Raw genomic sequence first — 57671 nt, 5'->3', positions numbered from 1 at the left:
CGCGTTCCGCGCGTGCGCCGCCGCACTGACCGTGGCCGCGGCACCGCTGGGCGCGGTCGCGGCGCCCGCCGCTGCCGCCGGGCCCGGCTGGTCCGCGGCGCCCGCGCCCGGCGCGGGCAGCGCGCCGGACGCCGCCGACCGGCCGTACTTCTACCTGGAGGGACGGCCCGGCACCGTACTCCGGGACAAGCTCTCGGTCACCAACAAGGACCAGCGCCCCCACACCCTCCGGCTCCGGAGCGAGGGAGCCGAGGGCACGTGGATCGCGTTCGCCGCCCGCACGCTCAGCGTCCCGGCCCGCACCCGCGCCGACGTCCCCTTCACCGTCACCCTCCCGCCCGACGCGGCGCCCGGTGACCGCTCCGGCGCGCTCGTCGTCACCGGCGACGGCCACCGGACCGGCGTACGGATGCGCCTGCGGATCAGCGGGGCCACGCTGTCCGCGCTCTCCGTCGAGGACGTCACGGTCGTACGGACCGGGGACGGCGGCGGGGCGGCCATCCGCTACGCGGTCGTCAACCGCGGCAACACCGCGCTGACGCCACGGCTGGCCGTACGCGCCGACGGCCTCTTCGGCGCGGTGCTGCGCCGGGACGCCCGCACCCTCCCCGTCCAGGTGCCGCCGGGCAAGCGGGTACGGCTCTCCGAGCGCTGGCCGGACGCCCCCGCCCTCGACGCGGTGGACGTGAAGCTCACCGTCACCGCGGGCGGCGGCGCGCACGCGGCGGCCTCCGCCACGTACACCGCCGCCCCCGGATGGCTGCTCGCCGCCGCGGCGGCCACGGCGCTGGGCGCGGCGGGCGGCGGCGCCTGGCTGGTGCGCAGACGCACACGCGGCCCGAGCCGGAGCCGGAGCCGGATGGACGGTACGGAGTCAGGAGCGAGCGCGTGAACGCCGGTACGCACCACCGTCGGTACGCCGGGCTGCTGGCCGCCCTGCTCACCGTGCTCGCCCTCGTCGTACCCACCCCCGGACCCGCCGCGGCGGCCGACGACGGCCCGGCCGCGAAGGTGTCCCGGGGACAGGCGGGCACGGGCGGCACGATCACCGTGAGCGGCACCGGCTGGCGGCCGCGCGCCCTGCTCACCCTGCTCATCTGCGGTCAGAACATGATCGGCGGCACCAACTCCTGCGCCAACGCAGACGGCAGGGCGGTCACCACCGGAGCGGACGGCACGTTCCGCCGGAAGCTGCCGGTCACCGAACCGCCCAAGCCCTGCCCCTGCGTCGTCCACGTCGCGACCGTGACCGGCGAAGCCGCCGCCGCGGACGTGGCGTTCAAGGTCGCCGGACATCCCGTCGCGCCCCTGCCCGAGCAGCGCACCGGAGGCGAACGGCTCAGCGTGCTCAGCGCGCGGCTCGACGGGTCGAGCGGGCTGCTGACCTGGTTCGGCGCGCCCCCACAGCGACGGCTCGTCGTCACCGTCGGCAATCTCGGCTCGACCCCCGCCCGCGACCCGGTCTTCAAGGTGGGCACCGCGCACGGTGTCTTCGCCCCCGACTGGGAGGAGCAGCAGTGGCGGGGCACGATCCAGCCGGGCAAGAAGGCCCAGGTCAAGCTGCCGGTCGAGTTGTCGGCCGGCGCGCACGGCGACTACCGGGTGTCGCTCGAGTACGGGCGCAAGGTGCTCGTCGAACAGCCGTGGGGCGTGGGGCGGCCCTGGGGCGTGACCCTCTTCTGGATCCTGCTGTGCGTCGTCGTCCCGGCGGCGGTCTTCCGTATCGGCATGGCCGTCGTGGACAAGGTCCGGCCGCGCACACCCCCGGGCGGCGAGGCAGACAAGGCCGACAAGGCCGCCTCGGCCTCCCCGGCCACCGCTCTGCCCTGGTTCACCCCGGACACGCTGCCGGGGACACCGACGCACCACCTTTCCGCACCGTCCGAGGAGAACCGACCGAACCCGAAGGGAACGACGTGAGGACGCAACGAAGAGTGAGTGCGGCCGCCGTCGCACTGCTGCTCGGCGGTGCGGGCGTGCTGCTCGGCGCGAGCACCGCATACGGCGCCGAGGTCTCGTACGAGACCGAATGCCTGCCACCGCCCATCTCCGGGCTGCCCCCGGTGGAGGGCACCACGACCGTGGACGTCCAGGCCCCGGCGACGGCCAAGGTCGGCGACGAGGTCGAGGTGGTGTGGAAGACGGTCCAGGCCGCCTCCAAGAACCCGCCCATCCTCGACATCGAGGAGAACACCGTGCAGCCCACCGGCACGCTCACGGTGGGCGGCGCGCAGACCGGCGAACTGGCCATGCAGGGGCCGCGGGAGAATCCGCCGATCCCCAAGGACAGCCCGATGAAGCTGTCGGACATGAAGGCCAAGCTGAAGCTGACGAAGGCCGGTGAGGTCACGCTGACGCCCGGTGCGTACAACATCAACGTCAGCAAGCCGCTGTCGACCGACACCAAGTGCACGCCGAAGGAGACCGTGAAGGCGGCCGCCACCATCAAGGTGACGGAGGGCAGCACCTCGGGCGGCACCACCAGCGGTACGACGGCCGGAACCACCTCCGGAACCACCTCCGGTACGACGGCCGGAACCACCTCCGGTACGACGTCCGGGACCACCTCCGGCACCACCGCCGGTGGCGGCGGGGGCGGGGGCGACTCGTACACCGGAAAGGAGGTGCAGGTCGAGTACGCCTGCAAGACGCCCATCGGCGACAAGACCGCGACCTCCCCGGTCCGTATCGACGCCAAGAAGAGCGGCGGCGGCTTCGCCCTGACCGTGAAGTTCAGCAAGTCCGTGATGGACAGCCCGGCCGACATCCCCGCGAACTCGGTGAAGCCGTCCATGGCGGTCAAGGTCGGCGGCGCGGACAAGGGCACCGTCGCGGTGCAGGGCCCGACCAACAAGGAACCCATCAAGTCCGGTGCCCCGATCGAGATCCCGGACCTGACCGGCACCTACAAGCCGGGCGCGAGCGGCACGTCGACGCTCACCCCGGGCGTGCTGACCGTCAAGGCGCTCGGTACGACCACCACCTGCACCCCCGCCAAGGACCCCGGCGCCTCGCTGGAGCTGGACACCACGGCCCAGCCCGGCGGCACCACGGGAGCCACCACCACCTCGGGCGGCACCACCGCCTCCGGCGGCACCGGCACCTCGGGCAGCGGCACCGGCGGCGGCCTCGCCGAGACCGGGTCGGACGACCACGGCGGCCTCACGGCGCTCGGCCTGATCGCCGGTACGACGATCCTGCTCGGCGGCGCGATCTTCACCCTCACCCCGTGGCGCAAGCTGCGCGGCACCCGTTGAACGAGCCCGTCTCGCCCCGCCGCGGCTGGGCGTGACCACGCGAAGGGCCCGGCCGCTGGTTTCAGCGGCCGGGCCCTCATCGCCCACGTCAGTGCACGTCGGCCATGAGCGCCTCGACCTTCTTGCGGTACGTGAAGACCGCGAGGCCCGCGAGCACCGCCGCGGTCGCCTCCAGCGCGATGACGCCCGGACCGCTCAGGTCGACCCCGGCGATGGACAGCAGCCCGGTGACGCAGTCGCCGGCGGTGACGGCGAGGAACCACACGCCCATCAGCTGGCTGGCGTACTTCGCGGGCGCCATCTTGGTGGTCACCGAGAGGCCGACCGGCGAGAGGCACAGCTCGCCGGTGGTCTGGATCAGGTAGATCGACACCAGCCACAGGGGGCTGACCTTCGTCCCGTCCGAGGCCATCTGCATCGGCAGCACGAAGACGAAGAACGAGGCGCCGATCATGACCAGGCCGAAGGCGAACTTCAGCGTGGTGTTCGGCTCCCGGTCACGCCGCGCGAGCCACAGCCACAGCCAGGCGAAGACCGGGGCCATCGCCATGATCAGCAGCGGGTTGACGGACTGGAACCACGAGGACGGGAACTGCAGCCCGAAGATCGTGTCCGCGGTCTTGACCTCGGCGAAGGCGGACATCGTCGAACCGCCCTGGTCGAAGATCATCCAGAACACGGCGGCGGCCGCGAAGAACCAGATGTAGCCGCTGACCTTGGTCTGCTCGACCGCCGACAGCTCCCGGTCGCGCTTGATCCGCACCAGCACCCCGATCGGGATGATGAGGCCGAGCAGGGTGATCGGGACCAGCGCCCAGTTGATCGTCCAGCTGCCGCTGAGCACCACGCCGGTGTAGAAGACGGCGGCGACGGCCAGCCAGATCAGGCCCTTGCGCAGCCAGGACCGGCGCTCCTCGGCCGCCAGCGGCGTCGGCACGGTGCTGCTCGCGGGGCTCAGGTGGCGGGTGCCGATCAGGAACTGGACCAGGCCCAGTGCCATGCCGAGCGCCGCGAGCGCGAAGCCCAGGTGCCAGTTGTACGACTGGCCGACGGTGCCGATCACCAGCGGCGCGGCGAACGCGCCGAGGTTGATGCCGATGTAGAAGATGGTGAAGCCGCCGTCGCGGCGCGGGTCCTGCGGTCCGTCGTAGAGCTGACCGACCATCGTGGAGATGTTCGCCTTGATCAGCCCGGAGCCGAGGGCCACCAGCAGGAGGCCGAGGAAGAAGGTCGGCTCACCGGGGACGGCGAGCGCCAGGTGCCCGGCCATCACGATCCCGGAGGCCACCACGACGGTCTTGCGCGGCCCCCAGACCCGGTCGCCGAACCAGCCGCCCGGCATGGCCAGCAGATAGACCATGGCCAGGTAGACCGAGTAGATGGCCACCGCGTTGCCCTCGGTCATCCCGAGGCCGCCGCCCTGACCGCCGTCCTTGGCGTCCGGGCCGCCGGAGATCAGATAGACGACGAGGAGCGCTCTCATGCCGTAGAAGCTGAAGCGCTCCCACATTTCGATCATGAAGAGCGTGGCGAGGCCGCGCGGGTGGCCGAAGAAGGTCTTGCCACCGCTGGCAGGGGTCTCCTGCGCGGTCGCGCCCTTCGACATGCTGGACGCCATGTGGGGGTTCCTTACAGAACTCAGGGGTGCACTGCCGCGCGTCGACACGCGTAGAAGCGCCCGTGGGGGTGGCTGAGCGCCGGGCGGCCACCCCTTTTCGAGGCTCGGTCGTTGCCGGCTCCGTCCGTTCCGCTGACTCCCGATGCCCGGACCGGACATGACAGAGACCTTCGGCGCGTCGAACCACCAAAGGCCCCGGAGGAGTGCTACAGACGTTGTTTCACCATACGACACGCACTTGACGCTCCCGGGTGAGACATAGCTCACGGAATCGGTGTGCGACCGTTCGTGCTCCCAGCGTCGCCACGTGCGCGCCCCGTGGGTGAACCCAAGCGGACTACCATCACCCCATGACCCGAGTTTTGCTCGCCGAGGATGACGCATCGATCTCGGAGCCCCTCGCCCGCGCCCTGCGCCGTGAGGGGTACGAGGTGGAGGTGCGGGAGGACGGACCCACCGCGCTCGACGCCGGTCTGCAAGGAGGCGTCGATCTGCTCGTCCTCGACCTCGGGCTGCCCGGGATGGACGGGCTGGAGGTCTGCCGCCGACTGCGCACCGAGGGCCACGGCTTCCCGGTGCTGGTGCTGACCGCCCGCGCCGACGAGGTGGACACCGTGGTCGGCCTCGACGCCGGTGCCGACGACTACGTCACCAAGCCCTTCCGCCTCGCCGAACTGCTCGCCCGCGTCCGGGCCCTGCTGCGGCGCGGCGCCGTCGAGACCCAGGCCCAGGCGCCCGCCACCCACGGCGTGCGCATCGACGTCGAGTCGCACCGCGCGTGGATGGGCGAGGAGGAGCTGCAGCTGACCGCGAAGGAATTCGACCTGCTGCGGGTCCTGGTGCGGGACGCGGGCCGGGTCGTCACCCGCGACCAGCTGATGCGCGAGGTGTGGGACACCACCTGGTGGTCCTCCACCAAGACGCTCGACATGCACATCTCCTGGCTGCGCAAGAAGCTCGGGGACGACGCCGCCAACCCCCGCTACATCGCCACCGTCCGGGGTGTCGGCTTCAGGTTCGAGAAAAGCTGACGGTGGCTGACACGGTGGGACCATGCGCCGTCGTTTGATCAACTCCACGCTGGCCGTGGTGCTCGTCGTCATCGCCGTCTTCGGTGTCTCCCTGGTCATCGTCGAGACCCGGACCATCGAGAACAGCGCCCAGGAGAGCGTCAGCTCGGACGCGGTGCGGCTGGTCAGCATCGTCGACAGCAGGCTGCTCGGCGGCGAGGGCGTCACCCACAAGGTGCTGCGCGAACAGATCGAGCCCGGGCGCTACGCCCTGATCACGATCCCGCACCACCCGGACGTCGAGATCGGCAAGCGCCCCGAGGGCAGCGTCATCTCCTCCGAGGAGCGCGGCGAGCAGGGCGAGACGGTACGGGTCGAGGCGTCCCGTACGACGGTGAGCCGCGAGATCGGCCGCACCATGCTGATCATCCTGGCGGTGGCGCTGCTCGCGGTCCTCGCCGCCGTCTTCCTCGCCGTACGGCAGGCGCACCGGCTCTCCGCGCCGCTCACCGACCTCGCCGAGACGGCCGAGCGGCTGGGCTCCGGCGATCCGCGGCCGCGCCACCGCCGCTACGGGGTGCCCGAACTGGACCGGGTCGCCGACGTCCTGGACGCGAGTGCCGAGCGCATCGCACGGATGCTCACCGCCGAGCGGCGGCTGGCGGCCGACGCCTCGCACCAGCTGCGGACGCCGCTGACCGCGCTGTCCATGCGGCTGGAGGAGATCACGCTCACCGACGACCCGGACATCGTCAAGGAGGAGGCGTCGATCGCGCTGGGCCAGGTCGAGCGGCTGACCGACGTCGTCCAGCGGCTGCTGACGAACTCGCGCGACCCGCGCAGCGGCTCCGCGGTCGCCTTCGACCTGGACGAGGTCGTCAAGCAGCAGATCGAGGAGTGGCGCCCGGCCTCCCGCAGCGAGGGGCGCGCGATCGTGCGCTCCGGCAAGAAGGGGCTGCGGGCGGTCGGCACCCCGGGCGCGGTCGCCCAGGTGCTCGCGACGCTCATCGAGAACTCGCTGATGCACGGCGACGGTACGGTCGCGCTGCGCACCCGCGTCACCGGCAACCAGGCGGTGGTCGAGGTCACCGACGAGGGCCCGGGCGTACCGCCCGACCTCGGCGCGCGGGTCTTCGAACGGACGGTCAGCGGACGGAACTCCACCGGGCTCGGCCTCGCCGTCGCCCGCGATCTGGCGGAGGCGGACGGGGGCCGGCTGGAGCTGCTGCAGCCGCATCCGCCGGTGTTCGCGCTCTTCCTGAGCCGCGTGGCGGAGGACGTCCGGCCCTCCTGAGGCTGTCGCGGGCCTACTTGCGGATCGGCTGCTCGGCGGTGCGGCGCGCGGTCCGGGCGGGCTGCGCCTCCGACAGGAACGCCTCCGCGCGCTCCACCGCCTCCCGCGCGGGCAGCGTCCGGAACACCCAGGTCCGGTAGGACCAGAAGCGGAAGAGGGTGCCGATGCCGATGCCGAGGAACTTGAACACGTTGCTCGCGAGCGAGCTGTCCCAGCCGAAGCCGTACGTCGCGGTGTAGAGCACACCGTTCTCGATGATCAGGCCGATCGCGCTGAACAGCAGGAACAGGCTGAGTTCCTTGGTGCGCCGCTGCTTGTCCCGGTCGCGGTAGGTGAAATACCGGTAGCCCACGTAGTTGAAGCAGGTCGCGGCCACCGTCGCCACGATGCTGGCCCGCACCACGGGCAGCTCGGTGACGCTGCGGACCAGGTTGAAGACGGCGAGGTTGACGAAGACGCCGGCGCCGCCGACCACACCGAACTTCGCGATCTCCCGGGCGAGCCGCCCCACCTGGGTGCTCAGCCCGCCGAGCATGCGTCGTTCACTCATGGTGATCGCTCAGCCCCGTTTCGTCCGCTTCGACAACATCTCCCCATGCTAACCAGGGCCGGGTGCCCTCGCCCGGAGGCCGCGAACAAGAGTCCGGTAGGAATATGTGGAGGATCATCCAAGCGCAGGTCAGGGGCGGTCGTGGCGAGAAGTTACCCTTGCAAGGTGACATTTCCGGTAGTCGGCATGGTCGGCGGCGGCCAGCTCGCCCGCATGACCCACGAGGCGGGCATCCCCCTCGGCATCAGGTTCAAGCTGCTCAGTGACACTCCCCAGGACTCGGCGGCCCAAGTGGTCAGCGATGTCGTCATCGGCGACTATCGCGACCTGGAAACGCTTCGTGCGTTCGCACAAGGCTGTGATGTGGTCACGTTCGACCACGAACACGTCCCGGCCGAGCATCTGCGGGTGCTGGAGGCGGACGGTGTCGTCATCCGCCCCGGCGTCGAGGCCCTGCTGCACGCGCAGGACAAGGGCGTGATGCGGGAGCGGCTGCGCGCGGCCGGAGTGCCGTGCCCGCGCCACCGCATCGTGACGGACCCGGAGGACGTCGCGCGGTTCGCCGAGGAGGGTGACGGCTTCCCCGTCGTCCTCAAGACGGTGCGCGGCGGCTACGACGGCAAGGGCGTGTGGGTCGTCCACGGTACGGAGGACGCCGCCGACCCGTTCCGGGCCGGGGTCCCCGTCCTCGCCGAGGAGCTGGTCGACTTCGCGCGCGAGCTGGCCGCCAACGTCGTGCGCTCCCCGCACGGCCAGGCCGTCGCCTACCCCGTCGTGGAGTCCATACAGGTGAACGGCGTCTGCGACACCGTCATCGCCCCCGCCCCCGATCTGTCCGAGGCCCTGTCCGCGCAGGCGCAGGAGCTGGCGCTGAAGATCGCGGCGGAGCTGGGCGTGGTCGGCCATCTCGCGGTCGAGCTGTTCGAGACCCGCGACGGCCGGATCCTCGTCAACGAGCTGGCGATGCGCCCCCACAACTCCGGCCACTGGACCCAGGACGGCGCCGTCACCTCCCAGTTCGCCAACCATGTGCGCGCGGTCCTCGACCTGCCGCTCGGCGACCCGCGCACCCGGGCGACCTGGACCGTCATGACCAACGTCCTCGGCGGCGACTACCCCGACATGTACGCGGCGTACCTCCACTGCATGGCCCGGGACCCCGCGCTGAAGATCCACATGTACGGCAAGGGCGTGAAGCCCGGCCGCAAGGTCGGCCACGTCAACACCTACGGCGACGACCTGGCCGACGTCCGCGAGCGCGGCCGCCACGCCGCCGACTACCTCCGAGGGACCATCACCGAATGAGCGCTCCTGTGCCCGCGATCGGCATCGTCATGGGCTCCGACTCCGACTGGCCGGTCATGGAAGAAGCGGCCAAGGCCCTCGACGAGTTCGAGATCCCGTACGAGGTGGACGTCGTCTCCGCGCACCGGATGCCGCGCGAGATGGTCGCGTACGGCGAGAGCGCCGCGCAGCGGGGTCTGAAGGCCATCATCGCGGGCGCCGGCGGCGCGGCCCACCTCCCGGGCATGCTCGCCTCGGTCACCCCGCTGCCGGTGATCGGCGTGCCGGTGCCGCTGAAGTACCTGGACGGCATGGACTCGCTCCTCTCCATCGTCCAGATGCCCGCGGGCGTCCCCGTCGCCACGGTCTCCATCGGCGGCGCCCGCAACGCGGGCCTCCTCGCCGCGCGCATCCTCGCCGCCCACGACGCGGAGCTGCAGGGCCGCATGCGGGAGTTCCAGGACGAGCTGAACGAACAGGCCACGGAAAAGGGCAAGCGCCTCCGCGCCAAGGTGGACGGCGCGCCGTCGTTCGGCTTCGGCCACTGAGCCCCCTCCCGGGGCGGTGCCACTCGGGGTTCCGCCCCGGGTGCGGGCCGGTGGCCCGGTGGTGCCCACCCGTTCCTCCCCCAGCTACCGCTGGGAGGCGCCCCCTCGCGGAACGATTTCCCACAACGGGGGCACATGCGGCCCTTGCGGTGCTGCGTGGCCCTGGCCCTACCCCAGCCTCTCCGGTGTTTGAGGGGCGGGGTCCAGGGGCGGGGATGCCCTACCCCAGCCTCTCCGGTGTTTGAGGGGCGGGGTCCAGGGGCGGGGATGCCCCACTCCCAGCCCCTCCGGCGTTTGAGGAGCGGGGTCCAGGGGCGGAGCCCCGGCGGGGGTGTGGGGGCGGAGCCCCCAGCCGGGGGGCCGGGGGCTTGCCCCCGGTTCGGGAAGGGGCGGGGTGGGGGAGGGCTCGCCGCAGGCGCCCCATGCCCGTGACTTCGACGGGCGCCCCAGGTGAGAATGCCCGGATGACCGATCACCTCGCGCACGCCCGTGACCTGCTGGCCACCCACCCCGTCGTGGACGGCCACAACGACCTCCCCTGGGCCCTGCGCGAGCAGGTCCGCTACGACCTCGACCGCCTCGACATCGCCGTCGACCAGAGCAAGCGCACCCACACCGACATCCCCCGCCTCCGCGAGGGCGGCGTCGGCGCCCAGTTCTGGTCGGTGTTCGTACGCTCGGACTTCAGCGGGGACACGGCGGTCAGCGCGACCCTCGAACAGATCGACGTCGTGCGCCGTTTGACCGAGCGTTACGCCGATGACCTCCGGCTGTCGCTCACGGCGGACGACATGGAGACGGCCCGCGCCGAGGGCCGGATCGCGTCGCTCATGGGCGCCGAGGGCGGCCACAGCATCAACTGCTCGCTGGCCACCCTGCGCGCCCTGTACGACCTCGGGGTGCGCTATATGACGCTCACCCACAACGACAACATCCCGTGGGCGGACTCGGCGACGGACGAGCCGAGGGCGCACGGCCTGACCCGCTTCGGCGAGGAGGTCGTCCGCGAGATGAACCGGCTCGGCATGCTCGTCGACCTGTCCCACGTGTCGGCCGACACGATGCGCGACGCGCTCCGGGTGAGCGAGGCGCCGGTGATCTTCTCGCACTCCTCCGCCCGCGCCGTCTGCGACCATCCGCGCAACGTCCCGGACGACGTCCTGGCGGCGCTGGCCGCCAACGGCGGGGTGGCGATGGTCACGTTCGTGCCGAAGTTCGTGCTGCCGGAGGCGGTCGCGTGGACGAAGGCGGCGGACGAGAACATGCGCGCGCACGGGCTGCATCCGCTGGAGCTGACGGAGGCCGCGAAGAAGGTGCAGCGCGCCTTCGAGGAGGCCCATCCGCGCCCGATGGCAACCGCGGCCACCGTCGCCGACCACCTCGATCATATGCGCGAGGTGGCGGGCGTCGACCACATCGGCATCGGCGGCGACTTCGACGGCGCCGCCTTCACCCCGGCCGGCCTGGACGATGTCGCGGGCTATCCGAACCTCATCGCGGAACTCCTGAACCGCCACTGGTCCGAGGCCGAACTCGCCAAGCTGACCTGGCACAACGCCGTCCGGGCGCTGCGCGGCGCCGAGGACGTGGCGCGCGGGCTGCGCGCGGTCCGGGGGCCGTCCATCGCGACCATCGACCAGTTGGACGGCGCCCCGGAGGCCTGATCTCCGGCACCACCCCAATGGCCCCTTTACCAGGGCTTGATGGCTTTGCGATGTGTTGATGCATCGTTCACGTAATGCGCCTCTTCCCCGTCGCCGGCATGGCGAGAGAGTCGTGAGCGGTCTGACGATCGCTCACGCGCAAACACGGGAAAGAGGCGTTATGCCCGACTTCACCCGCCGTAGACTCCTTGGTGCCGCCGCCGGTTCGCTCGGCGCGGGCGCGGCCATGACGCTCCTGCCGCCGAGCGTGCAGCAGGCGATAGCCGCCGGGCCGCCGAAGGGCGGCTCGCTCGACGACATCGAGCACGTCGTCCTGCTGATGCAGGAAAACCGCTCGTTCGACCACTACTTCGGCACCCTCAAGGGAGTGCGCGGGTTCGCCGACCCGGACGCCCTGACCCTCTCCACCGGCAAGTCGGTCTTCCACCAGCCGGACGCGGTCAACCCGGACGGCTATCTGCTCCCGTTCCACCTGGACACCCACTCCACGAGCGCCCAGGCGATCCCGTCCACCAGCCACGCCTGGTCGGTGCAGCACGAGGCGTGGAACAACGGCGCCATGGACAAGTGGCTCCCGGCCCACCGCAAGGCCGACGGCGAGAACGGGCCGTACGTCATGGGCTACCACACCCGTGAGGACATCCCGTTCCAGTTCGCCCTGGCCGAGGCGTTCACCATCTGCGACAACTACTTCTGCTCGGTCTTCGGCCCCACCTGGCCCAACCGGCTGTACTGGATGACGGGCACCATCGACCCGGCCGGGGTGAAGGGCGGCCCGGTCCTGGAGAACAAGGCGCCCAAGCCGTACCGCTGGACGACCTACGCCGAGCGCCTGCAGAAGGCGGGCGTGAGCTGGAAGGTCTATCAGGAGGAGGACAACTACGGCTGCAACCTGCTGGAGGAGTTCCAGCAGTTCCAGGACGCACGGCCGGGCGACCCGCTGTACGACCGCGGCATGGTGCACAGCCCCGCCGGGACGTTCGAGGAGGACGCCCGCAACGACCGGCTGCCGACCGTCTCCTGGATCATCCCGACCGCCGAGGTCTCCGAGCACCCGGACTACCTTCCGGCGGCCGGCGCCGACTACGTGGCCTCCAAGATCGAGGCCATCGCGTCCAACCCCGAGGTGTGGCGCAAGACCGTCTTCATCCTCAACTACGACGAGAACGACGGCCTGTTCGACCACGTGCCGCCGCCCACCCCGAAGGCCGGGACCGTGGACGAGTTCGTGGGCGGCCTGCCCATCGGCGGCGGCTTCCGGGTGCCCTGCCTCATCGTCTCGCCGTGGACGGTGGGCGGCTGGGCCGCGGGCGAGGCGTTCGACCACACCTCGGTGCTCCAGTTCCTGGAGCGGCTGACGGGGGTCAAGGAGCCCAACATCAGCGAGTGGCGCCGCCGTACGTTCGGCGACCTCACCTCGGCCTTCGGCTTCGGCCACGCCGCACCGCGGCCGCCGAAGCTGCCGGACGACACGGCGGAGCAGCTGGAGAAGGCCAAGGAGGAGGTCGCGAACCTCCCCGAGCCCACCCTCCCGGGCGCCGGCCAGAAGCCCCCGAAGCAGGAGAAGGGCCGCCGCCCGCGCCGCTGAGCCACCTCTTCCGCTCCCACCGCCCGCCCTGACGGTGGGAGCGGAAGGTCTCAGGGGTGGATCAAGCAGAAGGGGTGCCCCGCCGGGTCGGCGAAGACGCGGAAGTCCCGCTTGCCGCCGTCGTCGTCGAGGTCCAGCGGCCGCGCGCCCAGCGCCAGCACCCGCTCCTGCGCCTCCGCCATGTCGGTCACCCGCAGATCGAGGTGCAGCTGCTGCGAGTCCTTCGCCGACGGCCAGCTCGGCGGGACGAAACCGGGCGCCTCCTGGAAGGCCAGCCTGGCCTCGCCGGGCAGGAAGAGATCGACCCACTTCTCGCCCTCGTGCTTCAGCTCCCCGCCCAGCACCTGCTGGTAGAAGCGGGCGAGCGCGGTGGGGTCGGGACAGTCGACGACGGTGACGGTCAGCTTGGCGATGGCCATGGCTCCTCCTCGGGTCCCGGACCGGGTTGACCGGACCGGGACCCGCCAAACAGGGGAGCCGGACGCGCGGGCCGACAGCGCCGCGTGCGCTCAGGAGCCGGCCGGCGTTTCCCCACCGTCCACCGCGCGGGCGGCCGCGGTGCGCGAGCCGACCAGCAGCAGACACAGCACCGACACCCCGGCGACCGCCCCGGCCAGGGCGAGCAGCGGGTCCAGGGACCGCGCCGCTTGGGTGGACACTGTGGCCTGCGGTGGCGGGGCGGCGTTCGGAGGCGCGCTCGGGGCGGCGGCCGACGGTGCCCCCGCGGCGGCGGAGGTGCTCGCCGTGGCGCTCCCCGAGGACGCGGCAGGGCTGGGACTCTTCGCCGACGATCCTGTCGCCGGGGCGCTGGTCCGTGCCGCCGCGCTCGTACGGGGCGCCGCCGGGGCCGTCGACGGAGGGGCGCCGCCGTGGGCGTGCGTCGGCGCGGCCGTGGTGGCCGGGGCGGCGGGCTTGACCACCAGGCTCCCGGTCATACCCGGGTGCACCGTGCACAAATAGCCGTAGCTTCCGGCCGCGGTGAACGTGAAGCTCCAGGTCTGGCCCTTGTCGAGCATGGGGGAGTGGATCGCGGCCGGGCCCGAGGTGGTCTTCACATCGTGCGGGGCGGTGTCCTGGTTGACCCAGGTGACCGTGTCCCCGGCGGTGATGGTGAGGGTGCGCGGTCCGAACGCGTAGCCCTTCATGACGACCCGGTGCGTGGCGGCCGACGCCTCGCCCGCGGTCAGCGGCACCAGCCCGAGCGCGAGCAGGCCCGCGGCGAGGACGGCCCGTACCGCCCGTGACGCGTTCATACGAACTCCGCGGCGACGAGCAGCCGCAGACGGCTCGCGGGCGCGGTGCGCGGCAGGGTGAAGCCGGTAGCCCGGCGCAGCGGCCGGTACGGGACCTCGGCGGCACCGATGACGAGCAGCCGGTCCTCGGCGCGCCGCGCCACGCGCAGCCGCAGGGTCGTGGCGAGCGGTACACCGCGCAGCTCGAGATCACCGAAAACGTGCAGGCGTCGCCCGTCGTCGGCGGGCTCGACGGCATCGGAGCGGAAGACGAGGTGCGTGTGCCGCTCGGCGTACAGCCCGTGGCGGCCGCGCAGCCGCCTGTCACCGAACGGCCTGCCGGTGCGCAGCGAGCCGCTGGTCATCTCCAGGCGCATGGCACAGGCGGCCGGATCGGCGTCGACGGTCAGGGCGGCGCCGGTCAGGGCCAGCCGCCCGCGGAGCGTGGCGAAGGGGCCGAGCCGTGCGGTGAGTTCGACGATGCCGCGGCCCGGTGCGACGGCGTACGTGCCCGGTCGCGGCAGCCAGTCCGGGCCGGTCTCGGGCGGTGGGGCGGAGGAGAGAGGCAGGGTTTCGGTAGTCATCCCGGTCTCCAGGGGAAGCGAGGGGCTAGGGTGCGGAAGGCGGCGGGCCGGCCGACTGCGACTCGGCCGGCCCGCCGTCCGTCAGCAGCTGCCGGTGAGGTAGTCCTCGGTGGGCTGGAGCAGGTGCTCGGCCCAGACGGTGTGCATCTTCACGTAGCTGTCGAGGTTGAGCGCGTCCTGTATTTGCTGGCCGGGAGACTCCTCCAGGTGAGCGACCTTGACGTGCTGGAGGATGACGGACAGCGTCTTGTCGACGGTCGCGCCGCCATCCTCGACGGCCGGGTCGAGGATGCTCTCCACCCACACGGTGTGGGTCTTGATGTACTGGTCGAGCTCAAGGGCGTCCTGTACCTGCTCGCCCGGGGAGCGCTCCAGATGGGCCGACTTCAGGTGGTGGAGGATGGGCATCAGGACCTTCCGGACGTCGGCGCACTCGCTGCCGTCGCCGCCGGACCCGTCGCCGGAGGAGTCTCCGCCGCCGGTGCCGCCGCCCGGGGTGCCGCCGCCCGAGGTGCCGCCGTTGTGACCGCCGCCGGTGCCCCCGGAGTGGCCTCCGCCTGTCCCGCCGGTGCCGCCGTCGCCGGTGCCGCCGCCGCTGGTGCCGCCGCCGGAGGTGCCGCCGCCGCTGGTGCCGCCGCCGGAGGTGCCGCCGCCGCCGGTACCGCCGCCCGACGTACCGCCGCCGTCCGAGCCGCCGTCGTCCGCCAGGACCGTGATCGAGGCGGTCATGTCCGGGTGCACGGCGCAGTAGTACTCGTAGGTGCCGGGTGTGGTGAAGGTGTACGACCAGGAGTCGCCCTTGTTGAGGGTCCCGGAGTCGAACTTCTTCGGACCCTTGGTGGTGGTGACGGTATGAGGGGCCTCATCCGAGTTGGTCCACTGCACCGTGTCACCGACGTGCACCGTCAGCTTCGCGGAGCCGAACTTCATGTCCTTGATGTCGACCTTGTAGTCGGCCGCCGCGGCCGGCTGCTGGGCGGCGGCGACCGGCTGCGCCGCCTGCTGGGCGGCCGCGGGGGCCGGGGCCGCGGTCGTTCCGGAGGCCGCCGACTGGATCAGCCCCAGGCACAGCACGGCGGAACCGGCCGCGGCCAGCCCGCCCGCCAGCAGGGCCCGGTTGCCGAACCGGGAGCGGGGACGTCGGCCCGGCTCCCGTACCGCTTGTGCGGTGTCGTTGTCGCTCATGGTCTTGCGAACTCCCTTGGATTGTCTGGGGAATGGGGGGAACAGATGCCGGTTCAGCGGCCGGGATCGGACGTGACCAGCAGACTCGTCACCGCGAGTACGACGAGGACGAGCCCCGTCTCCGCGGCCACCGAGTAGCCGAAGGGCCGCACGGAGGCGGCGTCGCCGCGCAGCAGCACAGCGATGTCGAGGCGGTTGCGCACCCACAGCCGGCTGCTCTGGGCGACCAGCAGCGTGGCGAGGAGGACCGCCACCTTGAGCAGCAGCAGCTGTCCGTACGCGGTGTGCAGCAGCGCGCCGAAGGAGCCCACCACCTGCCAGGCGAGCACCAGCCCGGCGGCGGCGATGGCGGTCACGCTCACCGCCGCCAGCGTCGAGTAGCGGGGCACGACCGCGGCCAGCTCCTCGGGGCGGCGGCGCGGCAGTACGGCCACCGCGAGCATGGCCAGCCCACCGATCCACAGGGAGACGCCGAGCAGATGCGCCAGGTCGGCGGTGGCTCCCCAGCCCGGGGCGGCGCCCTCGGAGCTGTGGCCGGACATGCCCGCCGTACGCAGCAGGCCGAGGGCGACGGCCGCCGCGCCGACTCGCCAGCCGGGTGAGCGGGCGGCCCGGTCGCCGCCCTGCAGAACGGCGGCGAGGACGACCGCGGCCAGCACCCACAGCAGCCCGCGGGTGGCCAGGACGACGCCGACCTCGGTGTCGAGGATGTCCCGGTACGAGGCGGGGGTGAGCACGTCGCCGAGCCCGCCCATCGCGGCGTACGCCCCCTGGAGCCCCCACGCGGCGACGGACGACAGCAGCCCGCACAGCCAGGACGCGGCCAACAGGGCTCTGGCCCGCCGATCGGCCGCGCCACGTGGCCACAGCAGGGCGACGAACGCCAGCCCGCCCACGAACAGGGCAAGGGAGAGGTAGCCGGCCCAGCGGGCGGTGACCAGGCCGCGGTGCACGGCGGCGGAGGGCCCGGTGGGCGCGGGCGCCGCTTGGTGGCCGCGTTCGGCGGCCCCGCCCTTGTCCGTGTCCGATCCGGCGGGAACCCGGAGGCCGATCCGTCCCGAGCTGGCGTGCCCGTCCTGTTCGTCGATCACCCGCCAGGTCAGGGTCAACCGGCCGTGCCGGGCCTCGGGCTGCTTGTGGAGGCGCGCGGTGACACTGTCCTTACGGCCATCGGCGGGCCGGCTCACCGGCAGCCGGACGCGGCCCACCGTGACCCGTACCTCGTCCGGCTCCACCGGCGTGGTGAACGTGAGGGCCACGCGGCTGGGCAGTTGCCGGAGCTGGGCTCCGTCCTGGGGGCTGGAGTCGCGCAGCTCGGTGTGGGCGGAGGCGGCGGGCGCGCAGAGCAGCACCGCCAGGAGCGCCAGCAGGACCGCGGGGACACCGCGGCGCGCGCTCATGATGTCCCCGGCGAGGACGAGGACGAGGATGAGGTGGCCGACGGCTCGGGAAGGCGGCACCCGCCCAGGGGGTCGGCCAGTTGACCGGCCGGTTTCTCAGCTGGTTTCCCGGCCGATGGACCGGACGGTGCCTCGGACGGTGTCGCCGGTGCCTCCGGCGGTGCCTCGGCACCCTGCCCGGAGAGCAGGTCGAGGACGCCGAACACGGGCGCGGTGACCTGCTTCAGCAGGGGTTCGACGAGGTGGACCGATCCGTCGGTACACGGTTCGTCGTCCCCCGGCCGGCCGTCGTCCGGAGCGGAGGGGGACGGTGAGGGGGCGGAGCCCGGCGGTTCCGGGTGGCCGTTCCCGGCGCCGTGGTCCGCTCCACCGTCTCCCGGCGTCCCCTGGACGTGGCCGCCGCCGTCGTCCACCGGCAGCGGGACGGACGGCGGCAGGGCGGCGGGATCGCCGGCGCCGGGGGCCTGGGCACCGGGCGCGGGCGCGGCGGGGGGTTCGGCGGACGGTGTGGGGGAGTCTTCGGGCGGGCCGGGGCTGGGCGGTGCGCCGGCGGTGGGCGGTGCGGGTGGGGTGACGGCCGCTCGGGCGTCGGCGGCGCGAGTGCCGCCGATGCCCGAGGCGTAGCCCAGGACGACCACGACGGCGCCGACGAGCGCGCCCGCCACGATCTCGTCACGATGATCCCCGGGCCAGACCGCCCTGGTGAAGAAGGGCATGGGGCCCCTTCCTGGCATGGTCCGTTCAGTGAAGAGCCATCAGTGGACAGGAGCGGGGATTCGCTTGCACTACGCGTCAGTTAAGCGCTGATTGCCGACCTCTTTTCCGGGCGGACCCCGACTGTGAGATCGGGGCATAGGCAACGACACCTCGCATCGCGCCGCGTGGAGGAATACCGCACCGCGTGGAGAGCCTGTGAACGTGAACAGCCGTACGTGCCCGGCCCCGTCCCCGGGCGGTGGAAACCGCGAGGAGGACGGGGCCGGTAAGAGGGGAGGGAAAGGCGGACTACGCCATGGGGCGGCCCAGGGCGCGGTAGGTCCAGCCGGCGTCGCGCCAGTAGTCGGGGTCCAGGGCGTTGCGGCCGTCGAGGATGCGGCGCTCGGCGACCATCTCGCCCAGGCCCACCGGATCCAGCTCGCGGAACTCGCGCCACTCGGTCAGGTGCAGCACCGCGTGGGCGCCCCGGGCCGCCTCCGGCGCGCTCGGGGCGTAGGCGAGGGTCGGGAAGAGGGCGCGGGCGTTGTCCATGCCCTTGGGGTCGTAGACGGTCACCTGGGCGCCCTGGAGCTGTATCTGCCCGGCCACGTTGAGCGCGGGGGAGTCCCGTACGTCGTCGGAGTCCGGCTTGAACGTGGCGCCCAGCACCGCCACCCGCTTGCCGAGGAAGCTGCCGCCGACCGCGTCGCGGGCGAGTTCGACCATGTGGCCGCGGCGCCGCATGTTGATCGAGTCGACCTCGCGGAGGAAGGTCAGGGCCTGGTCCGCGCCGAGTTCACCGGCGCGGGCCATGAAGGCGCGGATGTCCTTGGGCAGGCAGCCGCCGCCGAAGCCGATCCCGGCCCGCAGGAATTTCTTGCCGATCCGCTCGTCGTAGCCGATGGCCTCGGCGAGCTTGACCACGTCTCCGCCCGCCGCCTCGCAGACCTCGGCCATGGCGTTGATGAACGAGATCTTCGTGGCGAGGAAGGAGTTCGCCGAGGTCTTCACCAGCTCGGCGGTCGGGAAGTCGGTCACCACGAACGGCGAGCCCTCCGCGATCGGCGTCGCGTACACCTCCCGCAGCACCTTCTCGGACCGGTCGCTGGTGACGCCGACCACGATCCGGTCCGGGTGCAGCGTGTCCTCGACGGCGAAGCCCTCCCGCAGGAACTCCGGGTTCCACGCCAGCTCGGCGTCCGCGCCGGCCGGGGCCAGCTCGGCGAGCCGCGCCGCGAGCCGGTCCGCGCTGCCGACCGGGACGGTGGACTTGCCGACGACCAGCGCCGGGCGGCGCAGATGCGGGGCGAGCGATTCCACCGCGTTGTCCACGTGGCGCATGTCACACGCGTACTCGCCGTGCTTCTGCGGGGTGTTCACGCAGATGAAGTGGACGTCGCCGAACTGCCCGGCCTCCTCGTAGGAGCTGGTGAAGCGCAGCCGGCCGGTCGCCCCCGGGGCGCCCGCCACATGCCGCTTCAGCAGATCCTCCAGGCCCGGTTCGTACATGGGCACCCGGCCCTCCGAGAGCATCGCGATCTTCTCGGGCACGATGTCGAGCCCCAGCACCTCGAAGCCCAGCTCGGCCATGGCCGCGGCGTGGGTCGCGCCCAGGTAGCCGGTGCCGATCACGGTGATCTTGAGGGCCATGTGGTGCTCCAGAAGCGTCGGTCTCAGATGCGCTGCCTGAGCATAGTCGGCACCCCGGACAGGGCTCAGCGGCCCGCTGTCGGGTAACTCACGTATACGAGCCGGGACGGCGGCCCTAGAATTCAGTTACTTAACGGTAGTTAGCATCATAGGGGAGTGAGAAGACCTTGGCGTCCTCGGGAAACGCAGACTTCGACCTGTACCGGCCGTCCGAGGAGCACGACATGCTCCGCGATTCGGTCCGCTCACTCGCCGAGGCGAAAATAGCCCCCTTCGCGGCCGAGGTCGACGAGGAAGGCCGCTTCCCACAGGAAGCACTGGACTCCCTGGTCGCCAATGACCTGCACGCGGTGCACGTCCCCGAGTCGTACGGCGGCGCCGGCGCCGACGCGCTCGCGACCGTGATCGTCATCGAGGAGGTCGCCCGGGTGTGCGCCTCCTCCTCCCTGATCCCCGCGGTCAACAAGCTGGGCTCACTGCCCGTCATCCTCTCCGGCTCCGAGGACCTGAAGAAGCGGTACCTGGGCCCGCTCGCCAAGGGCGACGCGATGTTCTCGTACTGCCTCTCCGAGCCCGACGCGGGCTCCGACGCGGCCGGCATGAAGACCAAGGCGGTGCGCGACGGCGACTCCTACGTCCTCAACGGCGTCAAGCGCTGGATCACCAACGCCGGGGTCTCCGACTACTACACGGTGATGGCCGTCACCGACCCCGAGAAGCGGTCCAAGGGCATCTCCGCCTTCGTCGTGGAGAAGTCCGACGAGGGCGTCTCCTTCGGCGCCCCGGAGAAGAAGCTCGGCATCAAGGGCTCCCCGACGCGCGAGGTCTACCTCGACAATGTGCGCATCCCCGCCGACCGCATGATCGGCGCCGAGGGCACCGGCTTCGCCACCGCCATGAAGACCCTCGACCACACCCGCATCACCATCGCCGCCCAGGCCCTCGGCATCGCCCAGGGCGCCCTCGACTACGCCAAGGGCTACGTCAAGGAGCGCAAGCAGTTCGGCAAGGCGATCGCCGACTTCCAGGGCATCCAGTTCATGCTCGCCGACATGGCCATGAAGATCTCGGCCGCGCGCGCCCTGACCTACCAGGCGGCCGCCGCCTCCGAGCGCGGCGACGCCGACCTCACCTACCAGGGCGCCGCCGCCAAGTGCTTCGCCTCGGACGTGGCGATGGAGGTCACCACGGACGCCGTCCAGCTGCTCGGCGGCTACGGCTACACCCGCGACTACCCGGTCGAGCGCATGATGCGCGACGCCAAGATCACCCAGATCTATGAAGGAACGAACCAAGTTCAGCGGGTCGTCATGGCGCGCAACCTGCCGTAGGGCCGGGACCGGGGGCGGGGGTGCCGTGCGCGGCGCCCCCGCCCTCGTCATGTCCGCGTAGTTCAGGCGTGCGGCCGCCAGACCGAGAAGTCCGCCAGGCGGAAGTGGCTGGCGACGGTGCGGAAGCCGAACCAGCCGCTGGTGTAGGGCTCCGGGTCCCGGTAGTCGCAGAGCAGCGCGCCGTTGCTCCAGTACTGGACGGTCCGCCCGGCGGACACCAGGCGGACGCGGTGCGGGGCGTTCGGAGTGAGCAGCGGCTCGGTGAGGTCGAACAGCAGGGGGCGGTTGCCCGGCTCGCCGACGTAGCGCCGCATGCGGGTGGTGGTGTTGAGGTTGGCGCCGTAGCCGACGTAGTACGTCTTCAGCAGGTCGTAGTCGGCGAAGGTGCCGCTGCGCGGCGTGGCGAAGAGGTCGCCGGGGGAGCGGACGTCCCGGGCGTTCCAGAACGCGTTGAGGTCGGTCACATGGTCGTTGGGGCCGCCCTCCGCGACCGGGGTGGCCGTGTACTCGATGACGTACGGGCCGGTCAGCTCGCGGGTGAACCAGACGGTCGCGCCGCCCGGTACGTCGACGTCGAGCACCCCGTGCCGGGTGCGCACCGTCCCGCCGCTCTCCAGTTCGGCGGCCCACTGGCGGGTGCCGTGGCGGAAGTCGTCGTGGGCGATCCGGGTCCAGCGGCCGCGGCCCGTGGGGGCGGTGGCGGGCGCGGCGAGGGCGGCCGGTGCGGCGGCGGCCGTGGCGGCCGCGGCGGCGGCGACGGTGAGGCCGCGGAGCAGGCGTCGGCGGTCGGGGGCGGGGCGGTACGTCATCGTGGTGCGGTTCCTTCCCGGGATGATTGAACCGTTTCAATCCGTAGCGCGGGACGAACCTAACAGACGACCGCCGCCGGGCGCTCGGGCCCGGCGGCGGTCGTCGTGCGACGGCGTGGTGGTCAGTTGCCGGAGACGGTGACCTTCTCGTCGTTCTTCAGCTCGCCCACCAGCTGCTTGACCTTGGGCATGTCCCACTGGACGGCGCTGCCCTTGGAAGTGGGGAGACCGGGGTTGGAGACGGGCATGTTCATCTGCTTGCCCTCACCGTTGGAGACGCTCTTCATCGCGAAGAACATGTCCTTCAGGTCCCACAGGCTCATGTCCTTGTCAACGATCAGGCTGTCCAGGCCGGCGCCCATCATCGGGTAGAGCTTGAAGGGGTTCAGGACCGTGCTCGGCGTCGCCGCCTTGTTGGCGAGCGCCGCCAGGAACCGCTGCTGGTTCTTGGTGCGGTCCAGGTCACCGCCGGCCAGGCCGTGGCGCTGGCGGACGAAGGCGAGCGCCTGCTGGCCGTTGAGCGTCTGCTCGCCCTTCTTGAAGTCGGCCCCGGAGAACTTGTCGTTCATGTCCTGGGGGATGTTGATGTCGACCCCGCCGACCCCGTCGACGATCTTGGCGAAGCCGTCGAAGCCGATCTCCGCGTAGTGGTCGATCTTCAGACCGGTGTTGTACTCGATGGTCCGGGTGAGCAGCTGCGGGCCCTCCGAGGAGTAGGAGGCGTTCAGCTTGTTCTGGCTCGCCGGGATCCGGTTGCCGCTCGACGAGCCGGTGAAGGCCGGGATGGTGACCCAGGAGTCACGCGGGAGGCTGACCATGGTGTTCCCGTTCTCACCGACGTGGAGCAGGATCATGGAGTCGGTGCGGCGGCCCTCGGCGGAGCCGGTGTGCAGCTTCTTCTTGTCCTCCGCGGACATGCCCTCACGGCTGTCCGAACCGACGATCAGGTAGTTGGTGCCCTTGCCGCCGGTCGGCCGGTCCTCGACCTTGCTGAGGTCGACCTCGCGCTTGAGCTTGCCGTCGGCCCAGAAGTAGGTGCCGATACCGACCGCGAGCAGCAGCGCGACCAGGGTGACCAGACCGATGGTTATCCGACGCCGCCAGTTCACCGGTCCGCCCCTCCGCGCGCCGCCGCCGGGACGGCCGGGACCGCCCGGCCCGCGGCCGCCGCCATATACCTGGCCCGTGTTGTAACCGTCGCCGCCGTGGCCGCCGTACTCGTCATAGCTCGGCGAGGGCCGCGGCACGCTCCCCCGCGGCGACAGCTCCGGGGGCAGCGGCGGCTCGGCGGGCTGCTGCCCGCCGCCGCCCGGCGCCGCCCGCCGTACCTGCGGCATGGAGCGGGCCCCCTCTGGCTGGGGGCTACCGCTGCCGCGTCCGTACCGGTCGTTGCGGTCACCGGTCCAACCCTGGGGCCATTCGCTCATGCATGGCAGTGTGCCTGGTCGGACCTGCTGTCTTACAGGGCGGGTGCCGTATCGCGGCATGGCTGTTGCAGAGCTGATAAGAATCCGGTCCGCATAAGGTGGACGGCATGACCAAACAGGCCCATGACGTGGACACGGACCTTCCGGGCAAGCCCACGTCCGCCTCCCGCACCACGCTGTCGCACATCATGACCGGCAACGACACCAACCTCCTCGGCACCGTCCACGGCGGCGTGATCATGAAGCTCGTCGACGACGCCGCCGGGGCGGTCGCCGGGCGGCACTCCGAGGGCCCCGCGGTCACCGCCTCGATGGACGAGATGGCCTTCCTGGAGCCGGTCCGCGTCGGCGATCTCGTCCATGTGAAGGCCCAGGTCAACTGGACCGGACGGTCCTCCATGGAGGTCGGGGTGCGGGTGCTGGCCGAGCGGTGGAACGAGTCCACCCCCGCCACCCAGGTCGGCAGCGCCTATCTGGTCTTCGCCGCGGTCGACGCCGACGGCAAGCCCCGGCCCGTGCCGCCGGTCATACCGGAGACCGAGCGCGACAAGCGGCGCTACCAGGAGGCCGAGATCCGCCGCACCCACCGGCTGGCCCGCCGCCGCGCGATCAAGGAGCTGCGCGCCCGGCGCGCCGCGGAGGGCACCGAGGAGCCGTAAGCGGCAAAGGCGACCGCGTCAGCCGTCACACCGCCACGGGCCGGCACCGCTACGGGCAGCTGACCTCGTCGCCGGTGACGGCGCCGAGGCCGGGGCGGTCCTTGCGCGGGTCCTCGGTGCGCACCGGGTGCACGTCCTCGTAGTCCGCGCCGACCGTGACCTGCATCACCCCGCCCTGCCCCGGTACCGGCTTCAGCTGCGCCCCGGGCAGCGCGGCGGCCAGGGTGCGCACCGAGCGGTCCCAGACCGGGTCGTACGTGATGAGCGTGCGCGCCACGTCCTTGGTGGCCGCGTCGGCGGGGGAGCCGGTGGTGGCGAAGCCGGTGGCGTGCAGCGCCCGGTCCGCGCGGCGGGCGAGCCCGGTCGTCCCGGTGCCGTTGAGCACGTGGACCCGGACCTGCCCCGGGGCCACGTCGACGACGGTGGCCTCGGACCGCGCGTGGTGCCGGGTCAGCGGCTGGTCCCGGCGGATGGCGTCGAACAGCCGCTCCGCCCTGGGCCGGTCCCAGTGCAGTGTGGAGCCGACGCCCTTGAGCGGCCGCCCCGGCAGGAGCACCGGGACCGAGGCGAACTCGGAGGACGCCGGGGTGAGGCCGTTCATGGCCCGGCCCAGGGCCATCAGGTCCTCCGCGCCGAAGCCGTGGTCGGCGCGGACCGAGCCGAGCAGGGTGGTGGCGACGGCGTTGAACCGCACCGGGTTCAGCAGGACGCCGCCCGCCGCCGTCTGGTGGAGCACCGAGGCCAGGAAGCGCTGCTGGCGCTGGATGCGGCCGAGGTCGGAGGTGCCGTCGGTGTGGCGGGAGCGGACGTACTGCAGCGCCTGGCCGCCGCCCAGGACGTGGGTGCCGGGCGGCAGGTCGAGGCCGGTGTGGTCGTCCTTGAGCCGCCGGGCCGTGCACACCTTCACCCCGCCGACCATGTCGACGGTCTTCATGAAGCTGGTGAAGTCGACCTCCAGATAGTGGTCGATGTGCACGCCGGTCGCATGCTCGACGGTGCGCACGGTGAGGCTGGGCCCGCCCTCGGCGTAGGCGGCGTTGAGCCGTTGCGGATGGGCGGGGTGCCGCTTCCCGGCGCGGTCGGTGTACGCGGGGATCATGGCGTACGAGTCGCGGGGCAGGCTGACCACGGAGGCCCGGCGGCGGTCCGCCGACAGGTGGACCAGGATGACCGTGTCGGTGCAGTGGCAGGGCGCCCCGCCGAGCCGGTACAGCACCTTCTCCTGCCGGGTGATCCGGTCCCGGCCGTCGGTGCCGACGACCAGGAAGTTGACGCCGCCCCCGGCGTTCTCCGGCCGGTTGTCCAGGCCGCCGAAGGCGTCCACCCGGTGGATGCCGGATTCCAGCTCCCGGACCATCAGGTGCCCGATCGCGCTGACGGCCAGCACCAGGCACGCGATGAACAGGGCGATCCGCAGACCCCAGCGGCGGCGGCGCCCGGAGCGGGGCCGGGGGCGTGGCGGGCGCGTCGATCGGGCCGGTGCACTCACCGAAGGAGACCTCCGTGAACGGGCCCGGGCGGGGCGCTGGCGGGTCGGAACCGCTGTCACGGTAGGGCCATACGATGAGCACCCCGGCGCCCCACGCCGCCGGTGCCGGCCGCTGCCACCCGGGCGGCGCGTTCCGGTGCCCCCATTCGCGGTAACGTGGGCCCGCTACTGCAGTCTCCTGGGGGCGCGGCCCCCGAAACCCCGAGGTGCCATGCCCCCGCGTCAGCTCCCGGCCGTCTCCGTGATCATGCCGGTGCTCAATGAGGAACGCCATCTGCGCAATGCCGTGCGGCACATCCTGGAGCAGGAGTACGACGGTGAGATGGAGGTGGTGATCGCGGTCGGCCCGTCCGCGGACCGTACCGAAGAGATCGCCGCCGAGCTGGCCGCCGAGGATCCGCGGGTGAACACCGTGCCCAACCCCACGGGCCGCACTCCCGCCGCGCTGAACGCCGCGATCAAGGCGTCCCGCCACCCGGTGGTGGTGCGGGTCGACGGACACGGCATGCTCTCGCCGAACTACATCGCGACCGCCGTGCGGCTGCTGGAGGAGACCGGCGCGCAGAACGTCGGCGGCATCATGCACGCCGAGGGCGAGAACGACTGGGAGCGGGCCGTGGCCGCCGCCATGACCTCGAAGATCGGCGTCGGCAACGCCGCCTTCCACACCGGCGGCGAGGCGGCCCCCGCCGACACCGTCTACCTGGGCGTCTTCCGCCGTGAGGCGCTGGAGCAGCAGGGCGGCTACAACGAGGAATTCATCCGCGCCCAGGACTGGGAGCTGAACTTCCGCATCCGCGAGGCGGGCGGGCTGGTCTGGTTCTCGCCCGAGCTGAAGGTCTCGTACCGGCCGCGGCCGAACGTGCGGGAGCTGGCCAAGCAGTACCGGAACTACGGGCGCTGGCGCCATGTCGTGGCCCGCTTCCACCAGGGCTCGATCAACCTGCGCTACCTCGCCCCGCCGGCCGCCGTGGTGGCCATCGCGGCGGGCGCCGTGGTGGGCGCGGCCGTCACCCCGTGGGGGTTCCTGGTCCCGGGCGGGTATCTGGCGGCCATCGTCGCCGGCTCGGTCCCGGCCGGGAAGGGGCTTCCGGCGGGGGCCCGGGTGCGGATCCCGCTCGCCCTCGCGACCATGCACATGTCGTGGGGCTGGGGCTTCCTGACCAGCCCCCGGGCGCTCGCCAAGAAGGTCATCGCCAGCCGCCGCCCGGCGGTCGTGGCGCAGAGCGGGTGAGCCCGGCGTACGGATGACGTGAGGGGCCGGACCAGGTGGTCCGGCCCCTTTCGGTCGCGTCTCCCGGAAGGAGCCGTCAGAAGGTGTAGTTCGGGTTGACCGACATGCACGCCTTCTTGTCCTCACCGTTGAGGGCGTCGGCGCTCTCCGGCGTCTTGTCGTCGTCGGCCGACCCGGCCTTCGGGTAGGTCGTGCCCGACCGCCAGTCGTTGCCGACCACCACGGTCACGTTCTGCACCGACTTCGAGGACTTCACCGCGCTCTTGGGCAGCCCCAGCGCCTTGGCCACGGCGAGGGCGTCGCCCTGCTCGGCCTCGTTCGGGTAGGCCACGGTGGTGTCGGCCTGCGAGATGAGCACCGTGTTCGCGGTGGCCTTGGTGTAGCCGAGCTGCACCAGCTGGTCGGTGAGCACCCGGGCGCGGCCGGAGACGGGCCCGTACACCGTGGAGGCGGTGCCGTTCTGCACGGTGACCGGGATCTCGCCCTTGGGCGCGGTGGGGGCCGGGGTCCTGTCGGGCTTCTTCTTGTCCTTGCCGTCCAGCGCCGTGTCGTTGCGCAGCAGCGAGAAGGTCTGCTCGGCGTCGCCGGGCTTGGGCTCCACGAACTGCTCGTCCGCGCTGTACTGCCACGGCATGGTGACCATCGTGGTGCGCTCGGTCGGCACCCGCTTCAGGTCGTTGCCCAGGTTGTACAGCTTCTTGACGTCGCCGAGGCCGTGGTCGACGGTCAGCGCGTCGGTGGCCGCCTCCGCCAGGTCCATCAGCTTGCCCGGGTCGGTGAGCTTGGTGCCCTGCTTCAGCTGGCGGATCATCGAGCTCATGTACATGTGCTGGGCCTTGGCCCGGCCGATGTCGGAGTTGTCCTCGAAGCCGTAGCGGGTCCGCAGCCATTGGAGGGCCTGGATGCCCTTGACCGGGTGGGTGCCCTTGGTCAGCCGCAGCCCCGAGCCGTGGCCCTTGCTGTCGTGCGAGTAGACGTTGTCCTTCACGCACACCGGGACGCCGCCGACGGCGTCCGCCATGGAGACCACGCCGGTGAAGTCGATCATCATGAAGTGATCGATGTATATGCCGGTCAGTTCCTTCCAGGTGGCCACCGTGCAGCCCGGGCCGCCGTGCTGCAGCGACTGGTTGATCGCCGCCTGGGTCTTCGGGTAGACGCGCCCGTCGTCCGGGTCGGTGCACCGGGGGATGGTCACCCGGGTGTCGCGCGGGATGCTGACCACCGACATGTTGCTGCGGTCGGCCGCGACGTGCACCAGCATCTGCACATCGGCCAGCGGCTTGCGGTCGGCGTCCTGCTTGGCGCCGCCGAGCTTCACGTTCTCCGCGGTGTTACGGCTGTCCGAACCGATCAGCAGGATGTTCAGCGGGGTCTGGCCCGCCGCGTTCGGCTCGGGCTTGCCCAGCTTGCTGTCGCCGAGGTCGAGGGCTTCCTTCCGCAGATTGCCGTTCAGGTGGTTGTAGTACAGGTAGCCGCCGGCTGCCGCGGCCAGTACCAGCGCGGCCAGCGTCAGTACGCTCCACCGCACCACCCGTAACCCCCGGCTGCCGCGCTTGGCCGCCGGGCCACTCCGACCGCCGCCGCGGCGCCCCGCGTCACCGGACGCGGGGCCTTCCGCTCCGGGCGGTCTGTCATCCTCACCGGTGCCGCGCGGTTCGGGCACGGCTTGCCGCCGTCCCTCCCCCCGCACACTGCTCTGCCGCATCGGGCCCCTCCCCGTACTTCTGTACTCGTCCGGACCGATGGGCGAGGGTGCTCCGACGGTCAGGGGTGGTCATTTGGCGCAGACGTTCTTGTCGTCGGCCTCGACCTTCTGAATGTCCTTCGGCGCCTTCGCCGGAGCGGAGATGGGGACACCCACGCCCTTGTAGTCGGCGCCGAGCGTCAGCGTCATCTCCGCCCTGGGGGCGGCGTCCTTCGTGCCTTCCTTCATCGCGGACGCGGGCAGGCCCATGCTGTCGGCCAGCCGGCGTGCCTGGTCCGCCTGGTTGGGAGCGTACTCCAGGGTGGTCTTCTCAAGATCTGCCGGAGCGTTTCCGCCGTTGCTGGTGAGCGGCATCCCCTCGATGTTCTGCATCCACTCCAGGGTCTCCTGGGCGGCCCCCGTCTGCCCGCTGCCGTTCAGCACCTTGGCCCGGACCTCCGCCGCGTCGGCCTTCGGCCCCTTGAGCCGCGCCGCCTGCTTGTCCTTGGCCGCCTTCTCCTGCTTCTTCACCTCGGTCAGCGACACGTCCTGCCGGACCATGGCGAACAGCGGCTCGGCCTTGGTCTGGTCGAGCAGCACGGTCGCGCCGTCGGTGTTGTCGACGACCGGAACCGTCGTGAAGGTCATGTTCTTCAGATTGACCTTGCCGAGCGCCTTCCCCAGCGAGACGAGCTTGTCGACGGTGCCGATGCCGGTGTCCACGGTGAGCGCCTTGGTGGCGGTGTTGGCCAGGCCCCACATCTTGCTGGGGCTGCTGAGCGTCCCGTTCCCCTTCATCTTGCGCATCATGGAGCTGAGGAACTGCTGCTGCAGCTTGATCCGGTCCAGGTCGCCGCCGAAGCCCACCGAGTGCCGGGTCCGGACGAACGCCAGCGCCTGCTCGCCCTTGATGTTGTGGTTGCCGGCCTTCAGTTTCAGATGCGACTTGGGGTCGTCGATGTCCTTGGCGAGGCAGACGTCGACCCCGCCGACCGCCGTGGACATCGACTTGACGGCGTTGAAGTCGGCCATCATGAAGTGGGTGATGTCCAGCCCGGTGATCTTCTCGGCCGTCTTCATGGTGCAGCCGGGGTCGCGCCCCTCCTGGCCGAGGCTGGTGTTGAAGCGCGCCTCCTGCTCGCCCGGGATGACCTTCTCCGAACCGTCCTTCTGCTTGGTCGGACAGTCCGGGATGTCCGTGATCATGTCGCGGGGAATGGACAGCACCGTGGCGTTGGTCCGGTCCCCGGAGACATGCATGACGAGCGTGGTGTCGGCGTGGCCGACGCTACCCGCGTCACCGTAGCCCGTGTTCCCCTTGCCATCACGCCGGTCGGTGCCGATGAGCAGGATGTTCATCGGTCCGTCGGTGACCGCGGCGTTGTTCTCGCCGATGTCCACCTTGCTGATGTTCCCGTTGAGGTGCTGATAGACGAGGTACGCCGCGGCCGAGCCGCCGACCAGCACGAAGGCCAGGGTGCCACTTCCCCAGTACAGCGCCTTCCTCGTCTTCGACTTCTTCGGCTTCGGCTTTCTCCTGCTCGCCGGTGCCACCGCCTTCTCCGGTTCCCGCTTGCCCGCCGCCCGCCTGCGTCCCCGCGGCTCGGGCTCGGGGGCGCGACGGCGGCCCCTGCTTCTGGGGGCGGCGTCGTGGGGCTCGGCGGCAGCGGCCGTCTCCCCAGCGGGGTTCAGCCGCAGCTCATAGTTGCCGGTATTCGGGTCGAACACCCACTGATCGGCGGGGTCGATGTCACCGTCCCGCCCATGGCCTTGCGCGTCCACGGTCGCCTGTGTCCTCCGTCGGTGCCACGCGGGCGCCTCCCCCTCAAGGCGCTCGGTCCGTCTTCATATACAGTGCGCGGTCACCTCTCGGAGCGCACCGGATCGCTCACACTATCCGCCCGGATCCGCGTCAAGCGACGCCGGTGACAAATTCCACTTCCCTACAACTGGGCAATCTGCCCAATCCTTTCGAGATTCTTCACGAGTCGGGGCCCCGCCTTTACCGGGCTTTACTCACAGATGTCACGAGCGGCCGTGGTCCCCTGGTACGGAGCGCGGTCCACACCCTTGGGATCCTCACCACGGGTGGCCGTGACGGCGCGGGTCACCGACACTGGGCGGTCCAGGCGCAGTTGCCGGAACAGCCGGTCGGCATCGGGCTGGACGAGTTCATCACGGTTCTTGTTGTACGTATACGGCTGTCGCGGAATCGTAAGAAAACGGATCTTCTCACGCGGGATGCCCCGCATCCCGCGCACCAGCCCGTAGAGGTCCTTGAGGGTGTCCAGCCCCGGATCGGTGGTCAGCGCGGATGTCGCCGCGTTGAGCACCGGATACAGCTTCGCCGGATTGAGCAGTACACCATTGCTCTGCACTTTCTTCACAAGGGAGCTGAGGAACTCCTGCTGGCGGGCGATGCGCTCGGTGTCGCTGCCGTTGCCGATGGAGTAGCGGGCGCGGACGTAGCCGAGGGCCTTCTCCCCGTGCAGGACCTGACGGCCCGCCGGCAGCTTCAGGTGCGCGTCGTCGTCGTCGACCGGCTCCGTCAGGCACACCTCCACGCCCCCGACCGCGTTCACCAGCTTCTTGAAGCCGCTGAAGTCCACGATCACATGGTGGTCCACCCGGATCCCGGTGAGCTTCTCCACGGTACGGATCGTGCAGGCCGCGCCGCCGAACTCGAACGCCCAATTGAACTGGGCGAACCGGGCCGCCAGCCGGCCGCCGCCCTTCGGCCGGTCGCAGTCCGGGACGTCCACCATCAGGTCGCGCGGGATGGAGACGGCGGTCGCGCTCTTCCCCCCGGCCTGGAGGTGCAGCAGGATCGTGGTGTCCGAGCGCTGGGTGCCGGTGTCCCGGCCGTACTTGCCGTTCCCCTTGCCGCCCCGGTTGTCGGAGCCGATCACCAGGATGTTCTGCGCGTCGCGGACCATCGACACCGGCCGCTCGGCCTCGTACTTCCGCAGTTCGTCGGCGGTCCGGGTGTCGGTGCGGATGTTGCGGTCGAGGCGCTCGTAGAACCACCACCCCGTCCCGGCGACCGACAGCACCAGCAGGGTCGCGCCCAGCGCGACCACGCGCAGCCAGCGGCGCCCGGGTCTCGGCGCCGGCTCTTGGCCGTCAGTCGTCACGTCCGCGTCCTCCCACCCCGCCTCCCGCCCGGCAGCGGACGGGAGCGGTATCGCGTGCTGGGCCGATCATTGGGACAGACATGCGAACCCCGCACATGGTTGTACGTATCCGTCGATCATCGCGCGGGGTGTACGCCGGGGCGCGCGGGCTCGGCCCGGCGATCCGCCGTACGGGTCAGACGGACCGCCGGGCCGTGGGCCTCTGCGGGGCTGCCGGGGACGAGGGGGCTAGACGGTGACGCGCTCGCTCTCCCGGCGCTCGGCGAGCCCCTTCTCGTCCAGCTGGTCCAGGTGACGGCACAGCACCACCGAGCCGCCCGCCGCCAGCGGCGCGTACAGCCCGTACGACAGTCCCTCCCAGCCGTCGTACGGCAGCCCCGACAGCACCCGGGAGCCCGGCTCCAGCCCGTGCGCCGCGGCGTCCGCGCGCGCCCGCTCCACCAGCTCCGCGCCGGTCAGCTCCAGTCCGCCGACGGCCAGCGCGGGCGCGTCCGGGTCCACCGGGGCGTACGGCGCGAAGCGGTCTCCCTGGCTCGGCACCTCCACGGCGTAGTCGGCGAACCCCTGCGGCGGCTGCGGGAACCGGCCGCCCAGGGGGCGCAGGGCGAGCGCCATCCGCTCCCCGGAGCAGGCGCGCGCCTCCTCCAGGGTGTCCGGCCCGCTCACCACCACATCGGCCGCGGCCGGGTCGCCGCCGAGGTCCGCGAGGACCCCGACCGACGAACAGGCCAGCAGCCACACCGCGGTCTGCCAGTGCGCGGGCAGCAGCAGCGCGACCCGGTCACCGGGGGCGACGGCCAGATCGTCCTGCAGCAGGTTGGCGGTTTTCGCCACCCAATTGGCGAACGTGGCCACGGAGAGTTCGACGCGTTCGCCCGTCGCGTCGTCGTAGAAGGTCACGAGGGGGCGCGCGGGATCCGCGGCGAGCGCGGATCGCAGCAGGTCGGCGGGGGTGCGATCGGTGGCGTTCATCCGCGCAAGGGTACGCGCCCCACCCGTCCGGCGGAGTGGGTGCCGAGGGCCGGGCGACTGGTCCGTCGGCCCTTGACCGCGCGTCCGAATAGACAGTTGTGTCACGATATGCACAGGATTTTCATCATGCGTGGATTCCTTGCATCCTCGGTCGGCGTCGTGTGCACCGCCGCCCTCGCCCTCCCGTCCGCCCTGGGTACCGCACATGCCCGGGCCGACCACGCCGACCGCGCCGCCCTCAGGGGCGGCACCCAGTCGCTGCCGCTGCTCCCGCCCGACCGGGAGCTCCCGCTCGACCGGGGCATGGCCGCCCCCGGCGCCGACCGGCAGCTCGCCGCCCGCGACGTATCCCCCTTCTCCCTCGTCGGGGCCGTCTGGAACGACGCCTCCGCCGACCTCCCCGGCCGCGTCCAGGTGCGCACCCGCGCCGCCCGCACCGGCGCGTGGTCCGCCTGGCGCGACCTCCGGGCGTACGAGGACGACGCGCCGGACCCCGCCCCCGGTGCCTCCGGCGGTGCCTCCGACGCCGGTGCCGGGCATCCGCACGGCGGCACCGCCCCGCTGTGGGTCGGCGACTCCGACGGCGTCCAGGCCCGGGTCCGCGCCGCCCGGCCCACCGGCGCGGTTCCGGCCGGGCTCCCCGCCGGGCTACGGCTCGAACTCGTCAACCCCGGCGCGGCCCCCGCCCCGCCCCCGGCCCACCCCACCCCCGCGCAGCCGGCCCATCCGCACCCCACCGCCGTCGCGCACTGGCACGCACACCCGCACCCCACCGCCGCCGCGCAGCCGCGCCAGGAGCCGCGCCCCACCGGCGCCGCCGTGTCCCCCGCCGCCCGGCCCGCCACCCCGACCCCGACCCCGCGCCCGTCCGGGTCGGCCCAACTCCCCGCCGGCCAGGCCGAGACCGGCGCCGTCCGCCACACCGCACCCCGGCCGCGCATCATCACCCGCGCCGGATGGGGCGCCGACGAGACCATCCGCGAGAGCGGCTACGTCTACAGCAAGACCGTCAAAGTCGCCTTCGTCCACCACACGGTGACCGGCAACAGCTACACCTGCGCCCAGGTTCCCTCCGTTTTGCGCAGTATCTACCGGTACCACGTCCAGAGCATGGGCTGGCGCGACTACGGCTACAACTTCACCGTCGACAAGTGCGGGAACATCTACGAAGGCCGCGCAGGAGGCGTGGCCAAAGCCGTACTCGGGGCGCACACCCTCGGCTTCAACGAGAACAGCATGGGCATCGCCGTCCTCGGCACGTACTCCACCAAGGACCCCTCCGCCAAGGCCATGAAGGCCCTCTCCCGACTCGCCGCATGGAAACTCGGCCTCTTCAACCGGAATCCTCGCGGCACCACTCATCTGGTGTCCGGCGGCGGGAACAGGTACGAAAAGGGCACCAGGGTGAAGCTGCGCGTCATCTCCGGACACCGCGACGGCTTCGCCACCGAATGCCCCGGAGAGCGCCTGTACCGCAAGCTCGGCTCCGTACGCAGCACAGCCGCCCGGCTCCAGGGGCGCTGACGAGGCGCGGTCCGGGCTTTTGCATACACTGGCCGCCGACCACGGGGAGCCAGAGCAGGAAGCAGAGACTACGTGACCAAAGCGCCAGCAACGCCGGAAGCGATCCTCCTGGTCGGCGGCAAGGGAACGCGGCTGCGCCCGATGACGGTGCACACTCCCAAGCCGATGGTCCCGGCGGCCGGCGTTCCCTTCCTGACTCACCAACTCGCCCGCGCCCGCGCCGCCGGGGTCGAGCACATCGTGCTCGCCACGTCCTACCTGGCCGAGGTCTTCGAACCGTACTTCGGCGACGGCTCCTCCCTCGGGCTCCACCTGGAGTACGTCACGGAGGAGGAGCCGCTCGGCACCGGCGGCGCCATCCGCAACGTCGCCTCCCGGCTGCGCTCGGGCCCCGACGACCCGGTGCTCATCTTCAACGGCGACATCCTCACCGGCCTCGACATCCGCGCCCTCGTCGAGACCCACTGCCGGACCGGGGCCGATGTCTCCCTCCACCTCACCCGGGTCAGCGACCCCCGCGCCTACGGTCTCGTGCCCACCGACGAACAGGGCCGGGTCACCGCCTTCCTGGAGAAGCCGCAGACCCCCGAGGAGATCGTCACCGACCAGATCAACGCGGGCGCGTACGTCTTCAACCGCTCCGTGATCGACGCCATACCGGCCGACCGGCCCGTCTCCGTCGAACGCGAGACCTTCCCCGGGCTCCTCGCCGAGGGCGCCCACCTCCAGGGCATGGTCGACTCCACGTACTGGCTCGACCTCGGCACCCCGCAGGCCTTCGTCCGCGGCTCCGCCGACCTCGTCCTCGGCCGCGCCCCCTCCCCGGCCGTCCCGGGCCGCTGCGGCGACCGTCTCATCCTGGAGACCGCCACCGTCGCGGGCGACGCCAAGCTCACCGGCGGCACGGTCATCGGGCCGCAGGCCCGGGTGGGCGCGGGCGCGCGCATCGACGGCAGCACGGTGCTGGAGGGCGCCGTCGTCGAGGAGGGCGCCGAGGTGTGCGACTCGCTGATCGGCGCGGGGGCGCGGGTCGGCGCCCGTACGGTGCTGCACGGCGCGGTGGTCGGGGACGGCGCGCTGGTGGGCCCGGACAACGAGCTGCGCGACGGGGTGCGGGTGTGGTGCGGGGTGGACATCCCGCCGGGCGCGGTGCGGTTCTCCTCCGACCAGTAACGCCGGCCGGCGACCGCGCGCTACATCGCCCGGAAGTCCCGTACGGCGAAACGCGGCGCGCGGCGGGGCGGCGTACGGCCCGACAGCAGGATCAGCCGGGCCGCCCGGTGCCGCTGCCCGGCGTAGGGTGCGAGGAGTTCCAGCATCGCCGCGTCGTCCGTACCGCGTTCACCCGTGAGCGCGTAGCCGACGATACGGGGCAGATGCAGATCCCCGACCGTGATCGCGTCCGGGGTGCCGTTGCTGCGCTGCAGGGTCTCCGCCGCCGTCCAGGGGCCGATACCCGGGATCAGCTGGAGACGCTGTGAGGCGGGCTCGAGGTCCATGGCCGCGGCCTCCTCCAGCCGCCGGGCGACCCGCGCGGCCCGCACGATCGTCGCCGAACGCTTGCCGTCCACGCCCGCCCGGTGCCACTCCCACGACGGGATCAGCGCCCAGGCACGCGGATCGGGCATGACCCGCATGCGCTCCACCGGCCCCGGCGCGGGCTCACCGTGGCGCTGCAGCAGCAACCGCCAGGCCCGGTACGCCTCGTCGCTGGTGACCTTCTGCTCCAGGATCGAGGGGATCAGCGACTCCAGCACCAGCCCGGTCCGGATCAGCCGCAGCCCGGGGTTGCGGCGGTGCGCCTCGTGGACGAGCCGGTGCCGCGGGGTGAACGCGGACGGATCGTCGTCGTCGCCGAGGAGCGCGGGCAGCCGGTCGAGCAGCCATTCGGCCCCCGGCCCCCAGGCCTGGGCCTCGACGCCCTTGCCGTCCCGCGCGACCCGAACGGTCCCGGGCCCCTCCGGGGTCCGGCTGGCCCGCCAGAACGCGCCGTCCGCGTCGACGCGGAACGCCGGGTCTCCCGGGCCCCGCCGCAGCACTCCGAGGTTCCGCGCGAGGTCGTACGCGCAGGAAGGCACCCACACACGACGTCCCACCACGCCGCCACCCTAAGCCCGCCCGGAAGACCGGTGGACGGCGGCCGGGCTCGCCCCCTCGGTCCACCGCGACCGCCCCGCACACACCCGCACCCCGAAAACGCACCCGCACCACCCCCACACCGGCGCGCACCCCCGCCCCGCGCGCCCTGAAGCGCAACCGCGACCGGGACCCGCGCGCCGCAGCGCTACCGGACCGCCACGAACCCGTCCACGCCGCGCTCCGGCCGCGCCGCAGGGGCCGCCGCCGGGTGGCCCACGGCGACCGCGCCCATCGGATCCCAGTCCTCCGGCAGGTCCAGCACCTCCCGCACCACCGGTCGGCAGAACATCGTCGACGACACCCACGCCGACCCCAGCCGCTCGCCCGCCAGCGCGACCAGCAGATTCTGCACCCCGGCCCCGGCCGCGACCACGAACATCTCCCGCTCCGCCGCGTTCCGCCGGGGGTCCGGATAGGTGTGGGCGCCGTCCGCGACCAGGCACGGCACCACCAGATACGGCGCCTTGCGCAGCACGTCCCCGCGCCGCACCCGCTTGGCGATGGACTCCTCCGAGAAGCCGTCGCCCCGCAGATCGGCGATCCAGGCGTCCCGCATGGCGTCGAGCAGCCGCACCCGCGACTCCTCCGACTCCAGCAGCACGAACCGCCACGGTGTCGTGTGGTGCGGCGCGGGCGCCGTGACGGCGGCGGCCACGGCGCGCCGCACCGCCGCGCCGTCCACCGGCTCGTCGGTGAACTCCCGGACCGTGCGGCGCAGGGTCACCGCTTCCCGTACGGCCTCCGAGGTGCCCAGCCGGAACATGTCGTCGGCGGCGCCGCGCACCAGCGGCCGCGCCCCCGGGTCGGGCTCCCCGCCGGCGTCCACCACGTGCGGCAGCCCTCGCAGCACCGCCACCGGCAGCCCGTCCGCCTTGCCCTTGACCAGCTCCCCGGCGGCGGCCAGCTCGTCGGCGGTGGCGACGACGGTGACGCTCAGCGCGTTCCCGTGGGTGTCGGTGCCGCCCCGCAGGTCGTCCAGGACGCGCACCCCGGCCGCGCCGATGGCGACGTCGGTGACCCCGGTGCGCCAGGGCCGCCCGAAGGTGTCGGTGACGATGACGCCGACGTCGACGCCGAGCGCGTCCCGCAGCCCGGCCCGGATGGCCCGGGCGGACGCGTCGGGGTCCTCGGGGAGCAACAGGATGGTCCCGGCCGGGGTGTTGGAGGCGTCGACTCCGGCGGCGGCCATGACCAGGCCGTGCCGGGTCTCGACGATCCGGGTGCGCCCGCGCCGCGCGACGACCCGGACGGTCTCGGCGTCTATGGCGGCCTCGCGGTCGTCGCCCGCGACGACGCGCCCCTCCGCCTTGCTGACGATCTTCGAGGTGACGAGCAGGACGTCGCCGTGCGCGAGCCCCGGCAGGCCGCCGGCGGTCGCGGCGTCGGCGATGAGCTTGGCGAGGTCGTCGCCGGGCCGCACCTCGGGCAGCCCGGGGAGGGCCCAGACCTGGTACGAGGGCGTCTCCCCGGAGGCCGAAGCGGGCGAGGAGGGCGATCCGCTCATGCCCGGACCTCCTCGGCCAGCGCCAGCGCCTCGGCGGCCATGCGCGCGGTGGCCTCGGTGTCGCTCATCATGAGCGGGACGGCCCGGCAGCGGATCCCGGCGGCCTCGACCTCGTCGACCGCCCCGGCGTCCACGGTGTCGACGAGCCAGCCGTCGAGCAGCCCGGAGCCGTAGTGCTTGGCGACGGCGGCGGCGGTGGATTCGACGCCGACGGCGGCGAGCACCTTGTCGGCCATGCCGCGCACGGGCGCGTCGCCGACGATGGGGGAGAGGCCGACGACGGGCACCCCGGCGTCGGCGATGGCCTCGCGCACTCCGGGGACGGCCAGGATGGTGCCGACGCTGACGACGGGGTTGGACGGCGGGAAGAGGACGACGTCGGCGTCGGCGATGGCCTCCAGGACGCCGGGCGCGGGCTTGGCCTGGTCGGCGCCGACGGGCACCACCGCGTGGGCGGGCACGGAGGCGCGCATGCGGACCCAGTACTCCTGGAAGTGGACGGCCTTGCGGCCCTCGCCTTCCCCCGCGGCGGAGCCGCTGATGTCCGCAGTGTCGATGAGGACGTGCGTCTCGACGCGGTCGTCCGTCATCGGCAGCAGCCGCACCCCCGGCTGCCACCGCGCGCACAGCGCCTCGGTGACGGCGCTGAGCGAATAGCCGGCGCTCATCATCTGCGTACGGACGATGTGGGTGGCGAAGTCCCGGTCGCCGAGGCCGAACCACTCGGGCCCCACGCCGTACGCCGCCAGCTCCTCCTTGACGGCGAAGGTCTCCTCGGCCCGGCCCCAGCCCTGCTCCTCGTGGATGCCACCGCCGAGGGTGTACATCACGGTGTCCAGGTCGGGGCAGACCTTGAGGCCGAAGAGGTGAATGTCATCGCCGGTGTTGCCGATGACCGTGATGTCGGCGTCGGGAACCGCCGCCATCAGACCACGGAGGAAACGGGCGCCGCCGATGCCGCCTGCCAGAACCACAATGCGCATGCCCCACAGTCTTGCAGCAGCCCCGGACAACGGAGCCGTGCGGGGCGGGCTCAGCGCAGGACGTCGAGGGCGCCGGGGGCGGCCGTATCGGCGGGCGTACCGGCGGTCCGGGCGGGATGCGGCGGCATCTCGGTGAGGCCGGGGAAGTAGATGTGCAGGCTGACGGCGGGTTCGAGCGCGTCGTTGACGACATCGTGCACGTATCCGGGCGCGAAGACGCGCTGCGCTCCGGCGCGCAGCGTATGCCGTGCGCCGCCGTCCGCCCCCACACGCTCGGTCAACTCGCCCTGGAGAACGGTGAGGACGCCGGAGGAGCGCCCGTGGTCATGTGCTCCGCTGCCCTGGCCGGGCACCCAGCTGAGCAGCCACACCTCATAGCCGGGGCCGGTGCGCAGCCGGTGGTACCAGCGAGTGGTGGCGTCGTACCGGACGAGCGGCGCCCAGCCGTCGCGGTCGGCGGCGATGTCGCGGGCCAGTCCGGCGAAGCCGGAGACGGTGGTGGGGTGCGCGGGCGCGGGCGGCAGCAGATGCGGGATGGCGAGCGGGTCACCGGCGATCTGGACGTCGCTGTTCATGTGGGGGTTCCTCGACGGGAAGCGCGGCGGGGCGCGAAGGGGAGCTGTGCGGGGTGACGCAGGGAGACGCGAAGGAAACGCGAGGGAGAAAGCTGGAGCCTCGGACGGGCATCAACAGCTGGAACAGCGACAGCGAGCCTGCACGGCGCAGCGGAACCCGTGGTCACGGGTCGACTGGGGCGCGTGGGTCACTGACATGAGGACAAGGACAGCGGGTCCTCGCCGTCCTGTCAACTTGATCACCGGTCTGGCGGGAAACGTCACCACTTCCGGTCGATGTGGAGGCAGAAAGGTTTGTGCCGGCGTTAGCCGGACACATGGCGCAGCACCCGCTGCCGAGTGCAACGGGAACGGTGTCCACGGCGTCCTCCACGGTGAGTGCGAGGAGGAACCGGGGCAGCGGAGGGAAACGTGTCGAGTTTAGGCCGATTTGAACACTTTCCGCGCAGCCTTGGTTCCGCAGAGTGAATAAGAGGCCCAATAGCAGATCTCGGCTTGACTGGCCCGGATCAGCGCACTTGTAATTTCACACGTGTCGTTCTGCCGGTCGACCGACGGCACCAGGGCACGGGGACGGCACCGGGGACGCAAAAACAGACGAGGGGCGCACATGACCGAGTTGTTCCAGCAACTGCTGGTCGAAGAGGCGGACGAGGAGCTCGGTTGGCAGGAGCGCGCGCTGTGCGCCCAGACCGATCCCGAATCGTTCTTCCCGGAAAAGGGCGGTTCCACGCGCGAAGCGAAGAAGGTCTGCCTGGCCTGTGAGGTCCGTTCCGAATGCCTCGAGTACGCCCTCGCCAACGACGAACGCTTCGGCATCTGGGGCGGCCTCTCCGAGCGGGAGCGCCGCCGGCTGAAGAAGGCGGCGGTCTGACACATCCCCACAGCTCACGGCCGGCTACGCGCGAAGCTTCCCTTTGGGGGGCGGCGGTCGGGCGACGGGTGGGGGGACGGCCGGGTACGCAGCCGTTAGTGTGGGGGCCCGTCCGAGGCGCGCCAACGTCCCCCTGGGGCGGGCTCGTCCACCGCAGTCCAGCGAACCGGGGCCCGTACCTCGATGTCCGTGCACAGCCACTCGGCGGCCCCATACCCGGCCGCCTCCGCCGGATTTGCCGCCGCGCAACCGGCACCTGAGTTCCCGCGCCACGTCGTCACCGCCGTGCTGGTCGCCCACGACGGCGCCCGCTGGCTGCCCGACGCGCTCACCGGCCTGCTCGGCCAGGAGCGGCCCGTGCAGAGCGTCGTCGCCGCCGACACCGGCAGCGCCGACGAATCGGCCCGGCTGCTGACCGAAGCCCTCGGCGAGGACCGGGTCCTGCACCTGGCGCGCCGCAGCGGCTTCGGTACGGCCGTCGCCGAGGCCGTCCGCGGCGCCCCGGTGCTGGGCCCCGAGGAGCTGCCGTACCTCAAGCGCCCCAGCGGCTGGGATCCCGTCAACCGTGCCTGGCGCGACGACGCGTACGACATGCCGGAGCTGCCGCACGGCGAGCCCGTCCAGTGGCTGTGGCTGCTGCACGACGACTGCGCGCCCGCCCCGGACGCGCTCCACGAGCTGCTGCGGGTCGCCGACGCCGAGCAGCTGGCGGGCCGCGAGGCCGCGATCATCGGCCCCAAGCTGCGCGGCTGGTACGACGGTAAGCAGCTGCTCGAAGTGGGCGTCAGCATCGCCCGCAGCGGCCGCCGCTGGACCGGTCTGGAGCGGCGCGAACAGGACCAGGGCCAGCACGACCAGGTGCGGCCGGTGCTGTCGGTCTCCACCGCGGGCATGCTGGTGCGCCGTGACGTATGGGAGGAGCTGGGCGGCTTCGACCCCCGGCTGCCGCTCATGCGGGACGACGTCGACCTGTGCTGGCGCGCCCACGCCGCCGGGCACCAGGTGCTGATCGCGCCGGACGCCTCCCTGCGGCACGCCGAGGCGTCGGCGCGCGAGCGGCGCCCCATCGACTGCGTGGGCCGCTCGGTGGCCAGCCCACACCGCGTCGACAAGGCCGGTGCCGTCTACACCCTGCTGGTCAACACCCGGGGCGCGCTGCTGCCCTATGTGATGCTGCGGGTCGTCCTCGGCACCCTGCTGCGCACCCTCGCCTATCTGGTGGGCAAGGTGCCCGGCCAGGCGCTGGACGAGGTCACGGGCCTGTCGGGCACGCTGCTGCGGCCCGGGAGGATCAGCGCCGCGCGCAAGCGGCGCGGCCGCCCGGCGACCGAGGCGAGCGAGCTGCGGCCGCTCTTCCCGCCCTCCGGCGCGACCGTGCGGGCGACCGTCGAGCAGATCGCCAGCAACATCGGCGGCCGGTCGGAGCCCGAGCTGTCCTCGGGCGGCCGGCACGGTGCCGTCGAGTCCGGGCCGTCCGGCGACGACGCCGACTTCCTGGAGATCGAGCAGTTCGCACGGCTCAAGCGGATCGCGCGCAAACCGGGCCCGATGCTGTTCGCCGTGCTGCTGCTCGTCTCGCTGGTCGCCTGCCGTGAGCTGCTGGGCACCGGCGCGCTCGCGGGCGGCGACCTGCTGCCCGTCCCCGGACACGTCTCCGACCTCTGGGCGAGCTACGTCGACGGCTGGCACCCGGTCGGCACCGGCGGCACCCAGAGCGCGCCGCCGTATCTCGCCGCCCTCGCCGCGCTGGCCACGGTCTTCCTGGGCAGCACCGGATTCACCCTGACCCTCCTGCTGGTCTGCTCGGTGCCGCTGGCCGGCTTCACGGCGTACTTCGCCTCCCGGCCGCTCGTCGAGTCCCGGCTGCTGCGCGCGTGGGGGAGCGTCGCGTACGCCTTCCTCCCGGCCGCGACCGGCGCGCTCGCGGGCGGGCGGCTGGGCACCGCCGTGCTGGCCGTCCTGCTGCCGCTGATGGCGCGGGCGGCGGCGGCCGCGGGCGGCTTCCGCGTGGGCGGTACGAAGGGCAGGCTGCCGAGCTGGCGCGCGGCGTGGGCGTACGCCCTGCTGCTGACGTTCACGATGGCCTTCACCCCGGTCGTCTGGCCGATCGCGCTGCTGCTGTCCGCCGGTGTGCTCGTCCTGCGGTGGCGGCAGGGCGAACCGCTGGTGGCGTACGGGCTGCGCTTCCTGGCCGTCGTCCTCACCCCGCTCCTCGTGCTCGCCCCCTGGTCGGTGGATCTGCTCACCGATCCGGTCCGCTTCCTGAAGGAGGCCGGACTCGACAGCGGCGGCGGCTCCGCGTCCGCCCTGGACCTGCTCGCGCTCAGCCCGGGTGGCCCCAAGGGCGGCGGCACGCTGCTGCTGATCGGCTTCGTGCTGGCCGCGCTCGCCGCGCTGATGCGCGCCGAACGGCAGCTGACGGTGCGTACGGCGTGGGCCGTGGCCCTCACCGGCTTCCTCTTCGCGGCGATCGGCAACGGCACCGCCTGGGCCGGGCCGGCGACCCTCGTCTACGGGCTGGCGCTGCTGACCGCCGCCGTGGTCGGCGCCGAGGGCGCGCGGGAGCGCGTGGCGGCGCAGAGCTTCGGCTGGCGCCAGCCCGTCGCGCTGATCATCGCCGTCGCCTCGGCCGCCGCCCCGCTGTACGCCGCCGTCACCTGGATGGTCAGCGGCGCGGACGGCCCGCTGTCCCGGCGCGACCCCTCCCAGGTCCCGGCGTTCGTGGCGGCCGAGAGCGACACCCGGGACCAGGCCCGCACCCTGGTGCTCACCGGCGGCGACTCCCGCACCGACTACGCCCTGGTGCGCGGCTCCGGCGCCCGGCTCGGCGACGGCGAACTCGCCGCAGCGGGCGGCGCCGACACCCGCCTCGACGACGTCGTGGCCCATCTGGTCGCGGGCTCCGGCGCCGACCAGACCGCCCGGCTGGGCGCCTACGCGGTGCGCTACGTGTACGTCCAGCAGGGCGCCTCGCGCGACATGACGCGCGTGCTGAACGCGACGCCCGGCCTCACCCAGCTCAGCAGGGAGGACGACGGCACCCTGTGGCGGCTGGACCAGCGGGTCTCCCGGGTCTCCATCGTCCCGCCCGGCTCCGAGAGCGGCGGCGCCGCGGGCACGGCGGCCGCGCCGGTGCCGGTGGCGGCCGGTCCGGTCGAGGCGCACACCACCATCCCGGACGGCGCGGACGGGCGCGTGCTGCGGCTCGCCGACCGGGCCACCGACGACTGGACGGCCACCCTCGACGGCAAGCCGCTGACGCCGAAGACCCTCGACGGCTGGGCCCAGGGCTTCGAACTCCCCGCGAACGGCGGGCGGCTCGACCTCACCTACGACACCCCCATCACCCACACCGCCTGGGTCTGGGCGCAGGGGCTGCTCGCGGTCGTCCTGCTGGTGCTCGCGCTGCCGGGCCGCCGCCGCGACGTGGACGACGACCTGCCGGAGGCGGAGGGCACGGCCGCCGCCACCGCCATCACCGCCGAGGACCTGGCGGGCGACGGCCGCCGGGCGCGGCGGCTGCGGGCCGCCGCCGAGGCGGCGCAGGCCGCGGAGGCGCCGCGGGAGGCTCCGGCGGACGGCGGTGGCGCGGAGGCGGACGCAGCCCCGCAGCCCGCACCGCCCGCCGAGCCGCCGGTGTTCATCCCGGAGCCGTTCGTACCGGAGCAGCCGGACCAGCAGCCGCAGCAGCAGCCGTACGGGCAGTGGGACGCGCAGCAGCCGTACGCCGGCGCCGGATACGGGCAGTACCCAGCCGACCAGTACCCAGCCGACCAGTACCCCGCCGACCAGTACCAGGGCGGCTATCCGTACCCGCAGGGGCAGTACCAGGACGCCGCCGCGTACCCGGCGGACCCGTACGCGGGTGGCGGGTACGCCGATCCGTACGCCGCCGGTCAGGCCGGTCAGTACGCCGATCCGTACGCCTACGACCAGCAGCGGCCCTACCCCGGCGGCACGTACCCGGACGGCACCTACCCCGACGGCACGTACCCCGCCCAGGGCGACACGACGTACGGCGACGACCCCGAGGGCCGCCGCGACGGGAGCGATCAGCAGCGATGAACCGCACCACCCTGTCCCTGATCGGCGCGGCCACGGCGCTGGCCGCCGTCACCGGCGTGGCCTCCCTCACCGGCGGCTCGTCCGACGACGCGGGCACGGCGGCCAAGGCCGCCGGCCGGCTGCCCGTCCAGCGCTCCACGCTGCTGTGCCCGGCGCCCAGTTCCTCCGACGTGAGCAGCACGACGTACACCGCGTACACCCCCAAGCGGAGCGGCGGCGGTGCGGGCGGCGGCAGCGGAGCGGCCCAACTGCTGCCCGCCGACAGCGCCGCTGACGGGGTGCCGGACGAGGAGGGCGGCGCCACCACGGGCGGGAAGGGCAAGAACGAGCCCGTCCTGCCGCTGAAGCGCCCCGGCACGCCGGTCACCACCGACACCGACCGCTCGGGCGCCCCCGCGCTCATCGGCACCGCCGACGGCCCGCTCGCGCCCGGCTGGACCGTACAGCAGACCACCGAGATCGACGCGGGCAGCGGGCGCGGCCTCATGGGCACCGCGTGCACCGCCCCGGACACCGACTTCTGGTTCCCCGGCGCGTCCACCGGCAAGGACCGGCAGGACTTCGTCCACCTGACCAACCCGGACGAGCGGGCGGCCGAGGTGGACCTCACGCTGTTCGGCCCGAACGGCCGCCTCAAGCCCACGAGCGACGACGAGTCGATCACGGTCCCGGGCCGGTCCACCGTGCCGGTGCTGCTCTCCACCCTCACCGACCAGCGGGCCACCGATGTGTCCCTCCATGTGACGGCCCGCAGCGGACGGGTCGGCGCCGCCGTCCAGGCCGCCGACGAGAAGCGCGGCGGCGACTGGATCCCGGCCTCCGCCGCGCCCGCCACGAGCGTCGCGATCCCCGGCATACCGGCCGACGCCACCTCGGCGCGCCTGGTGGTCTTCGCGCCCGGCGCCGACGACGCGGACCTCAAGGTGCGGCTCGCCGGGCCCACCAGCTCGATCACCCCGGCCGGACACGAGTCGCTGCACATCAAGAGCGGAATGACCTCGGCGATCGACCTCGGCGACGTCACCAAGGGCGAACCGGGCTCGCTGCTGCTCAGCCCCGAGGGCGGCGAGGGCCCGGCCACCCCCGTGATCGCCGGGCTGCAGGTCACCCGCGGCAAGGGGAGCGACCAGGAGACGGCGTTCATCCCCGGCACCGGCGCCATCGAACGCTCCGCCACCGCCGCCGACAACCGTGCCAAGGGCTCCACCCTCTCCCTGGTCGCCCCGGGCGCCACCGCGAAGGTCCGCGTCACCGCCTCGGCGGGCACCGGGGGCGGCACCCAGGCCAGTGAGACCTACACGGTCAAGGGGGGCACCACGAAGTCCGTCACCCCGCCGAAGCCGTCCGGCGCCAAGGGCCAGTACGCCGTCACCGTGGAACGGCTCTCGGGCGGCCCGGTGCACGCCTCCCGCATGCTGTCCCTCCCGCGGGGCGGCGTCCCGGCCTTCACGATCCAGCCCCTCCCGGACGACCGGGGGACGGTGGAGGTGCCGCGGGCGACACAGGACCTGTCCGTCCTGAACCGCTAGGGAGCGATGCCGGGGTGGGGGCGCCCCCGCCCCTACTCCTGCCCGTACCGCGGGTCCACCGACTCCGGTTCCAGCCCCAGCAGCTCCGCCACCTGCTCGACCACGACCTCGTGCACCAGCAGGGCGCGCTCGTCCCGGTTCTTCGTACGGATCTCCACCGGGCGCCGGTAGATCACGATCCGGTCGGGCGCGTCGCCGCGGGCCGCGATGAAGCGCCCGAGCGGTACGGACTCGCCGTCCCATCCGTCGGTGAGGCCGGAGCCGTGCGACGGGGGTCCGTCGAGCCCGTGCCCGGACGGTCCGTCGGAGCCGCCGCCGACCCCGGTGACCGGAACCTCCAGCACCGTGAAGTCGACCCCCGACAGCTGCGGCCACCGTCTCTCCAGCCGCTCCGCCGAGTCCTGCACGAGATCGACGAAGGACTCGGCGCGGCTGACCGACAGCGGCACCTGGGGCGGCGCGATCGGACCGCGCATGCCCCGGCCGTGCCGGTCGCGGCGGCGGGGGCGCGGCTCGGGCTGGTCGGAGGGTACGGGCCTGGTCATCACTCACGAGGGTAGCCGTCGCCCCGCCCCGGCACGTGCTTACGGGACAGCCATGTCCAATGTCACTTAATGAACATTCCGGCCATGCTTACGTCCATAAACAGACGTCTCTTAGGTCGCTTCCATGCCTCAGCGTGACCCCTCTCGGTTCGACTGCTGACCGGAATCGTCCTCGGCGGCTGTCGGCCGTCCCGGCGTCCACGCTGGTCAGCCGGGAAGTGCACGTTTCGGGTGCACGGGGCGAACCGGGACGACACGGCGGAGTGAGCTGGTGGAGAGTCGTCGCGGCCCGCTCAAGAGTGCGGTACCGTCCAACGTCGTGAGCCCTGTACGTCGCTGTTCGCGCACCGCCTGCGGCCGCCCCGCCGTCGCGACGCTGACGTACGTCTACGCGGACTCGACCGCGGTTCTCGGACCCCTGGCCACCTACGCCGAGCCCCACTGCTACGACTTGTGCTCGGAGCACTCGGAGCGGCTGACCGCCCCGCGCGGCTGGGAGGTCGTGCGGCTGGCCGTCGACACCGGTCCGGCCCGGCCGAGCAGCGACGATCTGGAAGCCCTGGCCAACGCGGTGCGCGAGGCGGCCCGCCCGCAGGAGCGTGCGGCCGGTGCCGGAGGCGGCCCCGGGGCGCCCGGTTCCCCGGGCGGGGGCGGGCAGAGCGGCCGGGAGGCCGACCCCCGGGAGGTCGCGCGCCGCGGCCATCTGCGCGTCCTGCGCTCACCGGAATCCTGACCGTTCCCGCGGAAGCGTGAGAATCCCGCCGTCGAGCGGGCAATTCCCGGCGCCAGTCGATCACTTCGTTCCCAAGCATTGACGCGAACTCGCCACGGACCTGACCATGCGTGGACCCCGAGTCCTCCGTTTCCGCATCACGGATGCGAACTTCCGTCGGATACGGCCGGGAATGCCGTCCCCCACGCCGGGAGGCCCGTGTGTTCGTGCAGCAGCTGGAGCCCGTCGCCGATTCACTGACCCTCTCCGCCCTCGTCGCCACCCTCCCCCTCCTCACCGTCCTCGCCCTGCTCGGCGGGGTGCGGATGCGCGCCCACTACGCGGGGCCCCTGGGCCTCGCCGTCGCCGTCCTCGTCGCCTGGCTCCCGTACGGGATGCCCATCGGCCAGACCCTCTCCAGCGCCGCACAGGGCGCGCTGTTCGGTCTCTTCCCCATCATGTGGATCGTCGTCAACGCCCTGTGGGTGTACCGGATGACGGTCCGCACCGACCATTTCGACGTCCTGCGCCGCTCGTTCGGGCGGCTCTCCGACGACCCCCGCGTCCAGGCCCTGGTCATCGCCTTCTGCTTCGGGGCGCTGCTGGAGGCGCTGGCCGGATTCGGCGCCCCGGTGGCCATCTGCGCGGTCATGCTCGTCGCGCTCGGCTTCGACCCGGTGCGGGCCGCCGTCGTCGCGCTCGTCGCCAACACCGCGCCCGTCGCCTTCGGCGCCATGGCCACCCCCGTGGTGACGCTCGCTCAAGTCACCGGGCTGCCGCTGGACTCCGTCGCCTCCGTCGTCGGACGGCAGACCCCGCTGCTCGCCCTCGCCGTCCCCTTGCTGCTGGTCGCGCTGGTCGACGGGCGGCGCGGGCTGCGCGAGACCTGGGCCCCGGCGCTCGCCTGCGGAACCGCCTTCGCCGTCGCCCAGTTCACCGTCTCCAACTACCTCTCCGTCCAGCTCGCCGACATCGCCGCCGCGCTCATCGGCGCCGCCGCGCTCGTCGCCGTACCGTCCGCCCGGCGGCCCGCCGAGGAGCCGGTGCGCGCCGCCGTCCTCACCGGCGTGCGCAGCGACGACCTGGACCACGCGGACCCGCGCACCGAGGTGCTGCGCGCCTACGCCCCGTACGCGCTCATCGTCGCGATCTTCTCCCTCGCCCAGATCGGCCCGGTCAAGGACCTGTTGGCCAAGGCCACCCGCACCATCGACTGGCCCTTCCTGGACGTCGCCGCCCCCGACGGGAAGCCGGTCGGGGGCAATCTCTTCGCGCTGCCCCTGGTCGCCACCGGCGGAACCCTCGTCCTGCTCGCGGGGATCGCCACCGCCGCCGTCCTGCGGGTCGCCGCGCGCGACGCCCTGGGGGAGTGGGCGGCCACCGTGCGCGAACTGCGCCACGCGATCCTCACGGTCACCTCGGTGCTCGCCCTCGCCTACGTCATGAACCTCTCCGGACAGGCCGCCACCATCGGCCACTTCGTCGCCGCGGCCGGCGCCGGACTCGCCTTCCTCTCCCCGGTGCTCGGCTGGTTCGGCGTCGCCGTCTCCGGCTCGGACACCTCAGCCAACGCCCTCTTCGGCGCCCTCCAGGTCACCGCCGCCCGCGAGTCCGGGCTCTCGCCCGACCTGCTCGCCGCCGCCAACAGCTCGGGCGGCGTCCTCGGCAAGATGATCTCCCCGCAGAACCTCACCATCGCGTGCGCCGCGGTGGGCCTCAAGGGGCGCGAGGGGGATCTGCTGCGCAAGGTGCTGCCGTGGAGTCTGGGACTGCTGCTGTTGATGTGCCTGATCGTCGTCGCGCAGTCGTCCTTCCTGCTCGGCTGGATGCTGCCGTAACCCGAACGACGCGCGCCGCGCGCGACGGCCCTCACAGTTGCGGCCCAGCCCCGAGGGGTAGGTTTTGAGATCCGTGGAGACCTCCAAGAAGGACCTCGAGAAGGGGTTGGCTGTGCCCGACTTGTCGCAGATCGTGAAGGCGTACGACGTCCGTGGTGTGGTCCCGGACCAGTGGGACGAACCGCTCTCCGAGCTGTTCGGCGCCGCCTTCGCCCGGGTGACCGGCGCGGCCGCCCTCGTCGTCGGCCATGACATGCGCCCCTCCTCGCCGGGCCTGTCGCGCGCCTTCGCCCGCGGGGCCGCCTCCCTCGGGGTGGACGTCACCGAGATCGGCCTCTGCTCGACCGACCAGCTCTACTTCGCCAGCGGCCATCTCGACCTGCCCGGCGCGATGTTCACGGCCAGCCACAACCCCGCCCAGTACAACGGCATCAAGATGTGCCGGGCCGGTGCCGCGCCCGTCGGCCAGGACACCGGCCTCGCCGACATCCGCGCCCTGGTGGAGGAGTGGGCCGAGACCGGCGCCCCCGAGCCCGCCGCCGACCCCGGCACCATCACCCAGCGCGACGTCCTCACCGACTACGCCGCCCATCTGCGCTCCCTCGTGGACCTCACCGCCATCCGGCCGCTGAAGGTCGTCGTGGACGCGGGCAACGGCATGGGCGGCCACACCGTCCCCACCGTCTTCGACGGCCTCCCCCTGGAGCTGGACGCCCTCTACTTCGAGCTGGACGGCACCTTCCCCCACCACGAGGCCAACCCGCTCGACCCCAAGAACATCGTCGACCTCCAGGCCCGTGTCCGCGAGACCGGCGCCGACCTCGGCCTCGCCTTCGACGGCGACGCCGACCGCTGCTTCGTCGTCGACGAGCGCGGCGAGCCGGTGGCCCCCTCCGCGATCACCGCCCTGGTCGCCGCCCGCGAACTGGCCAAGCACCCGGGCGGGACGATCATCCACAACTGCATCACCTCCTGGTCCGTCCCCGAGGTCGTCAAGGAGAACGGCGGCACCCCCATCCGCACCCGCGTCGGCCACTCCTTCATCAAGGCCGAGATGGCCCGCACCGGCGCCATCTTCGGCGGCGAGCACTCCGCGCACTACTACTTCCGCGACTTCTGGAACGCCGACACCGGCATGCTCGCCGCCCTCCACGTCCTGGCCGCCCTCGGCGGCCAGCAGCAGCCCCTGTCGCACCTGGTCGAGAGTTACGACCGCTACGCCGCCTCCGGCGAGATCAACAGCACCGTCGCCGACCAGACCGGCCGCATGGAGGCCGTCAAGGCCGCGTACGAGGGCCGCAAGGACGAGGGCATCGAACTGGACGAGCTGGACGGCCTGACGATCACCAGCGCCGACTGGTGGTTCAACCTCCGCCCCTCCAACACCGAGCCGCTGCTGCGCCTGAACGTAGAAGCCCGCGACCGTCAGACCGCCGACCGCGTCCGCGACGAGGTCCTGGCCCAGGTCCGCGCCTAGCCCCGGCCCGGCCCGGTGCGCCGGGGCCCCAGATGCCCGCTCCCGGACCCGGACCGGCAGCCGGCGTGGGGCCCCGCCCGCCCCAGCTGATGGCCCACACCAGGAGCGCACGGGCTGGGGCAGGGCACGCCCCACCCCAGCCCCTCCGGGCACCCCTCCCGGCCCCTTCGGCGTCTGAGGAGGGGGGCCGGGGTGGAGATGCCCCATCTCCACCCCTCCGGGCGCCCCTCCCGGCCCCTCCGGGGGCTGAGGAGAGGGGTCCGGGGCGGAGGTGCCCTACCCCCAGCCCCTCCGGGCGCCCCTTCCAGTCCCTCCCGGCCCCTTCGGCGTCTGAGGAGCGGGCCGGTGGCGGAGATGCCCCACCTCCAGCCCCTCCGGCGATTGAGGAGCGGGGTCCGGGGCGGAGCCCCTGCGGGGGCCGGGGACGGAGCCCTCGGTTTCGGGAAGGGGCGGGGTGGGGAAAACGGCCCCCGCTCAGCCCCAACGGCGGCCACACCCCGCGCCCAACGGGCCCCCGGGGCGAGCCCCGGGGACGGGGACGGGGCGGCCACCGGCCGCGCACGGGGCGGCCCCGGCGGTACGCTGACCACGCCGGACCCACGTCCGGCTGGACCACATCCGAAGGGACAGCCCATGCCGCTCGAAGCCGGTCTTCTGGAGATCCTCGCCTGCCCGGCGTGCCACGCCCCGCTCCGCGAGGAGGAGGCCGAGGAGACCCCCGAGCTGGTGTGCACGGACGGCAAGGGATGCGGTCTCGCGTACCCCGTCCGCGACGGCATCCCGGTCCTGCTCGTCGACGAGGCACGCCGCCCGGCCTGACAAGGGCCCAGGGCCCAGGGCCCAAGGCCCGAGGCCCGACGGACGTACGCCGCATCCCGCCCACGGCGATCGGAGGCCGTAGCTCCATGCTCGACGAATCCCTCCTCGACGCCCCCGAGGCCCTTGCCCGGGCCGATACCCGCGGGCTGCTGCGCGGGGCCGCCGAATCCGGCGCCAGGGTCCGTACGGCCGCCCGCCACGCCGCCGAGGCGGGCGTCGCGGACCTCAAACCGGACGGACGCCCCCGCGCCGTCCTGGTCGCGGGCCCGGGCGCGGCGGGAAGCTGCACCGCGGATCTCCTCGGCGCGCTCAGCGGCGGCAACATCCCGGTGAGCCTGATCGGCCCCACCGGCGTCGCCCCCGCCCCCGGCGCCCTGCGCTGGACGCTGCCCGGCTGGGTGGGCCCACTGGACCTGCTGGTCATCGCGACGCCGGACGGTACGGAGCCGGGGCTGCCACGCCTCGTGGAGCAGGCGTACCGCCGGGGCTGCGCGCTGGTCGCGGTGGCCCCGGGGCACTCGCCCCTGGCGGGCGCGGTGGCGCAGGCACGCGGCCTGATGGTGCCGATGGCCACGTCCGCGTACGACCCGCCCGGCAGCGGCCCCTCGCCGTACGCGACCGCCCGCCCGGACGAAGCGGCCCCTGCCCCCGGGACCGCGCACCCCGGAACCGCGCACCCCGAGGTCCACCCCGAGACGCACCCCGAGGGCGCCCTGGACGAGCCCGCCCCCTCCGGGGCGCAGGCGCGCCACACCACCCCGCCGCACATAGAGCCGCCCGGCACCGCACCGGACGAGGTCACCGGCCCCGCCCTGCCCGGCACGCTGTGGGCGCTGCTCACCCCGCTGCTCATGCTCGTCGACCGGATCGGCCTGGTCGCCGCGCCGCCCGCCGCGCTGCAGCAGGTGGCCGACCGGCTGGACCGGGTCGCCGAGCGGTGCGGGCCGGCCATCGCCACGTACACCAACCCCGCCAAGACGCTCGCGGCCGAGCTGGCCGGGTCGCTGCCGCTGCTGTGGACCGAGGGCCCGGTGGCCGCCGCGACCGGACGGCGTTTCGCGGGGCTGCTCGCGACGCTCGCCGGGCGCCCGGCGCTCGCCGCCGATCTGCCCGGCGCGCTGGCCGCGCACGGCACGCTGCTGGCGGGGTCGTTCGCGGGCGGGGCCGACCCGGATGACTTCTTCCGTGACCGGGTGGAGGAACCGGAGGCGCTGCGCGCCCGGATCGTGCTGCTGCACGACGAGCCGGTGGGCCCCGTCTCGGCCGTCCCGTCGGCCCGCGAACTCGCGCTCGCGCACGAAACGGCGTTCAGCGAGCTGGAACCGGACGAGGGGAGCCCGCTGGAGCGCGCGGCCGAACTTCTCGCCATCACGGATTTCGCCGCCGTTTACCTCGCGCTTGCTTCGGCGGATAGAACTTGAGTCCGTACGCGAGGCCGTGAACGGCCCGCGCCGGACATCGGCACCCCTTCGCCCGGACAGTCAGGAACCGCACCGCATGGACCGCCTCGTCAACACCGTGCGCCCCTACGCCTGGGGCTCCCTCACCGCCATCCCCGAGCTGCTGGGCGTCGAACCGACCGGCGAACCGCAGGCCGAGATGTGGATGGGGGCACACCCCGGGGCGCCGTCCCGCCTCGACCGGGGCGAGGGCCCCGCCGCGCTGTCCGACGTGATCGCGGCCGATCCGGAGCGCGAGCTGGGCGCGGGCGCCGTACGGGCCTTCGGGCCGCGGCTCCCGTTCCTGCTCAAGGTGCTCGCCGCGGCCTCGCCGCTCTCCCTCCAGGTGCACCCGGACCTCGCGCAGGCGAAGGAGGGCTTCGCGGACGAGGAGGCCCGCGGCGTTCCGCTGGACGCCCCGCACCGCAACTACAAGGACGCCAACCACAAGCCCGAGCTGATCTGCGCCCTCACGCCGTTCGACGGGCTGTGCGGCTTCCGCGACCCCGACGAGGCCGCCGCGCTGCTGGCCGCCCTCGAGGTCGACTCGCTCAAGCCGTACGTCGACATCCTGCACGCCCACCCCGAGTCGCACGCCCTGCGCGAGGTGCTGACGGCCGTCCTGACCGCCGACCGCGAGGCGATCGCCGACACCGTGCACCGGGCCGCGGCCGCCGCCGAACGGCTGGGCGCGCTGGACGGCCCGCACGCCCCGGCGTACGCGGCGTACGCGGCCATAGCCCGGCACTACCCGGGCGACCCCGGCGTGATCGCCGCGATGCTGCTCAACTTCGTGACGCTGCAGCCCGGCGAGGCGCTGTACCTGGGCGCGGGCGTCCCGCACGCCTACCTCGACGGCCTCGGCGTCGAGATCATGGCCAACTCCGACAACGTGCTGCGCTGCGGTCTGACCCCCAAGCACGTCGACGTCCCCGAACTGCTCCGCGTCGTCCGCTTCGAGAGCGACGCCCCGGCGGTCCTGCGCCCCGAGGCGGACGCCTCCGGCGAGGAGCTGTACTCCACCCCCATCGACGAGTTCCGGCTCTCCCGGTACGTCCTGGCGGAAGGCGCCGCACCGCGCCGGCTGCCCTCCTCGGGCCCGCAGATCCTGCTGTGCGCCGCGGGCGAGGTTTCGCTCCGCGGTGACGGTGAACTCCGTCTGTCCCGGGGCGAATCGGCCTTCGTCAGGGCGGGCGAGGAGGTCACCGCGACCGGCGACGGCACTGTGTTCAGGGCCACACTGACCGCCTGACGTCAGGCTCCCACGGAGGGCTGGAACAATGGCCCGCCGTAACGGCAGTAAAGCTCAAGCAAAACTGCCATGAGCTGGAAGGGACATTCGGCACATATGAGTGCATCAGGCGGAACCAAGGCGATTGTTGCCGCACTGGGCGCCAACTTGGCCATCGCCGCAGCCAAGTTCGTGGCGTTCGCCTTCAGCGGCTCGTCGTCGATGCTCGCCGAAGGCGTGCACTCGCTCGCCGACTCGGGCAACCAGGGACTGCTGCTCCTCGGCGGCAAACAGGCCAAGCGCGCCGCGACCCCCGAGCACCCCTTCGGCTACGGCCGCGAGCGCTACATCTACGGCTTCCTCGTCTCCATCGTGCTGTTCACCATCGGTGGCGTCTTCGCGCTGTACGAGGGCTACGAAAAGATCAAGCACCCGCACGACCTGGAGGCCTGGTACTGGCCGGTGGGCGTGCTCCTCTTCGCGATCATCGCGGAGGGCTTCTCGTTCCGTACGGCCGTCAAGGAGTCCAACGAGACCCGCGGCAAGCTGACCTGGGCCCAGTTCGTCCGCCGCGCCAAGGCCCCCGAGCTGCCGGTCGTCCTCCTGGAGGACCTCGGCGCCCTGGTCGGCCTCGTCCTCGCCCTCGGCGGCGTCGGCCTCTCCCTCCTGACCGGCGACGGCATCTGGGACGGCATCGGCACCATGTGCATCGGTGCCCTGCTGGTCCTGATCGCCCTCGTCCTCGCGGCCGAGACGAAGTCCCTCCTGCTGGGCGAGGCGGCCGACGTCGACCAGGTCGCCAAGATCCGCGCGGCGGTCGTCGACGGTGAGACCGTCACCGGCCTGATCCACATGCGCACCCTCCACCTGGGCCCCGAGGAACTCCTGGTCGCCGCCAAGATCGCGGTCCAGCACGACGACAGCGCGGCCGACGTCGCCCGCGCGATCGACGCAGCGGAAGCCCGCATCCGCGCGGCGGTCCCGATCGCCCGAGTCATCTACCTGGAGCCGGACATCCTCCGGACCTCCGCGGCCTGAGCCCCCACCCCGATCGCCCCGAGCCTCCCCGCCCGGGGCGATCGCGCGTCCACCCACCCCACCCCCCGCAAGCCGGGTACGGCGTGGGGTGGCTGCTGCACTGGCGCCCGGCTGGGGCGCAGCTACCCGGGGGCGGCCCCGGCGGCGCGATCCCGGGGCCGGGGGGACGGGGCCTCAGGGGCACAGCCCGATACGGCGCCCACCAGCGCGGGCCCGGCGGCGCAACCGGGCCGGGACCGAAGGGGAGTACCGCGGCCGGCCCCAGGCGCGGTAGCCCCCAGCCAGGTACGGCGAGCGGGAAGTGGGCCTGCTGCGCCGGCGCGGCGGGCCGCAGATCCCAGCCAGCGACTGCCCCGGGGCTGTAACGGCGCCCCGGAGGCCTTAGGGCGACAGCCCGGCACGGCGCGCACCCCGGGGCGGGCCCAGTGGCGTACCCCGGCCGCAGGCCCCGGCCAGCAACCCGCCCAGGAGCGCAAGCCCCGGTCCGGGGGCGCGGGGCCCCGCGGGGACAGGCCGGCACGGCCCGCGCGGAGTCGGCCCGCTGCACCGGCGTGGGGCCGGGGCGCAACTGCCAGGCGACGCGCCCCCGGGCCGCAGGCGCAGCGGCGCAGCGGGGGCCGGGGGCGCAGCCCCGGCGGGGGCCGGGGTTGCGCCCCGGATTCGGGAAGGGGCGGGGTGGAGAACAACCCACCGTCGTCCACCACCTACGCGATCTCGCCCAACACCCGCAAGATCGCCCCCACATCCCCCGCCCCCACCAACCGCTCCCGGAACTCCGGAACCATCAGCCTCCGCGACAGCAGCGCCAGAATCCGCAGGTGCTCATCCCCCGCCGCGGCCTCCGGCACCGCGATCATGAAGATCAGCCGGGCCTTCGTACCGTCCGGCGCGCCCCATTCGATGCCCTCGGTGGACCGGGCGAAGCCGACGACCGGCGCGGTCACGGCGTCCGTCTTGGCGTGCGGGATGGCGATCTCCTCGCCGAGACCGGTCGTGCCCTCCTCCTCGCGGGCGAACGCGGCCCGCACCAGTTCCGCGGCGTCCGCGACCTTGCCGCTCGCGCCCAGGAGTTCGGCCATCTCGCGGATGGCATCGTCCTTGCGGTCGGCGGTCAGCCGCTCCTTGACGGTCTGCTCGGTCAGATACCCGGACAGCACCGAATCCTCGACGGACTCCGCGGACTCCGCGGGCTCCGCGCCAGCGGTACGAGCGGCAGGCACGGCCCCCGACGAAGCCCCCGAGACGCCGCCCGCACCACCGACACCACTCCCCACCAGCACCGGCTCGGCCACACCAACGGAAGCCGAAGCCGAAACCGAAGCCCTCACCCGCCCCATCGACATCAGCCCGACCGTAGCCACCGCCGTGACGGCCGTACCGACCACCACCGCCACGAAGAACATCGGCACGCCACCCACCGCACCGAGCACCGCCACGATGGGCCCCCCGTGCGGCACGCTGTCCTCGACCGAAGCCAGCCCGGCTATGGCCCCGGCCACCGCACCGCCGAGCATGTTCGCGGGGATCACCATCGCGGGCCGCGCCGCGGCGAACGGAATCGCGCCCTCCGTGATGCCGAAGAAGCCCATGAAGAGGGCGGCGAGCCCCGTCTCGCGCTCCTGATCGTCGAACATCCGGCGACGGATCAGCGTGGCCAGCCCCTGCCCCAGCGGCGGCACCGGAATGGCCGCCGCGCACGCGCCCATGACCTCGGGGTTCTTGGACACCAGCCCGGCACCGAAGAGGAACGCCGTCTTGTTGACCGGTCCGCCCATGTCGAACGCGATCATCAGCCCGAGGATGATGCCGAGCAGCGCCGCACTGGTCCCGGTCAGCCCGCCGAGCCAGTCGGTGAGGTTCTCGAAGACCCACGCGATGGGCCGGCCGAGGACGTAGATGAAGAAGAGGCCGAGCGCCGAGGTCGCCACGATCGGGATCACGATGATCGGCATGATCGGCTGGACGAACTTCGGTACCCGGACCTTCTTGATCGCCTGCACCAGATACCCGGCCAGGAAGCCGGTGACGATCGCCCCGATGAACCCGGCGCCCGCCTCGCTGTCGTACAGCTCGCCATGGGCCGCGATCCAGCCGCCGACCATGCCGGGCACCAGCCCGGGCCGGTCGGCGATGGCGTACGCGATGTAGCCGGACAGGGCGGGGATCATCAGCTGGAAGCCGATGGTGCCGATGTCGTTGACGGTCTTCCAGAAGGAGTCGTCGGGGATGACGATCCCCTTGGACGTCGTATCGCCGCCCAGCGCGAGCGAGACGGCGATCAGCAGACCGCCGACCACCACGAACGGGATCATGTACGAGACGCCGTTCATGAGCGCCTTATAGGTGACGCCGCGCCCCGTACGACCACCCTCACGGTCACCACCACCACCGCCGCCGCCACCGGCACCACCACCCGCCGCGCCGCCGTCACCCCGGCCATCGCCCCCGTACACCGGCGCGTTCCGCACCCGCTCGATCAGCCGCTCCGGTTGGTGGATCCCCTCGGCCACCCCGACGACGAGCACCTTCTTGCCCACGAACCGGCTGCGGTCGACGTCCTTGTCGGCGGCGATGATGATGCCGTCCGCCTCGCTGACATCGTTGTCAGACAACACGTTCTCGGCCCCGATCGAGCCCTGGGTTTCCACCTTCATGCGATGACCGCGCGATTCCGCGGCCTGCGCCAGCTTCTCGGCGGCCATGTAGGTGTGGGCGATGCCCGTGGGGCAGGCGGTCACCGCGAGCAGTTTGAGCCCCGGCCCGCCGGTCTCCGCACTGCCGCTGGCCCCCGCACCGTTGGGGGGATCGGCTGGACTGGTCACGTGGTTCTCCTTGTCAGGATCAGCTTCCCCGGCAGCGTCGACAGCGTTGTCAACACGCCGAGCAGCGCGGGAATGTGCAAGCGTCCCCGTGCCAGCGGCATCCTGCAATACCCGTGGACGGGATCAAAGCGGTCCGCCCCGCGCTCAGGGGGTGTCTTGTGGATCATGCCCCCGTCGTCCTGGAGATCTCGGAGCTCGACCAGCACCTTCCCGGCCTGGCCGAGCGACTCGCCCAGCGGATCGGCCATCCGGTCC

The 57671-nt window shown here is 72.7% G+C and carries 47 protein-coding genes (1 of these 47 running past the window's edge); 24 read left to right on the top strand and 23 right to left on the bottom strand.

Annotated elements, in window-relative coordinates; genetic code table 11:
• The 3 genes in view from ABZ562_RS25260 to ABZ562_RS25250 are tightly spaced (at most 14 nt apart) and all read left to right on the top strand, a layout consistent with a single transcriptional unit that may run on beyond the window.
• Positions 1–892 carry the 3' portion of a hypothetical protein gene (locus ABZ562_RS25260; RefSeq protein ID WP_361483801.1) on the top strand. The gene continues 20 nt to the left of window position 1, outside the view, so 892 of the gene's 912 nt are visible here — the last part of the coding sequence; its start codon lies off the left edge, out of view; the stop codon is at positions 890–892.
• Positions 889–1920: a neocarzinostatin apoprotein domain-containing protein gene (locus ABZ562_RS25255; RefSeq protein ID WP_361483799.1), complete on the top strand. Its 1032-nt coding sequence runs from the start codon at positions 889–891 to the stop codon at positions 1918–1920. Before ABZ562_RS25260 ends, ABZ562_RS25255 begins: the two co-directional genes overlap by 4 nt.
• A 14-nt stretch (positions 1921–1934) precedes the next feature.
• Entirely contained in the window at positions 1935–3257 is a 1323-nt protein-coding gene (locus tag ABZ562_RS25250; protein WP_361483797.1) for a hypothetical protein, read from the top strand.
• Positions 3258–3345: 88 nt separating this feature from the next.
• On the opposite strand, the gene ABZ562_RS25245 is transcribed toward ABZ562_RS25250, so the two are convergent.
• The gene (locus tag ABZ562_RS25245) at positions 3346–4875 is read right to left on the bottom strand and encodes an oligopeptide:H+ symporter (protein WP_361483795.1); all 1530 of its coding nucleotides are present in this window, start codon (positions 4873–4875) and stop codon (positions 3346–3348) included.
• A gap of 350 nt (positions 4876–5225) precedes the next feature.
• Between ABZ562_RS25245 and ABZ562_RS25240 the strand changes: the two genes are divergently transcribed.
• Complete coding sequence (locus tag ABZ562_RS25240; RefSeq protein ID WP_055557617.1) at positions 5226–5906, top strand: response regulator transcription factor; 681 nt, start codon at positions 5226–5228, stop codon at positions 5904–5906.
• A gap of 22 nt (positions 5907–5928) precedes the next feature.
• A complete protein-coding gene (locus tag ABZ562_RS25235) occupies positions 5929–7179 on the top strand; it encodes an ATP-binding protein (RefSeq protein ID WP_361483793.1) in 1251 nt (416 codons plus the stop codon).
• Between the two features lie 13 nt (positions 7180–7192).
• Here ABZ562_RS25235 and ABZ562_RS25230 read toward each other — a convergent pair whose 3' ends face one another.
• The gene (locus ABZ562_RS25230) at positions 7193–7729 is read right to left on the bottom strand and encodes a GtrA family protein (protein WP_361483791.1); all 537 of its coding nucleotides are present in this window, start codon (positions 7727–7729) and stop codon (positions 7193–7195) included.
• 165 nt (positions 7730–7894) lie between these two features.
• Between ABZ562_RS25230 and ABZ562_RS25225 the strand changes: the two genes are divergently transcribed.
• The 4 genes from ABZ562_RS25225 (at position 7895) to ABZ562_RS25210 (ending at position 12813) form a co-directional block, all read left to right on the top strand.
• On the top strand, positions 7895–9034 hold the full coding sequence (locus tag ABZ562_RS25225; protein WP_361483790.1) for a 5-(carboxyamino)imidazole ribonucleotide synthase: 1140 nt from the start codon (positions 7895–7897) through the stop codon (positions 9032–9034).
• Positions 9031–9561, top strand: coding sequence for a 5-(carboxyamino)imidazole ribonucleotide mutase (gene purE, locus ABZ562_RS25220; RefSeq protein ID WP_055557621.1), 531 nt, complete (start codon positions 9031–9033; stop codon positions 9559–9561). The genes ABZ562_RS25225 and purE overlap by 4 nt, the downstream gene beginning before the upstream one ends.
• A 464-nt stretch (positions 9562–10025) precedes the next feature.
• Positions 10026–11225, top strand: a complete 1200-nt coding sequence (locus ABZ562_RS25215; RefSeq protein WP_361483788.1) for a dipeptidase — start codon at positions 10026–10028, stop codon at positions 11223–11225.
• A gap of 160 nt (positions 11226–11385) precedes the next feature.
• Positions 11386–12813, top strand: a complete 1428-nt coding sequence (locus ABZ562_RS25210; protein ID WP_361483786.1) for an alkaline phosphatase family protein — start codon at positions 11386–11388, stop codon at positions 12811–12813.
• Between the two features lie 50 nt (positions 12814–12863).
• Here ABZ562_RS25210 and ABZ562_RS25205 read toward each other — a convergent pair whose 3' ends face one another.
• From ABZ562_RS25205 to ABZ562_RS25175, 7 genes are all read right to left on the bottom strand, one after another.
• Positions 12864–13232 carry a VOC family protein gene (locus tag ABZ562_RS25205; RefSeq protein WP_361483784.1) on the bottom strand — a complete coding sequence of 123 codons (369 nt, stop codon included), beginning with the start codon at positions 13230–13232 and terminating at the stop codon, positions 12864–12866.
• A 90-nt stretch (positions 13233–13322) separates the two neighbouring features.
• Positions 13323–14066 carry a cupredoxin family copper-binding protein gene (locus tag ABZ562_RS25200; RefSeq protein WP_361483782.1) on the bottom strand — a complete coding sequence of 248 codons (744 nt, stop codon included), beginning with the start codon at positions 14064–14066 and terminating at the stop codon, positions 13323–13325.
• Entirely contained in the window at positions 14063–14629 is a 567-nt protein-coding gene (locus tag ABZ562_RS25195) for a YceI family protein (RefSeq protein ID WP_361483781.1), read from the bottom strand. Before ABZ562_RS25195 ends, ABZ562_RS25200 begins: the two co-directional genes overlap by 4 nt.
• An 81-nt stretch (positions 14630–14710) precedes the next feature.
• Positions 14711–15814, bottom strand: a complete 1104-nt coding sequence (locus ABZ562_RS25190) for a cupredoxin family copper-binding protein (protein ID WP_361483779.1) — start codon at positions 15812–15814, stop codon at positions 14711–14713.
• 53 nt (positions 15815–15867) lie between these two features.
• Complete coding sequence (locus ABZ562_RS25185) at positions 15868–17274, bottom strand: CopD family protein (protein ID WP_361483777.1); 1407 nt, start codon at positions 17272–17274, stop codon at positions 15868–15870.
• On the bottom strand, positions 17211–17930 hold the full coding sequence (locus tag ABZ562_RS25180) for a hypothetical protein (protein WP_361483775.1): 720 nt from the start codon (positions 17928–17930) through the stop codon (positions 17211–17213). Before ABZ562_RS25180 ends, ABZ562_RS25185 begins: the two co-directional genes overlap by 64 nt.
• Positions 17931–18219: 289 nt before the next feature.
• Entirely contained in the window at positions 18220–19560 is a 1341-nt protein-coding gene (locus tag ABZ562_RS25175; protein WP_361483773.1) for a UDP-glucose/GDP-mannose dehydrogenase family protein, read from the bottom strand.
• Positions 19561–19727: 167 nt separating this feature from the next.
• Here ABZ562_RS25175 and ABZ562_RS25170 point away from each other — a divergent pair, with 167 nt between their 5' ends.
• Positions 19728–20891 carry an acyl-CoA dehydrogenase gene (locus ABZ562_RS25170; RefSeq protein WP_361483772.1) on the top strand — a complete coding sequence of 388 codons (1164 nt, stop codon included), beginning with the start codon at positions 19728–19730 and terminating at the stop codon, positions 20889–20891.
• Between the two features lie 62 nt (positions 20892–20953).
• Here ABZ562_RS25170 and ABZ562_RS25165 read toward each other — a convergent pair whose 3' ends face one another.
• Both ABZ562_RS25165 and ABZ562_RS25160 read right to left on the bottom strand, forming a co-directional pair.
• Positions 20954–21700, bottom strand: a complete 747-nt coding sequence (locus tag ABZ562_RS25165) for a DUF6250 domain-containing protein (RefSeq protein WP_361483770.1) — start codon at positions 21698–21700, stop codon at positions 20954–20956.
• A gap of 122 nt (positions 21701–21822) precedes the next feature.
• Positions 21823–23127, bottom strand: coding sequence for an LCP family protein (locus ABZ562_RS25160; RefSeq protein WP_361483768.1), 1305 nt, complete (start codon positions 23125–23127; stop codon positions 21823–21825).
• A gap of 107 nt (positions 23128–23234) precedes the next feature.
• Between ABZ562_RS25160 and ABZ562_RS25155 the strand changes: the two genes are divergently transcribed.
• On the top strand, positions 23235–23786 hold the full coding sequence (locus tag ABZ562_RS25155; RefSeq protein ID WP_361483766.1) for an acyl-CoA thioesterase: 552 nt from the start codon (positions 23235–23237) through the stop codon (positions 23784–23786).
• A 49-nt stretch (positions 23787–23835) separates the two neighbouring features.
• On the opposite strand, the gene ABZ562_RS25150 is transcribed toward ABZ562_RS25155, so the two are convergent.
• Positions 23836–25275 (bottom strand): LCP family protein, encoded by a 1440-nt coding sequence (locus ABZ562_RS25150; RefSeq protein WP_361483764.1) that lies wholly within the window; start codon positions 25273–25275, stop codon positions 23836–23838.
• Positions 25276–25486: 211 nt separating this feature from the next.
• Here ABZ562_RS25150 and ABZ562_RS25145 point away from each other — a divergent pair, with 211 nt between their 5' ends.
• Positions 25487–26509, top strand: coding sequence for a glycosyltransferase family 2 protein (locus tag ABZ562_RS25145; RefSeq protein ID WP_361483762.1), 1023 nt, complete (start codon positions 25487–25489; stop codon positions 26507–26509).
• Positions 26510–26585: 76 nt separating this feature from the next.
• On the opposite strand, the gene ABZ562_RS25140 is transcribed toward ABZ562_RS25145, so the two are convergent.
• The 4 genes from ABZ562_RS25140 to ABZ562_RS25125 form a co-directional block, all read right to left on the bottom strand.
• Positions 26586–28217: an LCP family protein gene (locus tag ABZ562_RS25140; RefSeq protein WP_361483760.1), complete on the bottom strand. Its 1632-nt coding sequence runs from the start codon at positions 28215–28217 to the stop codon at positions 26586–26588.
• Between the two features lie 69 nt (positions 28218–28286).
• A complete protein-coding gene (locus ABZ562_RS25135) occupies positions 28287–29978 on the bottom strand; it encodes an LCP family protein (protein WP_361483758.1) in 1692 nt (563 codons plus the stop codon).
• 230 nt (positions 29979–30208) lie between these two features.
• Positions 30209–31330: an LCP family protein gene (locus tag ABZ562_RS25130; RefSeq protein WP_361483756.1), complete on the bottom strand. Its 1122-nt coding sequence runs from the start codon at positions 31328–31330 to the stop codon at positions 30209–30211.
• Positions 31331–31558: 228 nt separating this feature from the next.
• Complete coding sequence (locus ABZ562_RS25125) at positions 31559–32302, bottom strand: TIGR03089 family protein (protein WP_361483754.1); 744 nt, start codon at positions 32300–32302, stop codon at positions 31559–31561.
• Between the two features lie 126 nt (positions 32303–32428).
• On the opposite strand from ABZ562_RS25125, the gene ABZ562_RS25120 reads away from it, so the two are divergent.
• Both ABZ562_RS25120 and ABZ562_RS25115 read left to right on the top strand, forming a co-directional pair.
• On the top strand, positions 32429–33826 hold the full coding sequence (locus ABZ562_RS25120) for a peptidoglycan recognition protein (protein ID WP_361483753.1): 1398 nt from the start codon (positions 32429–32431) through the stop codon (positions 33824–33826).
• A 72-nt stretch (positions 33827–33898) separates the two neighbouring features.
• Entirely contained in the window at positions 33899–34999 is a 1101-nt protein-coding gene (locus tag ABZ562_RS25115) for an NDP-sugar synthase (protein ID WP_361483751.1), read from the top strand.
• 20 nt (positions 35000–35019) lie between these two features.
• Here ABZ562_RS25115 and ABZ562_RS25110 read toward each other — a convergent pair whose 3' ends face one another.
• From ABZ562_RS25110 to ABZ562_RS25095, 4 genes are all read right to left on the bottom strand, one after another.
• A complete protein-coding gene (locus ABZ562_RS25110; RefSeq protein ID WP_361483749.1) occupies positions 35020–35925 on the bottom strand; it encodes a DNA-3-methyladenine glycosylase 2 family protein in 906 nt (301 codons plus the stop codon).
• A 185-nt stretch (positions 35926–36110) separates the two neighbouring features.
• Positions 36111–37469, bottom strand: coding sequence for a coenzyme F420-0:L-glutamate ligase (locus tag ABZ562_RS25105; protein WP_361483748.1), 1359 nt, complete (start codon positions 37467–37469; stop codon positions 36111–36113).
• On the bottom strand, positions 37466–38452 hold the full coding sequence (gene cofD / locus ABZ562_RS25100; protein WP_361483746.1) for a 2-phospho-L-lactate transferase: 987 nt from the start codon (positions 38450–38452) through the stop codon (positions 37466–37468). The genes ABZ562_RS25105 and cofD overlap by 4 nt, the downstream gene beginning before the upstream one ends.
• Positions 38453–38502: 50 nt before the next feature.
• On the bottom strand, positions 38503–39027 hold the full coding sequence (locus ABZ562_RS25095) for a cysteine dioxygenase family protein (RefSeq protein WP_361483744.1): 525 nt from the start codon (positions 39025–39027) through the stop codon (positions 38503–38505).
• 610 nt (positions 39028–39637) lie between these two features.
• Between ABZ562_RS25095 and ABZ562_RS25090 the strand changes: the two genes are divergently transcribed.
• The 3 genes from ABZ562_RS25090 to ABZ562_RS25080 all read left to right on the top strand — a co-directional run bounded on the left by ABZ562_RS25090 (position 39638) and on the right by ABZ562_RS25080 (position 45495).
• Positions 39638–39901 carry a WhiB family transcriptional regulator gene (locus ABZ562_RS25090; protein WP_004952403.1) on the top strand — a complete coding sequence of 88 codons (264 nt, stop codon included), beginning with the start codon at positions 39638–39640 and terminating at the stop codon, positions 39899–39901.
• A 183-nt stretch (positions 39902–40084) separates the two neighbouring features.
• Positions 40085–43966 (top strand): glycosyltransferase family 2 protein, encoded by a 3882-nt coding sequence (locus ABZ562_RS25085; RefSeq protein WP_361483742.1) that lies wholly within the window; start codon positions 40085–40087, stop codon positions 43964–43966.
• The gene (locus ABZ562_RS25080) at positions 43963–45495 is read left to right on the top strand and encodes a DUF5719 family protein (protein ID WP_361483740.1); all 1533 of its coding nucleotides are present in this window, start codon (positions 43963–43965) and stop codon (positions 45493–45495) included. The genes ABZ562_RS25085 and ABZ562_RS25080 overlap by 4 nt, the downstream gene beginning before the upstream one ends.
• Positions 45496–45527: 32 nt before the next feature.
• Here the strand turns inward: ABZ562_RS25080 and ABZ562_RS25075 are convergent, their stop codons facing one another.
• Positions 45528–45971, bottom strand: coding sequence for a metallopeptidase family protein (locus ABZ562_RS25075; protein ID WP_361483918.1), 444 nt, complete (start codon positions 45969–45971; stop codon positions 45528–45530).
• A gap of 340 nt (positions 45972–46311) precedes the next feature.
• On the opposite strand from ABZ562_RS25075, the gene ABZ562_RS25070 reads away from it, so the two are divergent.
• The 7 genes from ABZ562_RS25070 to ABZ562_RS25040 all read left to right on the top strand — a co-directional run bounded on the left by ABZ562_RS25070 (position 46312) and on the right by ABZ562_RS25040 (position 54594).
• Positions 46312–46773 (top strand): DUF3499 domain-containing protein, encoded by a 462-nt coding sequence (locus ABZ562_RS25070; RefSeq protein WP_361483738.1) that lies wholly within the window; start codon positions 46312–46314, stop codon positions 46771–46773.
• A gap of 200 nt (positions 46774–46973) precedes the next feature.
• A complete protein-coding gene (locus ABZ562_RS25065) occupies positions 46974–48590 on the top strand; it encodes an L-lactate permease (RefSeq protein ID WP_361483736.1) in 1617 nt (538 codons plus the stop codon).
• Positions 48591–48702: 112 nt separating this feature from the next.
• Positions 48703–50067, top strand: a complete 1365-nt coding sequence (locus ABZ562_RS25060; RefSeq protein ID WP_361483916.1) for a phosphomannomutase/phosphoglucomutase — start codon at positions 48703–48705, stop codon at positions 50065–50067.
• A 633-nt stretch (positions 50068–50700) separates the two neighbouring features.
• Positions 50701–50886, top strand: a complete 186-nt coding sequence (locus ABZ562_RS25055) for a Trm112 family protein (RefSeq protein WP_055557649.1) — start codon at positions 50701–50703, stop codon at positions 50884–50886.
• 86 nt (positions 50887–50972) lie between these two features.
• Positions 50973–52307, top strand: coding sequence for an SIS domain-containing protein (locus ABZ562_RS25050; RefSeq protein ID WP_361483734.1), 1335 nt, complete (start codon positions 50973–50975; stop codon positions 52305–52307).
• 76 nt (positions 52308–52383) lie between these two features.
• The gene (gene manA / locus ABZ562_RS25045) at positions 52384–53577 is read left to right on the top strand and encodes a mannose-6-phosphate isomerase, class I (RefSeq protein ID WP_361483732.1); all 1194 of its coding nucleotides are present in this window, start codon (positions 52384–52386) and stop codon (positions 53575–53577) included.
• A 96-nt stretch (positions 53578–53673) separates the two neighbouring features.
• The gene (locus ABZ562_RS25040; RefSeq protein WP_361483730.1) at positions 53674–54594 is read left to right on the top strand and encodes a cation diffusion facilitator family transporter; all 921 of its coding nucleotides are present in this window, start codon (positions 53674–53676) and stop codon (positions 54592–54594) included.
• Positions 54595–55298: 704 nt separating this feature from the next.
• Here the strand turns inward: ABZ562_RS25040 and ABZ562_RS25035 are convergent.
• Positions 55299–57332, bottom strand: a complete 2034-nt coding sequence (locus ABZ562_RS25035; protein WP_361483914.1) for a fructose-specific PTS transporter subunit EIIC — start codon at positions 57330–57332, stop codon at positions 55299–55301.
• Between the two features lie 80 nt (positions 57333–57412).
• On the bottom strand, positions 57413–57671 hold a 259-nt coding region (locus tag ABZ562_RS25030), incomplete at its 5' end, for a hypothetical protein (protein WP_361483728.1).

The organism is Streptomyces sp. NPDC019937 (assembly GCF_040631655.1).
Classification (GTDB): domain Bacteria; phylum Actinomycetota; class Actinomycetes; order Streptomycetales; family Streptomycetaceae; genus Streptomyces.
Note: the sequence above shows the minus strand (reverse complement) of the source record. Positions and strands in the feature narration are given on the sequence as shown.

Bases quoted from the DNA above. Each gene is read 5' to 3' on its own strand.
- ABZ562_RS25230 (WP_361483791.1), bottom strand. From the start codon at position 7,729: ATGAGTGAACGACGCATGCTCGGCGGGCTGAGCACCCAGGTGGGGCGG.
- ABZ562_RS25205 (WP_361483784.1), bottom strand. From the start codon at position 13,232: ATGGCCATCGCCAAGCTGACCGTCACCGTCGTCGACTGTCCCGACCCC.
- ABZ562_RS25245 (WP_361483795.1), bottom strand. From the start codon at position 4,875: ATGGCGTCCAGCATGTCGAAGGGCGCGACCGCGCAGGAGACCCCTGCC.
- ABZ562_RS25085 (WP_361483742.1), top strand. From the start codon at position 40,085: ATGTCCGTGCACAGCCACTCGGCGGCCCCATACCCGGCCGCCTCCGCC.
- ABZ562_RS25215 (WP_361483788.1), top strand. From the start codon at position 10,026: ATGACCGATCACCTCGCGCACGCCCGTGACCTGCTGGCCACCCACCCC.
- ABZ562_RS25210 (WP_361483786.1), top strand. From the start codon at position 11,386: ATGCCCGACTTCACCCGCCGTAGACTCCTTGGTGCCGCCGCCGGTTCG.
- ABZ562_RS25145 (WP_361483762.1), top strand. From the start codon at position 25,487: ATGCCCCCGCGTCAGCTCCCGGCCGTCTCCGTGATCATGCCGGTGCTC.
- ABZ562_RS25050 (WP_361483734.1), top strand. From the start codon at position 50,973: ATGCTCGACGAATCCCTCCTCGACGCCCCCGAGGCCCTTGCCCGGGCC.
- ABZ562_RS25040 (WP_361483730.1), top strand. From the start codon at position 53,674: ATGAGTGCATCAGGCGGAACCAAGGCGATTGTTGCCGCACTGGGCGCC.
- ABZ562_RS25120 (WP_361483753.1), top strand. From the start codon at position 32,429: ATGCGTGGATTCCTTGCATCCTCGGTCGGCGTCGTGTGCACCGCCGCC.
- ABZ562_RS25200 (WP_361483782.1), bottom strand. From the start codon at position 14,066: ATGAACGCGTCACGGGCGGTACGGGCCGTCCTCGCCGCGGGCCTGCTC.
- ABZ562_RS25160 (WP_361483768.1), bottom strand. From the start codon at position 23,127: ATGAGCGAATGGCCCCAGGGTTGGACCGGTGACCGCAACGACCGGTAC.
- manA (WP_361483732.1), top strand. From the start codon at position 52,384: ATGGACCGCCTCGTCAACACCGTGCGCCCCTACGCCTGGGGCTCCCTC.
- ABZ562_RS25105 (WP_361483748.1), bottom strand. From the start codon at position 37,469: ATGAGCGGATCGCCCTCCTCGCCCGCTTCGGCCTCCGGGGAGACGCCC.
- ABZ562_RS25055 (WP_055557649.1), top strand. From the start codon at position 50,701: ATGCCGCTCGAAGCCGGTCTTCTGGAGATCCTCGCCTGCCCGGCGTGC.
- ABZ562_RS25175 (WP_361483773.1), bottom strand. From the start codon at position 19,560: ATGGCCCTCAAGATCACCGTGATCGGCACCGGCTACCTGGGCGCGACC.
- ABZ562_RS25090 (WP_004952403.1), top strand. From the start codon at position 39,638: ATGACCGAGTTGTTCCAGCAACTGCTGGTCGAAGAGGCGGACGAGGAG.
- purE (WP_055557621.1), top strand. From the start codon at position 9,031: ATGAGCGCTCCTGTGCCCGCGATCGGCATCGTCATGGGCTCCGACTCC.
- ABZ562_RS25190 (WP_361483779.1), bottom strand. From the start codon at position 15,814: ATGAGCGACAACGACACCGCACAAGCGGTACGGGAGCCGGGCCGACGT.
- ABZ562_RS25080 (WP_361483740.1), top strand. From the start codon at position 43,963: ATGAACCGCACCACCCTGTCCCTGATCGGCGCGGCCACGGCGCTGGCC.
- ABZ562_RS25125 (WP_361483754.1), bottom strand. From the start codon at position 32,302: ATGAACGCCACCGATCGCACCCCCGCCGACCTGCTGCGATCCGCGCTC.
- ABZ562_RS25240 (WP_055557617.1), top strand. From the start codon at position 5,226: ATGACCCGAGTTTTGCTCGCCGAGGATGACGCATCGATCTCGGAGCCC.
- ABZ562_RS25180 (WP_361483775.1), bottom strand. From the start codon at position 17,930: ATGCCCTTCTTCACCAGGGCGGTCTGGCCCGGGGATCATCGTGACGAG.
- ABZ562_RS25155 (WP_361483766.1), top strand. From the start codon at position 23,235: ATGACCAAACAGGCCCATGACGTGGACACGGACCTTCCGGGCAAGCCC.
- ABZ562_RS25075 (WP_361483918.1), bottom strand. From the start codon at position 45,971: ATGCGCGGTCCGATCGCGCCGCCCCAGGTGCCGCTGTCGGTCAGCCGC.
- ABZ562_RS25140 (WP_361483760.1), bottom strand. From the start codon at position 28,217: ATGCGGCAGAGCAGTGTGCGGGGGGAGGGACGGCGGCAAGCCGTGCCC.
- ABZ562_RS25165 (WP_361483770.1), bottom strand. From the start codon at position 21,700: ATGACGTACCGCCCCGCCCCCGACCGCCGACGCCTGCTCCGCGGCCTC.
- ABZ562_RS25195 (WP_361483781.1), bottom strand. From the start codon at position 14,629: ATGACTACCGAAACCCTGCCTCTCTCCTCCGCCCCACCGCCCGAGACC.
- ABZ562_RS25095 (WP_361483744.1), bottom strand. From the start codon at position 39,027: ATGAACAGCGACGTCCAGATCGCCGGTGACCCGCTCGCCATCCCGCAT.
- ABZ562_RS25235 (WP_361483793.1), top strand. From the start codon at position 5,929: ATGCGCCGTCGTTTGATCAACTCCACGCTGGCCGTGGTGCTCGTCGTC.
- cofD (WP_361483746.1), bottom strand. From the start codon at position 38,452: ATGCGCATTGTGGTTCTGGCAGGCGGCATCGGCGGCGCCCGTTTCCTC.